At 54.1% G+C, this 57671-nt stretch carries 51 protein-coding genes and 1 riboswitch (2 of these 52 cut by a window edge); of the genes, 4 read left to right on the top strand and 47 right to left on the bottom strand.

All coding sequences use genetic code 11. From position 1 onward, the window contains the following. The 9 genes from scpB to dnaE all read right to left on the bottom strand — a co-directional run. Window positions 1-528: the 5' portion of an SMC-Scp complex subunit ScpB gene (gene scpB / locus FMM01_RS03995; protein ID WP_150391717.1), read on the bottom strand. 96 nt of this gene lie to the left of the window's left edge; the window shows 528 of its 624 coding nt (coding positions 1-528); the start codon lies at window positions 526-528; its stop codon lies beyond the left edge, outside the window. Beyond that, window positions 525-1289, bottom strand: coding sequence for a segregation and condensation protein A (locus FMM01_RS03990; RefSeq protein WP_051225053.1), 765 nt, complete (start codon window positions 1287-1289; stop codon window positions 525-527). The genes scpB and FMM01_RS03990 overlap by 4 nt, the downstream gene beginning before the upstream one ends. Beyond that, window positions 1286-1672: a hypothetical protein gene (locus FMM01_RS03985; protein ID WP_035439599.1), complete on the bottom strand. Its 387-nt coding sequence runs from the start codon at window positions 1670-1672 to the stop codon at window positions 1286-1288. Before FMM01_RS03985 ends, FMM01_RS03990 begins: the two co-directional genes overlap by 4 nt. Before the next feature lie 75 nt (window positions 1673-1747). Beyond that, window positions 1748-2638 (bottom strand): site-specific tyrosine recombinase XerD, encoded by an 891-nt coding sequence (gene xerD, locus FMM01_RS03980; RefSeq protein WP_150391716.1) that lies wholly within the window; start codon window positions 2636-2638, stop codon window positions 1748-1750. Next, window positions 2628-3521 carry a CvfB family protein gene (locus FMM01_RS03975; protein WP_051225052.1) on the bottom strand — a complete coding sequence of 298 codons (894 nt, stop codon included), beginning with the start codon at window positions 3519-3521 and terminating at the stop codon, window positions 2628-2630. The genes xerD and FMM01_RS03975 overlap by 11 nt, the downstream gene beginning before the upstream one ends. Before the next feature lie 13 nt (window positions 3522-3534). Next, window positions 3535-4014, bottom strand: a complete 480-nt coding sequence (locus tag FMM01_RS03970) for a DUF441 domain-containing protein (protein WP_027827379.1) — start codon at window positions 4012-4014, stop codon at window positions 3535-3537. 269 nt (window positions 4015-4283) lie between these two features. Then, on the bottom strand, window positions 4284-6053 hold the full coding sequence (gene pyk / locus FMM01_RS03965) for a pyruvate kinase (protein WP_027827378.1): 1770 nt from the start codon (window positions 6051-6053) through the stop codon (window positions 4284-4286). 63 nt (window positions 6054-6116) lie between these two features. Further along, window positions 6117-7076 carry a 6-phosphofructokinase gene (gene pfkA, locus FMM01_RS03960; RefSeq protein WP_027827377.1) on the bottom strand — a complete coding sequence of 320 codons (960 nt, stop codon included), beginning with the start codon at window positions 7074-7076 and terminating at the stop codon, window positions 6117-6119. A 124-nt stretch (window positions 7077-7200) separates the two neighbouring features. After that, on the bottom strand, window positions 7201-10578 hold the full coding sequence (gene dnaE, locus FMM01_RS03955) for a DNA polymerase III subunit alpha (protein ID WP_150391715.1): 3378 nt from the start codon (window positions 10576-10578) through the stop codon (window positions 7201-7203). A 123-nt stretch (window positions 10579-10701) separates the two neighbouring features. Here dnaE and FMM01_RS03950 point away from each other — a divergent pair, with 123 nt between their 5' ends. Together FMM01_RS03950 and FMM01_RS03945 are read left to right on the top strand one after the other, a co-directional pair. Continuing rightward, on the top strand, window positions 10702-10887 hold the full coding sequence (locus FMM01_RS03950) for a DUF2929 family protein (protein ID WP_027827375.1): 186 nt from the start codon (window positions 10702-10704) through the stop codon (window positions 10885-10887). 128 nt (window positions 10888-11015) lie between these two features. Beyond that, window positions 11016-11963, top strand: coding sequence for a GntR family transcriptional regulator (locus FMM01_RS03945; RefSeq protein WP_150391714.1), 948 nt, complete (start codon window positions 11016-11018; stop codon window positions 11961-11963). Here FMM01_RS03945 and FMM01_RS03940 read toward each other — a convergent pair. From FMM01_RS03940 to FMM01_RS03875, 14 genes are all read right to left on the bottom strand, one after another. Continuing rightward, window positions 11960-12811: a hypothetical protein gene (locus FMM01_RS03940; RefSeq protein ID WP_150391713.1), complete on the bottom strand. Its 852-nt coding sequence runs from the start codon at window positions 12809-12811 to the stop codon at window positions 11960-11962. The two genes, FMM01_RS03945 and FMM01_RS03940, sit on opposite strands and share 4 nt — an antisense overlap. A 14-nt stretch (window positions 12812-12825) precedes the next feature. After that, the gene (locus tag FMM01_RS03935; protein ID WP_150391712.1) at window positions 12826-14403 is read right to left on the bottom strand and encodes a bifunctional metallophosphatase/5'-nucleotidase; all 1578 of its coding nucleotides are present in this window, start codon (window positions 14401-14403) and stop codon (window positions 12826-12828) included. Continuing rightward, a complete protein-coding gene (locus FMM01_RS03930; RefSeq protein WP_063515189.1) occupies window positions 14400-14945 on the bottom strand; it encodes a DUF1836 domain-containing protein in 546 nt (181 codons plus the stop codon). Before FMM01_RS03930 ends, FMM01_RS03935 begins: the two co-directional genes overlap by 4 nt. Before the next feature lie 121 nt (window positions 14946-15066). Then, window positions 15067-15300, bottom strand: coding sequence for a 50S ribosomal protein L32 (rpmF, locus tag FMM01_RS03925; RefSeq protein ID WP_027827370.1), 234 nt, complete (start codon window positions 15298-15300; stop codon window positions 15067-15069). A gap of 145 nt (window positions 15301-15445) precedes the next feature. Then, on the bottom strand, window positions 15446-18067 hold the full coding sequence (clpB, locus tag FMM01_RS03920) for an ATP-dependent chaperone ClpB (RefSeq protein ID WP_027827369.1): 2622 nt from the start codon (window positions 18065-18067) through the stop codon (window positions 15446-15448). Window positions 18068-18133: 66 nt separating this feature from the next. Further along, window positions 18134-18559: a LapA family protein gene (locus FMM01_RS03915; protein WP_051225050.1), complete on the bottom strand. Its 426-nt coding sequence runs from the start codon at window positions 18557-18559 to the stop codon at window positions 18134-18136. Window positions 18560-18585: 26 nt separating this feature from the next. After that, window positions 18586-19392 carry an SDR family NAD(P)-dependent oxidoreductase gene (locus FMM01_RS03910; RefSeq protein WP_063515187.1) on the bottom strand — a complete coding sequence of 269 codons (807 nt, stop codon included), beginning with the start codon at window positions 19390-19392 and terminating at the stop codon, window positions 18586-18588. After that, window positions 19379-20335, bottom strand: coding sequence for a ribonuclease Z (gene rnz / locus FMM01_RS03905; RefSeq protein ID WP_146993753.1), 957 nt, complete (start codon window positions 20333-20335; stop codon window positions 19379-19381). The genes FMM01_RS03910 and rnz overlap by 14 nt, the downstream gene beginning before the upstream one ends. A gap of 303 nt (window positions 20336-20638) precedes the next feature. Further along, the gene (locus FMM01_RS03900) at window positions 20639-22633 is read right to left on the bottom strand and encodes an acyltransferase family protein (protein WP_150391711.1); all 1995 of its coding nucleotides are present in this window, start codon (window positions 22631-22633) and stop codon (window positions 20639-20641) included. A gap of 27 nt (window positions 22634-22660) precedes the next feature. Further along, entirely contained in the window at window positions 22661-23965 is a 1305-nt protein-coding gene (obgE, locus tag FMM01_RS03895; protein ID WP_027827366.1) for a GTPase ObgE, read from the bottom strand. Window positions 23966-24096: 131 nt separating this feature from the next. Then, window positions 24097-24573: a class Ib ribonucleoside-diphosphate reductase assembly flavoprotein NrdI gene (gene nrdI / locus FMM01_RS03890; protein ID WP_150391710.1), complete on the bottom strand. Its 477-nt coding sequence runs from the start codon at window positions 24571-24573 to the stop codon at window positions 24097-24099. Window positions 24574-24603: 30 nt separating this feature from the next. Further along, window positions 24604-26400, bottom strand: coding sequence for an excinuclease ABC subunit UvrC (gene uvrC / locus FMM01_RS03885; RefSeq protein WP_027827364.1), 1797 nt, complete (start codon window positions 26398-26400; stop codon window positions 24604-24606). A 202-nt stretch (window positions 26401-26602) separates the two neighbouring features. Beyond that, window positions 26603-27343 carry an amino acid ABC transporter ATP-binding protein gene (locus tag FMM01_RS03880; protein WP_272868976.1) on the bottom strand — a complete coding sequence of 247 codons (741 nt, stop codon included), beginning with the start codon at window positions 27341-27343 and terminating at the stop codon, window positions 26603-26605. Continuing rightward, window positions 27336-28784: an ABC transporter substrate-binding protein/permease gene (locus FMM01_RS03875; RefSeq protein ID WP_150391709.1), complete on the bottom strand. Its 1449-nt coding sequence runs from the start codon at window positions 28782-28784 to the stop codon at window positions 27336-27338. The genes FMM01_RS03880 and FMM01_RS03875 overlap by 8 nt, the downstream gene beginning before the upstream one ends. A 177-nt stretch (window positions 28785-28961) precedes the next feature. Here FMM01_RS03875 and FMM01_RS16185 point away from each other — a divergent pair, with 177 nt between their 5' ends. Then, window positions 28962-29114, top strand: a complete 153-nt coding sequence (locus FMM01_RS16185) for an SPJ_0845 family protein (protein WP_162921529.1) — start codon at window positions 28962-28964, stop codon at window positions 29112-29114. A 71-nt stretch (window positions 29115-29185) separates the two neighbouring features. Here FMM01_RS16185 and yihA read toward each other — a convergent pair whose 3' ends face one another. From yihA to rpsO, 8 genes are all read right to left on the bottom strand, one after another. Continuing rightward, window positions 29186-29791 carry a ribosome biogenesis GTP-binding protein YihA/YsxC gene (gene yihA / locus FMM01_RS03870; protein ID WP_150391708.1) on the bottom strand — a complete coding sequence of 202 codons (606 nt, stop codon included), beginning with the start codon at window positions 29789-29791 and terminating at the stop codon, window positions 29186-29188. Window positions 29792-29810: 19 nt separating this feature from the next. Further along, the gene (gene clpX, locus FMM01_RS03865) at window positions 29811-31052 is read right to left on the bottom strand and encodes an ATP-dependent Clp protease ATP-binding subunit ClpX (RefSeq protein WP_027827360.1); all 1242 of its coding nucleotides are present in this window, start codon (window positions 31050-31052) and stop codon (window positions 29811-29813) included. 168 nt (window positions 31053-31220) lie between these two features. Then, window positions 31221-32504, bottom strand: a complete 1284-nt coding sequence (tig, locus tag FMM01_RS03860) for a trigger factor (RefSeq protein ID WP_027827359.1) — start codon at window positions 32502-32504, stop codon at window positions 31221-31223. A gap of 165 nt (window positions 32505-32669) precedes the next feature. Beyond that, a complete protein-coding gene (tuf, locus tag FMM01_RS03855; protein ID WP_027827358.1) occupies window positions 32670-33860 on the bottom strand; it encodes an elongation factor Tu in 1191 nt (396 codons plus the stop codon). A 173-nt stretch (window positions 33861-34033) separates the two neighbouring features. Continuing rightward, the gene (locus tag FMM01_RS03850; protein WP_150391707.1) at window positions 34034-34990 is read right to left on the bottom strand and encodes a hypothetical protein; all 957 of its coding nucleotides are present in this window, start codon (window positions 34988-34990) and stop codon (window positions 34034-34036) included. Next, window positions 34980-36758 carry a ribonuclease J gene (locus FMM01_RS03845; protein ID WP_051225049.1) on the bottom strand — a complete coding sequence of 593 codons (1779 nt, stop codon included), beginning with the start codon at window positions 36756-36758 and terminating at the stop codon, window positions 34980-34982. Before FMM01_RS03845 ends, FMM01_RS03850 begins: the two co-directional genes overlap by 11 nt. 193 nt (window positions 36759-36951) lie before the next feature. Then, window positions 36952-37857, bottom strand: coding sequence for a hypothetical protein (locus FMM01_RS03840; protein ID WP_150391706.1), 906 nt, complete (start codon window positions 37855-37857; stop codon window positions 36952-36954). A 106-nt stretch (window positions 37858-37963) separates the two neighbouring features. Further along, window positions 37964-38233: a 30S ribosomal protein S15 gene (rpsO, locus tag FMM01_RS03835; RefSeq protein WP_027827355.1), complete on the bottom strand. Its 270-nt coding sequence runs from the start codon at window positions 38231-38233 to the stop codon at window positions 37964-37966. A gap of 226 nt (window positions 38234-38459) precedes the next feature. On the opposite strand from rpsO, the gene rpsT reads away from it, so the two are divergent. Next, complete coding sequence (gene rpsT / locus FMM01_RS03830) at window positions 38460-38714, top strand: 30S ribosomal protein S20 (RefSeq protein WP_027827354.1); 255 nt, start codon at window positions 38460-38462, stop codon at window positions 38712-38714. Window positions 38715-38828: 114 nt separating this feature from the next. Here the strand turns inward: rpsT and holA are convergent, their stop codons facing one another. From holA to FMM01_RS03750, 16 genes are all read right to left on the bottom strand, one after another. Further along, a complete protein-coding gene (gene holA / locus FMM01_RS03825) occupies window positions 38829-39848 on the bottom strand; it encodes a DNA polymerase III subunit delta (RefSeq protein WP_190973449.1) in 1020 nt (339 codons plus the stop codon). A 2-nt stretch (window positions 39849-39850) separates the two neighbouring features. Then, window positions 39851-42136 carry a ComEC/Rec2 family competence protein gene (locus FMM01_RS03820; RefSeq protein WP_150391704.1) on the bottom strand — a complete coding sequence of 762 codons (2286 nt, stop codon included), beginning with the start codon at window positions 42134-42136 and terminating at the stop codon, window positions 39851-39853. Then, entirely contained in the window at window positions 42133-42852 is a 720-nt protein-coding gene (locus tag FMM01_RS03815) for a helix-hairpin-helix domain-containing protein (protein ID WP_150391703.1), read from the bottom strand. The genes FMM01_RS03820 and FMM01_RS03815 overlap by 4 nt, the downstream gene beginning before the upstream one ends. Window positions 42853-42923: 71 nt before the next feature. Next, complete coding sequence (locus FMM01_RS03810; RefSeq protein ID WP_150391702.1) at window positions 42924-43994, bottom strand: SepM family pheromone-processing serine protease; 1071 nt, start codon at window positions 43992-43994, stop codon at window positions 42924-42926. Beyond that, window positions 43991-44494: a pantetheine-phosphate adenylyltransferase gene (coaD, locus tag FMM01_RS03805; protein WP_027827349.1), complete on the bottom strand. Its 504-nt coding sequence runs from the start codon at window positions 44492-44494 to the stop codon at window positions 43991-43993. Before coaD ends, FMM01_RS03810 begins: the two co-directional genes overlap by 4 nt. A gap of 172 nt (window positions 44495-44666) precedes the next feature. Beyond that, window positions 44667-45872 carry an RNA-guided endonuclease InsQ/TnpB family protein gene (locus FMM01_RS03800; protein WP_150391701.1) on the bottom strand — a complete coding sequence of 402 codons (1206 nt, stop codon included), beginning with the start codon at window positions 45870-45872 and terminating at the stop codon, window positions 44667-44669. A gap of 175 nt (window positions 45873-46047) precedes the next feature. Continuing rightward, window positions 46048-46605 carry a 16S rRNA (guanine(966)-N(2))-methyltransferase RsmD gene (rsmD, locus tag FMM01_RS03795; RefSeq protein WP_150391700.1) on the bottom strand — a complete coding sequence of 186 codons (558 nt, stop codon included), beginning with the start codon at window positions 46603-46605 and terminating at the stop codon, window positions 46048-46050. After that, window positions 46605-46889 carry a YlbG family protein gene (locus tag FMM01_RS03790; RefSeq protein WP_162143207.1) on the bottom strand — a complete coding sequence of 95 codons (285 nt, stop codon included), beginning with the start codon at window positions 46887-46889 and terminating at the stop codon, window positions 46605-46607. Before FMM01_RS03790 ends, rsmD begins: the two co-directional genes overlap by 1 nt. Next, window positions 46873-48075, bottom strand: coding sequence for an FtsW/RodA/SpoVE family cell cycle protein (locus FMM01_RS03785; RefSeq protein WP_150391698.1), 1203 nt, complete (start codon window positions 48073-48075; stop codon window positions 46873-46875). The genes FMM01_RS03790 and FMM01_RS03785 overlap by 17 nt, the downstream gene beginning before the upstream one ends. A 138-nt stretch (window positions 48076-48213) precedes the next feature. Further along, window positions 48214-50064 carry a translational GTPase TypA gene (gene typA / locus FMM01_RS03780; RefSeq protein ID WP_150391697.1) on the bottom strand — a complete coding sequence of 617 codons (1851 nt, stop codon included), beginning with the start codon at window positions 50062-50064 and terminating at the stop codon, window positions 48214-48216. Window positions 50065-50182: 118 nt separating this feature from the next. Continuing rightward, window positions 50183-50971, bottom strand: a complete 789-nt coding sequence (locus FMM01_RS03775; protein WP_082230943.1) for an inositol monophosphatase family protein — start codon at window positions 50969-50971, stop codon at window positions 50183-50185. After that, window positions 50964-51263: a UPF0223 family protein gene (locus tag FMM01_RS03770; RefSeq protein ID WP_150391696.1), complete on the bottom strand. Its 300-nt coding sequence runs from the start codon at window positions 51261-51263 to the stop codon at window positions 50964-50966. Before FMM01_RS03770 ends, FMM01_RS03775 begins: the two co-directional genes overlap by 8 nt. A gap of 85 nt (window positions 51264-51348) precedes the next feature. Then, complete coding sequence (gene mgtA / locus FMM01_RS03765) at window positions 51349-53979, bottom strand: magnesium-translocating P-type ATPase (RefSeq protein WP_414160645.1); 2631 nt, start codon at window positions 53977-53979, stop codon at window positions 51349-51351. 224 nt (window positions 53980-54203) lie between these two features. Beyond that, window positions 54204-54366: riboswitch (M-box (ykoK) riboswitch) on the bottom strand. Between the two features lie 63 nt (window positions 54367-54429). After that, window positions 54430-54984: a peptide deformylase gene (def, locus tag FMM01_RS03760; protein WP_027827343.1), complete on the bottom strand. Its 555-nt coding sequence runs from the start codon at window positions 54982-54984 to the stop codon at window positions 54430-54432. 96 nt (window positions 54985-55080) lie between these two features. Further along, window positions 55081-56862 (bottom strand): ABC transporter ATP-binding protein, encoded by a 1782-nt coding sequence (locus FMM01_RS03755; protein ID WP_150391695.1) that lies wholly within the window; start codon window positions 56860-56862, stop codon window positions 55081-55083. Then, on the bottom strand, window positions 56859-57671 hold the end of the coding sequence (locus tag FMM01_RS03750) for an ABC transporter ATP-binding protein (protein ID WP_027827341.1). The gene runs 918 nt beyond the window's last position; the window shows 813 of its 1731 coding nt (coding positions 919-1731); its start codon lies beyond the right edge, outside the window; it ends in the stop codon at window positions 56859-56861. The genes FMM01_RS03755 and FMM01_RS03750 overlap by 4 nt, the downstream gene beginning before the upstream one ends.

The following is a 57671-nucleotide window of genomic DNA, read 5'->3' as shown; positions in this document are numbered from 1 at the left end:
GGCCCGTTCCTGGGTATGGGTCAGCGGCGGCAAATCCTGCAAACTGGCCAAACCGAAATAATCCAAAAATGTTTGGGTCGTTTCATAAAGAATCGGCCGACCAGGTGCGTCTTTGCGCCCCGCCTCGCTGATCAGCTCGTGGGCCAACAAGGTCTGCAATGCCCCCGCACTGTGAATCCCGCGGATCTCATCGATCTCGATGCGGGTGATTGGCTGCTGATACGCGATAATGCTCAAAACTTCAACAGCCGCTTGGGACAGGTGGCGGCTGCCGGCATCCTGCATATAATTCTGGATCAGGTTGGCAAAGGCCGGTTTCGTCAGCAGCTTATACCGCTCGCCAAACACCGCTAAGTAAACGCCCCGCTCCGGGTCCGCCGCCAGCGCGCTGCCCCACTGCTCAACCTGCACCCGGACCGCCGGCACGGCAATGCCTAACGTGCTGGCCAGGTCATTGAGCGTCATGCCCTCTTCGCCCGCAGCGAACAATAGCGCCTCTAAAGCGGCGCTGAACTGGTCTTGGCTCATGAAATCATTCCTTTCGCGGCGGTCTCTTGGCGCCATTCCACATAAAGCGGCGCGGCAAAATCTTCCTGGGTACAGGCTACCGTGGCATCCTTCAGCAATTCCAGCACAGCCAGAAAGGTGGTTACGACCTCATCCACACTGGGCGCTTCGCTGAGCAGCCGGCCAAAGGTCACCGGCCGGTGGGGCCCCAGGTGCTGCAAAAATGTCTTGATCCGGTTCATTTGGGTCGCCAGCACATGTTTCTCCAACGGAATGGTCCGCCGCGGCATCCGGGGCGCTTTTTGCCGCTGCCAGATCCGTTCCATGGTCAACCGCAACGCATCGATCGTCAACAACCCCGGCGCCAGCGGCTGAGCCGTGGCGGCTGGCGGGGTCTGGGGTTCTCGGTCGTAGCGGCGGTGGCGATCAGCGGCCATCTCCTTCAAGATCCCGGCCACCTTCTGATAGCTCTCGTATACCAGCAGCTGGTTGACCAGATCTTCTCGCGGATCTTCCGGTTCATCATCCGCCACAGTCAGCGGATTATCCGGCAGCAGCAATTTGGACTTGATGGCCATCAGCGTCGACGCCAGCACCAAATAATCCCCGGCCGAATCCAGCACGAGGACTTCTTGGTGATGAATGAAATCCAAATATTGACTGGTGATCTGGGCGATCGGAATATCGTAAATATCGATTTTCTGCTGACGAATCAGGTGCAGCAGCAAATCCAACGGCCCCGTATAATCTTGTACCGAGAAGGTCAGGGGCAGCGTACTCATTGCTGATCGTCCCCCGCATCAGCGGCCGTCCGCTTGCTTTCCCACTTCACAAGCAACGGCGTCGTCTCAAACGTGCCCATCAACTTCTGATGGGGATAGAGCTTTGCCAATTCATCAAAAATCATGAACGTTTGGTGGCTGCCCCGTTCCGACGGCATCAATGAAATATGGCGGACCAAAATAATATCCTGACTGCGCTGAATCCCCACGACTCCGGCAAAATCCTGAGAATCTGCCGGCCGCCACAGGTACAGCAAATATTCGGGATCATTTTGGTACAACGCCATCTCGGTTTGCAAATGATCCAATGGTTTCAGATCCGGAACGAACGAAAGCAAGCCCATGGCTATTTTTTCGTAGTCGTTCTTGTACTTAACTAACATGCTGATCCTCCATTTCCACAACACCCATACGGTAGCACAGCGGTCCAGACCACACAAGCGGCCAAAGAACCAAGGCTAATGATAGCGGGGGTGGTACTGCGCATAGACATCCAACAGCCGGGTTTTCGAAATATGGGTATAAATCTGGGTCGTTACGATATCGGCATGCCCCAACAGTTCCTGCACGACCCGCAAGTCGGCCCCGTTTTCCAGCAGATGCGTCGCGAACGAGTGGCGCAGCGTATGGGGGGTGACGTCCTTCTGAATGCCGGCTGCCGCGACGTACTTTTTGATCATTTTCCACACACTTTGACGGGAGAGCTGCCCGCCGCGGAAATTCAAAAAGACAGTCTCTTCCCGCCCCTTGACGTAATTACCCCGCTCATCATGCAGATAACGGGTCAGCCAATTGATGGCGTCATCACCGATGGGCACTAATCGTTCCCGGTCACCCTTCCCAATCACTTGGACCAGGGCGAGATCCAGATGCAGCTGGCTCAGCTGCAAGTGAGTCAGCTCCGAGACCCGCATACCAGTGGCGTACAGAGTTTCCAAAATGGCCCGATCGCGAATTCCCAGTTTTTTACCTGTATCCGGCTGGGCCAGAACTTGCTGGACCTCAGCCACGGACAGTACATCCGGCAAATGATGGGTCGCTTTGGGGGCGTCCACCAAAGTCATGGGATCATGCTGCACTAAATGGCGATGCATGGCAAAGCGGTAAAATTTGCGCAGCGACGCCACCAGCCGAATCTGAGATTGCACTGCCTTGCCGGCTGCTGCTTGATCCTGCAAGAACGACTCAATGGCGCCCGGGGTCTCCGGCAGCGCTTCGTGATGGTCGTTCAGCCAAGCAAAAAGCGTCTCCACGTCCCGGCAATAGCCCAGCCGCGTATTCTTCGCCAAGCCCTGGTCCAGTTGCAAATAGCGGGCGAAATCCGCCAGCATATCCTGTTCATTTTTCATCCGGCTGAACCAGGGTGATCTGCCCATCGGCTTGTTGGATCAGCCGCTGCTTCAGCAGATTGCCCAGAGCACGTTTGAACGCACCCTTGGAAATGGCAAAAGTCTCTTGAATCTCATCCGGTGTGCTGTGGTCAGAAAACGGCAGCGTCCCCTGGGGGGCCTGCTGGAGCATAGCCAGGATCATCTGGGCATCGTCCGAAATTTCTTCATAGGCCATGGGCTTCAAAGACAGGTTCAAACCGTGATCCTGGGTGGTGCCGATCACCCGCGCCGTAACCTGTTCGCCCAGCCGCGGTGCCGAAAACCACTCGGAGTGGTGGATAAATCCCTCTTGGTAATCCGCCGTCAAGACATGGGCGCCGATCTCCCGAACCTTATACACAGTCCCCTTGACCGTCTCGTTTTGCTGGCCGCTCTTAGCCGGAGCCGCAATCGCCTGGAAAATCTCCGGCGTTGCTAATTCACCCCAGAGCCGGCCCTTTTTATCCACGGATAACGCCACCAGCAACCGGTCGCCGATTTGCGGCCACGCTGCATCGTCAAAGGGCAGGACATCCTTCGAAACAACAATGTCCTTGTCCGGCAAGCCAATATCAATGAAGACCCCCAGCGAATGCATCCGCTGGGTCACGGTGGCAAAGGCGTAGTGGTCAATGCGCACCTTGGGCATCTGGGTCGTGCCCCGCAGCCGATCGTGCTTGTCGGTATACAGCAAGGCGTGCACGGTATCGCCTAGCGCTGGGGATTGCTCAAACTCCGCCCGCAAAATACCCAGGGTGTGACCGCTGACCTGGGCGAATACCTCTTTATCATTACTATCGGTGACCTGGGCGGCCACTACCTGTCCCAGCAACGGCACCAATGCCGTTTGTTCTTCAGCCATATTCATCCGCTCCTTACTTAATACCCGCCGGCAATTGATTGATCACCGTCAGGATCGTATACGTGATGCCGGCCGCAATGACTGGGCCAGCGGCGATACCCTTGAGAAAGACGACTCCGAGGATCGTACCGAACACTAAGGCCACCGTCATTTCCGGACTAGCCGCTAACAAGCCGACGCCCTTAGCAGAAAGTATCGCCACTAAAATACCGCAGGCCACTGCGATGTAGCCGGCGGGGGACTTGAAGGCATTGAGCAGATCAGCAAACCCGATCTTACCGGTGGCGATCGGCACTAAAATAGCGACCGAAATGATCGTCACGCCCCAATTAATGCCCTGGGCCCCCACTGTTTCTAATAATTTACCGGTGAACGGAAACAGCTTCAACACTGCCACGATCAGCACGGCAATGATCAGAGAACGGTTTTTCCCCAGCAAAGCCACTGCAAAAATGGCGGCTAAGAATAACCAGCTCTCCCATTGTGTCGTCATCTGACATCCCTGCTTCCTGATATTATTTCCCATTCTACCGGATTTAACCGCTCGGCGAAAGACCGCCGCGAAACAACGGGCTCCGGCGACCAGAAGCTAGCGCATAAGCGCCAAAGGACATAAACCTAAGTACGGGTTTCTGTTCTTTGGCGCTTATGCTGACGCTTCTAACCGGTCGCCTGCGCCCTCGAACAAAAACCGCCAGCGGCGGCCGGCGTCCCGGCTGTCTCTGGCGGACAAACGTGATCAATGAGTGATCAAACTTTTGATTAAAGCGCGTTGCTGGCCCCACGATAAATCATACCGCGACGGGAATCAACAGTAATGACTTCACCGTCTTGGATCAGCGTGGTGGCATCTTTAGCGCCGACAACGACCGGGATACCCATGGCAATCCCGACAACTGCTGCGTGGGAAGTCAAGCCGCCAGTCTCAACGACAATGGCACTGGACTTCTCAATAGCCGGCAGATAATCCTTATCGGTTGTCTTGACAACCAGGATGCCGCCATCAACAGCCTTTTCGTTAGCTTCCTCAGCAGAAGAAGCAACAACAGCCTTGCCGACAACAGTTTCGTCACCGACACCTTGACCATTCGTCAGCTTGGAGCCGATCAATTGAATCCGCATCAAGTTGGTCGTGCCGCTCTCACCAACCGGTACACCGGCAACGATCAAGATCAGGTCGCCTTCCTTGGCGAAGCCTTCCTTTTGCGCTAATTCAGCGGCGGCCGTGAACATCTCATCGGTGTTGGCCGGGCGCTTCGTTAATACTGGGTGGACACCCCAGCTGACGGTCAAAGAACGCTCTGTGCGTTCGTCGAAGGTCATGGCCAAGATATCAGCCGCCGGACGATACTTAGCAATCATCCGCGCCGTATAACCAGAGTTGGTGGCGGCGACAATGGTCTTGATGTGCAGATCATTGGCGGTATTCACAACGGCTTCACCAATGGATTCAGTGGCGTTAGCGCCAGTGAATTCGTGGATCCGTTGATAAGACAGCGTACCAGAAGCGTCAACTTCTTGTTCAGTGCGTTCGTCGATCCGCGCCATCGCTGAAACGGCTTCAACCGGGTACTTACCATTGGCGGATTCGCCGGACAGCATTGTTGCATCAGTACCATCCAAGATGGAGTTCGCAACATCGGTTACTTCGGCACGAGTCGGCCGCGGATTCTCTTGCATGGAATCCAGCATCTGAGTCGCAGTGATAACCGGCTTGCCCAGCTGGTTGCACTTCTTGATCAGGCGCTTTTGAACGAAGGGTACGTTTTCGAACGGAATCTCGACACCCATGTCGCCCCGGGCAACCATCAAACCATCAGAAACCTTCAGGATCTCATCGATATTGTCGATCCCTTCTTGGGATTCGATCTTCGGGAAGATCATGACATGTTCCATATGCTTCTCTTCCAGCAGTTCGCGAATGTCCAAGACATCTTGGGCCTTGCGGACGAAGGAAGCGGAAATGAAGTTGATGTTGTGATCCAAGCCGAAGCGGATATCATCCGTATCCTTCTCAGTGATCCCAGGGAGCCGAATTTCAACACCCGGGGCGTTAACACCCTTCTTGGAACCAATGTAGCCGTCGTTTTGTACTTGCGTAACCAATTCCCGATGAGCGTCATCCTTCTCGGTGATCTTCAAATCAACCAAGCCATCATCGATCAAAACGTGACCACCCACGTGGGTATCATCGTACAAACCGGGATAAGTAACCGCGATCTTTTCTGGTGTGCCTTCCAGACTGTCATCCATGGAAATGCGAATGACGTCGCCAGTGTGGGCTTCGAAGCCCTTGTTCTTTTGGGTCGTTGTCCGAATCTCGGCACCCTTGGTATCCAACATGATACCAACCAGTTTGCCGGTCTTCTTTTCGGCTTCATGCACCATGTTCATCCGAGCCAAATGCTCAGGATGATCACCATGGGAGAAGTTGAACCGGAAAACATTTGCGCCGGCCTCGATCAGTTTCGTGATCAAGTCAACCGTGTTACTTGCCGGTCCTAATGTACTAACAATTTTGGTCTTTTTCATAATCAGTAAAAACCTCCAATGAATTAGTTACCACTCTGTACAACACAATCATCGTACCAAAAACTAGTGAGATAAGTCACCGTTCAAATCATACAAGGACATATCTGCTTTGTGCTTTGATTCAAACAAATCGTCCATCGGATGATAAGTCAGCTGGTTGTTCTCGATGCCGACGGCTAAGCCGCCTTTGCCTTGCATCAAGAGCTCCACAGCAAATGCGCCCATCTTGGACGCCAGTACCCGATCCCGTGCGGACGGTGCGCCACCCCGCTGCACGTGACCCAGTACGGTCGAGCGAACATGGAAATCACCAAACTTGCTGAGTTCTTCGGCAAATTCGGGCGCATGCATGACGCCCTCAGCCAAAACAACCACCGAATGCTTCCGGCCAGCCTGCCGGTCCGTATTGATGTGCTCAGCAACTTTCGCCATATCAAATGGCTTCTCAGGAATGATGATCTCTTCTGCCCCGCCAGCGACCCCAGCCCAGAGGGCAATGTCGCCGGCGTTGCGGCCCATGACTTCCACGATGAAGGTCCGCTCATGGCTGGCCGCCGTGTCGCGAATCTTATCAATGGCATCCAGCGCCGTATTAACGGCGGTGTCAAAGCCGATGGTGAAGTCGGTATAAGGAATATCATTATCGATGGTACCTGGCAAACCAACTGCGTTATACCCGTGCTCCGTCAAGCGCAGGCCGCCATGGTAAGAACCGTCACCGCCGATAACGACCAAAGCGTCGATACCGAACTTCTTTAGTTGCTCAATCCCCCGCAACTGAGCTTCTTCTTGGGCAAATTCAGGATACCGGGCCGAATACAAGAACGTCCCGCCGCGTTGGATAATGTCCAACACGGTATCCTTGTCCAATGGGAAAATGTCGCCCGCTACAAGTCCTGCGTAGCCATAGTTAATACCATAGACTTCGAGGCCTTCGTGGAGAGCTTTGAGGGTGACGGCGCGAACGGCTGCGTTCATGCCGGGCGCGTCGCCGCCACTCGTCAAAATACCAATGCGTTTCATTTCTTCACCTCAGGGAATAAAATACTGGAACACGACGTTCCACAACACCTATCAATATATCACGTTGCCTGAATAAAATCTTGCTTTCTTTGTAATTTGCAAGGGAATTTGCAAGCATTTATTTTCAGTGCGCCGCCCGCAGGACAACGTTCTTCGCTCCCAACAGGTCTTTCAAAGCGGCCAATTGCTGGGGGGCGCCTGAAAAGTCAACGGGTGTCGTCAACAGACGTTTTTCACCGGATTTGGGCCGATAAACGACCACGGGGGTCTTTCCTTGACCCACCCGCAGGATCTCGGCAATCTCGCGATGGATGGCCGGGTTATCCAGCGCAGCCGGCACCTGGACATACAGGGTCAGCGGCACGGCTTCCGCCAGCAGCGGAGAAGCGGCCTGCAGCTGATTGGCAATCACCTGCAGTTCGCCGTTGCGTTCCTGCGTCTTGCCCTGAACAAGATAGACTGTATCATTGGTCAGCTGCTGACTGATCTGACGGTACAGGTTGGGGAAAATGGTGACATCTACTCCGCCGCTGGCATCTTCAGCAGTTAAAAAGGCCATTTCGTCGCCCTTCTTGGTCCGGATCGTTTTGACGTGGCGCACGTACAGCAGCAGCGTCACCGGGGCATTGGCCGACATATTGCTGACACTGATAATGGGATAGCGGCCCTTCAGCAAGACGTAACGGTCCGTGGGGTGGCCGGTGATGTAGGCACCCAAATACTGCGCGGCCAAATCGGCCCGTTCCCCGGCGTCATAGTCGGTGATCTGGGTCTCCTTAGGCGTCAGTAAACTGAATAACGACGTATTGTCTCCGGCAAACTCAGCGCTCTGCACCCGGCTGTGCAGATTGGCCACCAGCTGACGCCGGTTGTTTTCCAACCGGTCAAACGCCCCGCTCAAGGTCAGCGCCGTCAGCGCATCGTCTTTTAAGAACTTGGCCGGCACCCGGCGCAAGAAATCATCCACGGAATGAAAGGCACCGTTAGCCTTGCGTTCATCTAAGATGGCTTGGGTAAAGTCGGTGCGAATACCTTTGATCAAGGTCAGCCCGAACCGGATCGTCCCCTGAGCCACCGAGAAATAGGCCCAGGAAGCATTCACATCGGGATAAGCCAAGCGAACGCCATGCTGCCGAGCCTCCTGGACATACGTCTTGATCTTTGTGTCGTTGCCGCGCACCGAATTCAGCAAAGCACAGAAAAACGGCGCCGGATAATGTACTTTCAGATAGGCCAGCCAAAATGCGACCATACTGTACGCCACCGCATGGGACCGGTTGAAGCCGTAATTGGCAAAACTTTCAATATAGTCATAAACCTTCTGTGCATCTGCTTCGGAGTAACCCTGGTGCTGCGCGCCTTGGAGAAAGTCGGTGCGCAGGCTGTCCAAGACCCCTTTTTTCTTCTTGCTCATTGCCCGCCGGAGGGAATCGGCTTTGGCCAGCGAGAAGCCGCCCATCACGTTGGCCACTTGCATGACCTGTTCCTGATAAACCAGCACACCGTAAGTCGGAGCCAAAATATCCTTGAGTGCCGGAGCCGGGTATTCGATTGGTGCCTGACCGTGCTTACGGGCAATAAAAGTCGGAATGTTATCCATCGGCCCCGGCCGGTACAGGGCATTGGTCGCCACGATATCTTCAAAACTGGTGGGCGCTAACTGGCGCAGCACGTTCTTGATGCCGCTGGATTCAAACTGAAACACACCGTTGGTATCCCCAGCCCGGAAAAGGGCCAGCGTCTCCTCGTCATCAAGGGGGATCCGGCGCGGATCAAATTCCCGGCCTGTCTCCTTTTCCACTGAATGCACGGCCGCGGCCAGAATGGACAGATTGCGCAAGCCCAAGAAGTCCATCTTCAACAACCCCAGTGCTTCAGCGTTGCCCATAGGCTGCTGGATCAGTTTGACCCCGTTGCTGCCCTCCTGCACCGCGACAACATCCGTCAAGTTATGGTCGCTTAACACAATGCCGGCCGCGTGGGTGGACGTGTTGCGGGGCAGCCCCTCCAGATGCAGCGCTGTATCAAACAAAAGCCGGTTGAGCGGACTATCCTTGATTCGGTTTTGCAAGGGCAGCGAGTCTTTTGCAGCCTGCGCCAGGGATACATGGAGCACTGGCGGAATGGTTTTTGTCCACGCCCCCAGCTCCGGCATGCTGAGGCCGAATACCCGGCCGACATCGCGCAGTGATGCTTTAGCAGCTAAAGTGCCAAAGGTGATGATTTGTGCCATATGGTTGTCGCCGTATTTTTCATGAACATACTGAATCAGTTCTTCCCGCCGGTTGTCTGGAATATCCAAGTCGATATCCGGCATCTGCTGGCGTTCAGGATTCAAGAAACGTTCAAATAAGAGATGGTACCGAATCGGATCGACTTCCGTGATCGCCAACGCATAGCTGACCAGCGAGCCGGCCGCTGAGCCCCGGCCAGGGCCGGTCATAACGTTGGTTTGGTGCATGTAGTTCATGACATCCCAGACGATTAGAAAATAATCAGGGAAGCCCATCTGATCGATGACCCCCAGCTCATAGTGCAGCCGCTGGGTATACGCCGTCGGTACACTTTGGCCGGCAAAGCGCTTTTGCAGGCCGGTCTCCGCCAGAGTCGTCAAAAAGGCCAGCGCCGTTTCGCCGTTGGGGGTCGGAAAATGCGGCAGTTCTGCCCGTTTGAAGGTCATCGTGACATTGGCTTGGGCCGCCAGCTTGGCGGTATTCTCGACAGCCCTTTGCAGTCCGGCCTGAATGTAAGCTTCCTCCGCGTCCTTGGCCCGCGGCAAATAGAACTGGCCCCGGGTCGCCGCCAAGGTCTCCGGGTGATCCATCGTGGCGCCCCGGTCCACCGCTTGCAGTACCTGGGCAGAAAAGGCATCCGTGGGGGCCAAATACCGCACGTCGTCCACAGCCGCTAGGGGCAGCTGCTGCTGATCCGCCAAAGCCTGCAAAAACTGCTGCTCACTGGTCGACAAATGCCGGCTGATACCCAGATAAACCGCACTGTCCGCCGCGGCAGTCTGCAGCTGGGTGAGCACCGCCGCGGCTGTGGCCGCATTTTGCCGGTGCGCCCAAAAAGCAACCAAACTATTGAAAGGCGGCACGATCACGGCCAACCCCGCATGGTGTGCCTGGAACGCCGCCCAGCTGCATTGCCGGGCCGGTGCGGTCATGGCGACCGACGACAGCAGCATTAGATTATGGTACCCCGTTTGATCCAATGCCAGGAGCAGCAGCCGGCCAGCCGGTACCGGCACGCCATCGTCAGTATTCACCGGCCCGGCCGCTGGAGGCAGCGGCGCCATATCCAGCAGCAGCCCCTGTAATGGTTTGATTCCTGCCGTCTGCGCCGCTCGATAGAAGTCAACACTGCCGTACAGCACGTTGTGATCCGTCAGGGCCAGCGCCGTATAACCGCGCTCCCCCGCTGCCTGGATCAAATCTGTCAGCCTAGTGGGACTTTCTAACAGGCTGTATGCCGATATCACCTGTAATTGCGTAAACGCCATGGTATCGCCCCTTTCATTCAGTCAATTAAGCTGTCTCTAGTATAGCAAATTTTGCCAGTGCCGCTGGGCGCTGTCGACCGGCTGTGCTATACTAACGACAGTTTGACAAAGGAGGCACGGCTCGTGAAACACATTATTCCCATTATTTGGGGCATGCTGCTGGGCCTGGTCATTGGTTTCATCGGCGCAGCCCTGACCCAGACCAAGTTTCAGGTCGGCACGACACTGATCGTTACCGCGATCGGCGGAGCCCTGTTAAATATCATCGCCATGTACATGGAGCATCAAGTGAAAAACGTCAAGGCATAATTCACTGGATTACTAAACACCCATCGTCCGGACCAACTGGATGATGGGTGTTTTAGTATACCTTTTAGCCGTCATATAGTATACTTAATTCAGTAATAAAGTATATCTTTTGAAGGGAGCTGCATACGATGGCTGAACCACGTTATCGCCAAATTGAGCGCATTGTCCGGAATCGAATCACTGCCGGCACTTATCCTCCGGGCAGTCAGATTCCAACTGAAAAGGAACTGGCCACAGAATTTGAGGTTAGTCTAATTACCACCAAAAGAGCCCTGACCGAACTGGCTGATCAAGGACTGATCAGTCGCAAACGCGGGTCGGGCAGCTTTGTTAAGCCCCCGACAAAGAAAGTTGTCGAGCCGCCAGCCGCTCCCCTCCGGACTTACTATCTGGATCCCGCCCTGCCCTTCCTGTGGCAGACTCTGCACACTGCGCCATTGCCGCCCCACCGCTTTCTGGCACTGAGCGATACCCTGCCAGAGAAAAAGACGAATCCAGTGATCCTTGTCACCCCCGAATTGCCCTCCGAAAAGATATACTCTTTAACCAATAAAGATATACCTTTTGTGCTGGCAACGACCACCCAGCATTCTTTACCCGTGCCGCAGATCACCTTCGCTAACGCAGAGATTGCCGGCTTACTGCATGAAGTTACCCAGCTGCGGACTGGCGATTCTCCGCTGCCGGTCTATTATGATGACGCTGGCGATACGCCGTTGGCCGATCAGGCGAGTGCCCAGGCCCGCTATCTCGGCATGAGTCAGGCTTTTGGCACCGTGCATAGTCTGCCCATTACGAACGACAGCCCGGCAGGCGTCTACGTCTTCAATCAGCGTAACCGTCTGCTGGCGTTTTTGCGCAAACAAAAACACGCTGCCGCGCAGCGTGTTTACTATTTTTTGATTACGTATTTACCGACCACAGCTGCTGTTCAGCTGCAGCAAGACATGCTGCCCTGGGGGGTTCAGCTGATCAACTTCGATTGGACGGCCATGCTGCTGGCCACTAAGGCGTGGTCCGGCACCATGGCTCCCTGGCAGCAAACTATCCCCCCACGGTTCGTCACCGGCGGTTAACGGGTAATGTAAATATACAAGGTATCGGGTGAGAAGCCGACATCAAAACGGACCTTATTTGATACGATCGTTTTCATCGTCGTCTGTCCGTTTTGGGAATCCTTGCTTTGCTTTTGGAAGTCCTTCATGACCGACTTGGCATCAGCCCCAAGAGTCGATGCCAGCAGCGCAAATTGCTGGGCAAAGACTGCCGCCTTTTTCTTATCCTTCAAGGTCTTGACCGGAGTCATAAACGTAGCTCCAATCAGCTGACCGTCCTGGACGTTGGTCCGAACAGTATTGCCCTGGGCCTTCAGGACGTTGTGAATGCCCTCCTGACCGGCAGCGGGGAAAGCTCCGGGGGTTTGGTTAGCGTGGGCTTGCAGCTTCGCCTGAAGGGCCGCTTGGGCGGCCTTGGGCATCGCCGCTATTGCTGCCTGCTGCTTCTTCTGGGCAGCGGCCTGTTCCGCCTGACTGGTGCCCTTGGCTTTTTCCTCGGCTTGCTGGGCCATCTGGAACAGGATCATGTTATATTTTGCTGCAAATTTAGTGTAGGCCCCGAAACTCTGGCTGGCCGCCACAGTCACCGTCCGCTGGCTGCTGCCGGCCTTGAAAACAACCTTTTGCGGTTGGGCACTGGGGGCAACCGTGTAGACAAAATTGCCGTCATGGTTAGTCACCCGCTGGCTGTTGTTTTGGCCGACCTGGGCCGTAATCTGTGCTTTGCTGGGCGCCGTACCTTTAATGACAGCCACCATGCCGTCGGCGGCATAATTCTTTTTGCTGGTACTGATCTGCTGATTGCCGCAACCGGCTAATACAGTTAGGCCTAATGCCATGGCGAGGGTCGCCACAAGTCGTTGATGCATAAAATAAGTCTCCTTTATTTGCTGCTGTTAATGACGTGGAAGTTATCATCCGCCGTTGCGGTGATGACCGGATGAGCTTGTAAGTAATCGGCAATGAGCTCGGTCATGTCCTTCTGGTTCTCCCGCACGATCTGCTGGGGACCAAACATGGTGTAGTTGCCGCCGCCCACGGCCCGATACTGATTGACCGTGACGTCCAGCAGCTGATCGGCTTGGACTGGCTGACCATGATACGTCAGCGCCGTAATCCGCTGGCCCATCGGTTGGGCCACGTCAATCGTGTAGTCGATGCCATGATACATATCATAGTTGTATCGTTGCGGTTTCGGGTGTAAAAAGCGCGGGTTGACCCCAATGGCCCCGTTGGGTGCAGGCTGGAAATAACGGGCACTCTTTTCCAGCGCCGCTCTCAGCGTTGCCCCCGTGATGCGCAGCACTGCCAAGGTATTGGGATAAATATAATTGGTCATCACGTCCCGCAGCGACACGGTGGCGCCAAAACCAGCGCCCTCATTGTTAAACAGCGCCGTACCGGAAATATCCGTGCCGGTCGCTGCCATTTGCACCGTTTGAATGAACTCGATATAAGGTGATTCAGTAATTCGGGCGGCATCCGGATCCGGGATCGTCATGTCCCCCTGCACCCGGCCCAGAGGCTGATCCAGCCAATCTTCCACGGTCTGTTGGACTGGGGCCATCAGCTGCGTGATAGCCGGCTGCGGCACAGCCGTGCCGGTCGGCAGCAGCTGGGCATCGCTGTCCGTCACCGTCCACCGGTCGTTTTCGCGGGTCAGGGTCAAATCGATCCGCCCGACCATTTCGCCCCGGTATCCAGGCTGGGTGGTGGGCACGCCATGGACATGGCCCGCGAGCTGGCGGTGCTGATGCCCAGTGATCAGCGCATCCACCCCCGGAATCTGGGCCAACGCATAGCCCTTGTTTTCCCCGGTCAGTGTTTCGGTGGGCGCACCATCGGTCAGATCCCGTTCGAACCCGCCGTGGTAGGCGATCACCACGACGTCGGCTAGCTTCTGCAGCCGCGGAACCCATTCCTCGGCGTTGCTTACGACATCCGCAAACTGCAGCCCTTGGATGTGATCGGGGCTCTCCCAATGGGGAATATAGCTGGTGGTCAGGCCCAATATGGCAACCGTCACCCCGCCCTTTTTGATCAGCTGATAGGCCGGGCCAAACGCCGGCTGGCCGGCTTCGTCCAAAATATTGGCCTGGGCCAGCGGATAATTCAGGGTAGCCAGTGCCTGACGCAAATAGTCAGCACCATAATTGAATTCATGGTTGCCTAAGGTACCGACATCGTAACCCACCGCATTGTAGGCCTGGGTCAACAGACTCGGTTGGGACTGAGCGGTCCCTTTCACTGCATAATAAGCCAGCGGCGAGCCCTGCAGGAAATCGCCGTTTTCAACTACCAGTGTATGCGCCGGATCCTGCTGGCGCACGGTGTCGATCACCGTGGCCGCCCGGGTCAGGCCAAATGGCTGCGTACCATCCCGCTGTACGTAGTTCGTCGGCAGAACAAAACCATGGGTATCGCTGGTTGACAAAATGGTTAAAGTCGTCGTCTCGCTCATGCCTTCGGCTGCCCCGCGGCGGGTGCCGCCAGTGCGGCTAACGCATGGTGCACGATCGCCTTTTGGACGACGCTCATGATGGCCAGCTGGGCCGTGGGTGCCGCCATTGCCTGGACGGCAGCGGCCGTTTGGCCAGGGATCACCACGTCCTGCTGAAAATTAGTGGCATAGCGATGGACCGTGTTCATCGTCGTCAACACGAAGAAGTCATAGGCCTGAGCCGTCTGTTCCGCCGGCACCAGAGCCAATCCCGTCCGGATATCGGCCAATGGATACACTTCGGTGAGAAAGGCAGTGACCAAGATTTTGGCAATCCCCGTTTGATCAAATTTCTTCTTGCCTGCTTCACTGACGATTTTTTGCTTGACCCAATAATTAATATCGCTCGTCGTCACCGGGGCAAAGGCAAACGGCGCCAACGCCTGATTGGCGATGTCCGCCGCCTGTTCGGCATACAAGGAAAATGCCGGCAAGTCCGTCCACCGGGGCAGCGCCAGCTGCTGTAAACCGGTCACGTAGGAAGTTACTGTGTTGTCTGCCAAAAGAAACGCCTACCTTTCACTAATTGACTTCTATTTTACCATGCCCAAAACAAAAAAGAGCCCGACCTAATCCCGCGGACAGCGGAATTAGACCCGGACTTTTTCCAGATGCCGAAGCACCTTATGCATTCGCACTGTTATCTGAGCCAGAATTATCTGAACCAGCATCACTGGCGTCAGCGGCGGCCGGTTTAACCACTTGTTCACCCTTGTAAAAACCCTTAGGGGAAACATGGTGGCTTAAACGGTATTCACCGGTGGCGGCATCAAAATGCATGTTAGGCACCGTCAATTTGATGTGCCCACGACGCATACGCTTCTTCGTTTTCGAAGTTCTCCGTGCAGGAACTGCCATTTTCAAAACTCCTTTACCGTGGATTGATGATATCAACGTATCATAGTACCGATCCTCTGCGGATCGATCTGCTGTCAAGGAAATGTCATTGACAGCTCACTCAAAACATAATACTATTTTTTGCCCCAACAGACAAGGGCTTTCCCTAATTTGCTTGGTCTGCCCCGGTACTGATTGGTGTTTTTACCCGAAAAGTCAGCTGATCATGAGGGCCGGCGTCCACCAGGACCGTGCTGTCCGGTGCAAAGTGCCCCGCAATGATCTCTTTGGCCAGCGGCGTCTCCACCGCCGTCGTGATCAGCCGGCGCAGCGGCCGCGCCCCGAAGGCCGGATCATAACCATTAGCCGTCAGCCAGTCTACGGCCGCATCTGTCGCTTCAAGATGCAGATCCTGATCAGCCAGCCGCTGATTCAGCTCACCCAAAAGTTTATGCACGATGGTATGGATCGCTGCCCGATTCAATGGCGCAAACATAATAATGTCGTCGATACGATTTAGAAACTCAGGTTTGAAGTGCTGGTGGACGATCGCATCCACTGCTTGCCGGGTGGCCGGAGTAATTTGACCTTGATCATCTAAGCCCTGCAACAGTGCTTCGGAACCCAGGTTGCTGGTCATAATGATCAATGTGTTCTTGAAGTCCACGGTCCGGCCTTGACTATCCGTTAATCGGCCATCATCCAAAACTTGAAGCAGAATGTTGAAAACGTCCGGGTGGGCCTTCTCAATTTCGTCCAACAAGACAATGGTGTAAGGATTGCGCCGGACAGCTTCGGTCAGCTGACCGCCCTCTTCGTAGCCGACATACCCGGGCGCGGCGCCGACCAAACGAGATACGGAATATTTTTCCATGTATTCGCTCATGTCGATGCGCACCATGTGTTTCTCGGAATCAAATAGATCGTCAGCCAGCGCTTTGGCGAGTTCGGTCTTGCCGACGCCGGTCGGCCCTAGAAACAGGAATGACCCCAACGGCCGGTTAGGGTCCTGCAACCCCGCCCGGGACCGAAGAACGGCGTCGGCCACAGCATTGACCGCTTCGTCCTGACCGACGACCCGCTGGTGCAGCTGATCAGCCAGGTGCAGCAGTTTCTCGCGATCGCTTTGGACCAGCTTGGCCACAGGGATCCCGGTCTGGTTCGCGACGACCGCCGCAATTTCATTAGCCGTGACCGATTCCTGCACCAGCCAATGGCCGCTGTGTTCCTGTTTCTCCAGAGCTGCCAGTTCCTGCTGTAACCGGGGAAGGTCGCCGTGCTGCAAGCGGGCGGCAGTTTCCAGATCGTAGCGGGACTGAGCCTCCGCCAAGTCGTGCTGGGCTTTTTCAATGGCGCTCTTCTTGTCGTTGACTGCCTTGATGGCCTGCTTTTCAGCGTCCCATTGGGCGGAGAGCGTATGGTTGGTTTCCCGCAGATCGGAGAGCTGGCTGTTGACTACTGCCAAGCGTTTGGCCGAAGCCTTATCCGTTTCGCTCTTGAGCGCCTGCTGCTCAATTTCCAGCTGCATGATGGCCCGTTCATTTTCATCCAAAGCGGTCGGCCGGGAATTCATCTCAACGTTGATCGTTGCGGAAGCTTCATCCACCAAATCAATCGCTTTATCCGGCAGGAACCGATCCGTGATGTACCGGTCCGACAGCCGTGCCGCCGCTACCAGGGCGTCATCGTGAATACGCACGCCATGGAAGATCTCAAACCGTTCCTTCAACCCGCGCAAAATCGTGATAGTCTCAGCAACACTGGGTTCTTGGACCAGGACCCGCTGGAAACGGCGTTCGAGGGCTTTGTCTTTCTCGATCCGCTGACGGTACTCATCCAGCGTTGTCGCTCCGATCAAATGCAATTCGCCCCGGGCGAGCATCGGTTTCAGCAAGTTGCCGGCATCCATGCTGCCTTCCGTTTGGCCGGCACCGACAATGTTGTGGATCTCATCAATGAACAGGATGATCTGGCCATCGCTCTTTTGGACTTCATTTAAAACACTCTTCAAGCGCTCCTCGAACTCGCCGCGGTACTTGGCCCCGGCAATCAGCGCGCCCATGTCCAAAGAGATGATCGTTTTGTCCCGCAGATTAGCCGGGACATCGCCGCGGACGATCCGTTGGGCCAGCCCCTCCACGATGGCGGTCTTGCCGACCCCGGGAGCCCCGATCAGCACCGGATTGTTTTTGGTCTTGCGGGACAGAATGCGGATCACATCCCGAATCTCGTCGTCTCGGCCGATCACCGGATCCGGATTACCGGTACGGGCGGCCTTGACCAGGTCGGTGCCATATTTTTCCAAGGCTTTGTAGTTGGCCTCGGCGTTGGCGGACCGGACATGCTGACCGCCCCGGAGGTCATCGATCAACTTTTTAACTTTGGCCGCTGTCGCCCCCTGCTGAATCAAGAATTGGGTCAGCGGATGGTATTGTAATTGATACAACGCCAAAAACACCAGCTCGCTGGACAAAAAATCGTCCTGATACTGCTGGCGTAGTTGATCGGCCTGGGTCAGCAAATTGTTTAAATTACTGCTCAGCACACTGCCGTAATCACTGACGCCCCCCACGACCGGGATAGCGTCAAGTTCTTTATTCAATTCGGCCGTCCAGGCCGCGTTGGCCACGCCCGCTTTTTGCAGCAGCGTCGCCCCTAAGGTCTCCGGCAAGGTGAGTGCCAAAAATAAATGGGGTACGTCCACCTCTTGGTGGTGGCGCACCACAGCGGTTTGCCGGGCTTGGGTCAATGCGTCCCGGACCGCTTGCGTTAATTTTTCAGGATCCATGAATGCGGGTCATTCCTTTCACTGAGTGGTTGATCTATTCAGTATAGCGAGTCCCCGCGGCCGCCGTCATCCTTCTTGAGTCGGAGCCGGCTTCGGCATTTGGCCCTGTTGCTGCGTCAATGTGTTGCTCTGACGCTGCAAGGCTTTGATCTGCTCATCCTTTTCCGCCAAGGCAGCGTTCATCTCAGCGGTCAACCGCTCATTCTCTGCTTTGACAGCCGCTTTGACGGCCACCTCTTGCGCCTGATCGGCGGTCGCGACGCGTTTGTCAGCGTCTTTGACCTGTTTTTTCAACTCATTCTGCTGGCCAATGGATACCAGTGCGGTGATCACGATCCCCAAAAACGCCGCGCCGATGATAATCAGCACCAACGGCAGCTGCACTTTAGCAAAACCGAAGTTGATTGCCGCATTGTTGACGTTCAATACCGCAAAAATGACGATGAGCAGCGTCAAAGCGACTGTAATGATTAACCGAATCTGCTTTTTCATCTGATTCTCCCCCTACCCGTTTGCCGCTACTTGCGGTTGCCGAACAACAACACGATCTGGTCCCCAATCGTCGGTGCCAGCGGATACAAGACGCTGGCCACCGCCATGATGCCCGGGACATTGATCTCCCGGCGCGGGCGGCCGATCGTCCGGACGATTTTTTTCGCTAAATCTCCTGGATCAATGGTGAAAGCCGCGACATTGTCTAAGTATTGGCCGGTCTTGTCCGCAATGCTGAAGAAATTTGTGGCCACCGGTCCCGGATTGATCGTGGTGACTAGAATACCAAAAGGCTTCAGCTCCAGCCGCAGGACATTCGAGAACTGAATCACCGCCGCTTTCGCCGCTGAATAATAAGCCGATTTCGGGGTGGGCAGTTTACCGGCCATGGACCCGACATTGAAGATGTGGCCGTAGTGGGCATCGATCATCATGCCGGCAATCTTACGGGAAAAATACATCAACCCCAGCACATCCACAGCAAATAATTGCTTGACTGTGGCCCAGTCCGTTCCAGTGACTGATTCAAAGTCGCCAAACCCGGCGGCATTGAGCAGCACGTCGACCCGCTCAACTTTATCTTGAATCGCTGCCACGGCGTCATCAATGGCCTCACGGCTGCCCACGTCCACCGGCACGACATAGGCTGGTGCCCCAGAGAGCAGGGTCACATCCTGACTCAACACCGTCAGTTTATCGACTGAGCGGGCCAGCAAAATCAACGTAGCTCCTTGGCGGGCGGCCTCGTAGGCCACCGCCTGGCCGATGCCGGAACTGGCCCCCGTAATAGCGACCACTTGGCCGGTCAGTGTTTTAGTATCATTTTCCAACATGACTCATCACCGCTGCTTTCTTAAATGGAATTTCGATGGTTTCAAAATCATGAACCAGTTTCGTATGCGGAAAGACGGTACGGGCCTCCACCGCCAATTGATGGGCCGCACTGCCCAAGTAGCGGGCCGAAATGTGCGTCAGCAGCAGCAGTCCGACATGGGCCTGCTTAGCGGTTTCTGCCGCCGTCTTGCTCGTGGAGTGGTAATACCGCTTGGCCAGTTTGGCCTCATCGGCGCCAAAGGTGCTTTCGTGCACCAGCACATCCGCATCCATGGCTAATTTTACCGCATTAGGCGTCTTTCGTGTATCACCCAGAATCGTAACGATCCGGCCTGGTTGCGGAGCGGCGATATAGTCCGCGGCCTGAATCGTGCGGCCATCGGGCAAGGTGACGTCGCGGCCGGCCTTGATCTGGCCGTAGAGCGGCCCGGCGGGAACGTTGGCGGCCCGCAGGTCATCCACCAGTAATTCACCGGGGTGCGGTTTTTCCACGACCCGGTAACCGAAGCTTTGGATGCGGTGATCCAGTGTTGCCGCCGTCACGGAGAACGTCGCGTCGTCAAAAATTTGGCCGCCGTGGTCCAATTCCACGAAATGCAGCGGATAACTCAGGTGGGTGTCAGAAACCCGCAGGGCAGTCTCTAAGAAGTCTTTCACCCCGGTGGGGCCATAAATCGTCAAGGGGGTGTTGCCGCCTTGAAACGAGCGGCTAGCCACTAAACCGGGCAAGCCGTAGAGGTGGTCGCCGTGCAAATGGGTAATAAAAATCTTGGTGATCTTGCGCGGCCGGATATTAGTGCGCAAAATCTGGTGCTGGGTGGCTTCGCCCACGTCAAACAGCCAGATCTCATTGCGTTCGGCCAGCAATTTCAATGCAATACTCGTGACGTTCCGCGATTTCGCAGGAACTCCTGCGCCGGTACCTAAAAAAACCAACTCCATATGTTTGTCCGTCTCCATCCTGAGTTCATGTTTGGTGTCTACATAACAGGAAAAAGGGAATGAGCCAAAAGTCCTGTCTCGGCTGTCGGGCCAAGTGCTCCGCAAGCTGCGGCAAAATGGGCTGGAACGTGGTGACGGCGCTTGAAGCCCGCAAAAAACGCGGTCTTCAAGTCGCCTAACCACATCAGCGGCAAAGCCGCTGTGTGGTTTCCACCACTGAGCTCATTTTGCCTCCGCTTGCTACGCACTCGGCCCTTGATACGCCAGGGCAATCAGACTGTTGTCTCAATCCCTATTCACCATTTACTGCTGATTCTTCTGTTCTTGAGCTTGTTGTTCGCCCGTTAAAATGCCCTTGGCGACAAAGGTCGCGTAGTAAGGACTGCCAGTCGGGTTCGGATGTACTTGATCGTCCGAGAACCACTCTGGATGCGGTGTCGAATAATTATACCAGTCGATCACATGCAAATTTTTGTAGTGTTTAGCTGCCTCATTCAGCATGCTGTTGACCTGTCCTTGCCACTGTCTAGTGGGCACATGCGCATTGATCCAATATACGCGTCGATTGGGTCCAATGGCTTGCATGAACTGATCCAACTGATCCGTACTGAACGGACCATTCGTACCTAATCCTACTAAGACAACATCAGCCATGGCCCCCTGCTGAGCCAATGCTTGCACCCGGGAAATTGTCGTGATCATTTGCTGCCCGACTTTGGCCTCCATATAAATCTTCGGAAAAATACGGGTCAGCAGTGGTTGTCCGTCAATCATGACTGAATCACCAAACGCTGTGATCGACATCTGCTGCGCACGCTGCAATTGCACCTGGGTCAAACCATACTGCTCTAAATCTTTGTTCACTGGATGTTCCTTCGCCCGGGACTCTTCAGCAGCACTCTGCGATTTAGACAGCGATTCGGACAAGGATTTATCCTTGGCGGCCTTCTTCTTCTCTGCATTGGCGGACTTGATGGCGGCGAGTTGGGCCTTGCTGCGTTTATCGTTTTCAGCTTGGTTTTTCTTGATCCGCTTAGCCAGCGCAGACTGATCGGCGCCGTCGGCCTTGGTTTGGCTGCCCTGCACAACGCCGACACTGCCGCCGACCAGAATTAACGCGACTAAAGCAGCCGCGATGCGGTTCGTCCAGCCTTTCCGGCTATCATTCCGCAACAAACCCTGAAACCACGTCTTGAGCTGACTGAAATCAAACTGGCCGATGGGCCGTTCAATCCAGCGATAAGACACCTCACTGATTGCTACGATCAGCACCACTTCGATCACGGGATACAAAATCGGGTGATTGGCGATGTCTGGGAACTTGGATTCAAAGAAGATCATGACCGGAAACTGATAGACATAAAGACCATAGGAACGAGAGCCAACCCAGTCAAAAACCGGATTGGTCAAAATGCGGTTCCAATCGGCCCCCGGATGGGCAACGACGGCAATGGTCAGCACGGTGAAGACTGTGAACAAAACCATCCCGCCGCGGTACGTCCAGGCGCTTTGAGCGTCCAGCGTGAAGAGCAGCCAAAGCATTCCAGCCATACCGACCAAACCCATACCGTCCAGCAGCCAGCGATCACTCCTAGCCACCGCAGTCCGCAACCGATCTGTGGGCCAGACAAAAGCCAGTGCCACCCCGAGAAAAATTCCGTACAACCGGGTATCTGTTCCGTAGTAAATCCGGCTGGGATCTACTCCCGGTTGGTACAAGAATGCCATCAACAAAGCCGACACGACTGAGATAGCCAACGCAATATTCGCCATCCAGCCGTTGCGATTCTTCAAGAGCTTGAATAGCAAAATAATCAGTAACGGCCCAAAAATGTAGAACTGGTTCTCAATGGACAGCGTCCACATATGGGTGAAAGGTGATTCATTGTTGGCAAACCGGTCAAAATACGACTGACCATTGCTGATTTGCCAAAAGTTATAGTAGTTTAACAAGTTGGCCGCAATGATTTTATGCAGATTAGCCAACAAGTTGCGCTGAAACAACACGATATACGTACTGGTCGCGAAAAGCATCACGATCAGCGTGGGGTAGATTTTTTTCAGCCGCCGGCCGTAAAAACGGCGCAAGCGGAAATGACCTGTGCTGCGCAGTTCGCGCATCACTTGGTCGGCGATGAGATACCCGGCTAACGCGAGGAAGATTGGCACCCCAAGGTAGCCGCCCCGAAACACGTTGGGATTTAAATGGTATAAAATAACCCCCAAAACGCCCAATGTACGTAACCCGCTGAAGCCGGTGATAAAACGCCGTTTCTTCGTTTGCCCTGCCCGTTGCATTACTTCCCTATCACCTTTCAGCTCAATCTATTCAACAAAATCAAAGGTCAAGTCCCCGATCATGACCGTATCGCCATCCCGGGCCCCCGCTTCCCGCAGGGCATCGTTGACCCCCATGCCGTGCAGCTGCCGGTCAAAGCGGACTAATGAATCCTGATGATTCAAATTGGTCATCTTGGCCAGTTTTTCGATCCGTTCGCCAGTGACGATGAAGACGCCATCTTCGTCCCGGGTCACCGTGAAAGCTGGTTCTTGACTTGGACCAGTGTAGGTCTTGGTCTTGGTTTCCGCGGCCCTTTCGGCTTCCTTCTCCGCATCCGCAGCCACAACAGCTTGCAGCAGCTCAGCTGTTTTATGCAGCAGCGGCTGCACGCCGGCGTGGGTCACATTGGATACCGGCATGACCGGCAAATCAGCCCAGGCCGAGTCGGCTAAGGCCTTTTTGAAGTCAGCCAGACGTTCGGCGGCACCGGGAATCTCGATCTTCGTGGGGACCACGATTTGCGGGCGATGCAGCAGTTTTTCGTCGTATGTGCCCAATTCATGCAGAATCTGCTGGAAATCATCAAACGGCTCGCGGCCGTTATCCGGATCCATATCCACCAGGTGCAGAATAACCCGGGTACGCTCGACGTGGCGCAAGAATTGGAAACCTAAACCGACGCCGTCAGCCGCCCCGGCAATTAATCCAGGCAAGTCTGCTAAAACAAAGTCGTTGCCGTCTTCTAAGCGGACCATGCCCAAATTAGGCGTCAGCGTGGTAAATTGATACGCCGCAATCTTTGGCTTAGCCTTGGTGACCACCGATAGGAAGGTCGATTTGCCCACGGATGGGTAGCCCACCAGACCGACATCGGCCAGCAGACGCAATTCCAGCCGGATCCGCAATTCCTGTCCCGGTTCGCCGTTTTCAGCGATTTCCGGGGCGGTGTTCTTGGCCGACTTAAAGTGGATATTGCCGCGGCCGCCCCGACCGCCCTTAGCGACGATCAAGGTCTGTTTATCATGGGTCAAATCACCCAGTTCCTCGCCGGTGTCAGCGTCATAAACCACCGTCCCCGCCGGGACCTTAACGTAGACGGGATCGGATCCCCGCCCATACATTGCTTTGATCATTCCGTTTTGGCCGGGCTTCGCTTTAAAGTGATTTTGATAACGAAAATCCATCAAAGTGCGGGAGCCCTCGTCAGCGATGAGGATGACGTCGCCGCCGCGCCCGCCATCTCCGCCTGCCGGACCACCGAAGGGAACAAATTTTTCATGGCGAAACGCCACCGCGCCGTCGCCGCCCTTGCCGGCCTTAACGTTGATCGTGACCGTGTCAACAAACATCGTGATTCCTCCTCGTATACATACCTTTTTTCATTCTAAAGAAAAAAACCGCAAATGTAAACTTTCCCGGTGCCCATGAAAACGCTCACCGGTCTACATTCTCAGCTTCACTTCGTTTAACTTGTATTATGTTACTTCGATTGTGCCGCAGTCTGCGCGAACGCGGTCTTCAGGATGCTATAGATCCGCGCCACGTCCGCCTTGGTGCCCCGCAGCTCATAATCGGCGATAAACGGTGCTGTAAACGCCGCTGCATAACGCTTAGCTGTCAAACAATACTGGCGGTTGAAGTTCTTGTTGCCGCTGCCGATCACACCAATACACAGGTCCTCATTGCCGCCATCGGCGATGTATTCGCCCAAAGCATTGGTCATCAGTTCCTTGACCCCATTATCGACCCCATTGCCCCCATCGAGATACGTGGGTACCATCGCCACAAATGGCGTGGTTTCTTTAGCCGGCATCGTGGCCTCAGAGATTTCCTGGACCTCGACCAAGGGCTCGTCAGCGTTCGCCTGATGTTGAGCTTGACCGTAAGCCGCCAGTTTATCAGCAAACGACCGGGTATTGCCGGAAACAGAAATGAAAAGGACTCGGATATTGGTCATGTCAATGATTACCTGCTTTCTATCAACTACTTACAAACTGAGTAAAATTGTCTGAGCCACCGTCTTGGCGATCCCCAATGATTCGATATCGTCCACCGACGCCTCTTTGATCTTAGTCACCGAACCGAAGTGCTTCAGCAGTTTGATCCGGGTCTTGGGCCCGACGCCGTGGATTGCCTCCAGCTTCGACGCCAGGGAATTTTTGTTATGCGTCCGCCGGTGGAATGTAATGACAAATCGGTGCACCTCGTCTTGGACCCGCGTCAGCAGGAAGAAGCCCTGGGACTGCCGATCCAGATCGATGATCCGCGGCGGATCGCCAAAAAGCAGATCCGCCGTCTGGTGTTTATCGTTCTTCACCATCCCGGCCACTGGAATCGATAAGTTTAATTCATTGACCAAAACATCTTTGACCGCGTCCAGTTCAATCTCTCCGCCATCCATCAGGATCAGATCCGGCAGCGGCTTTTTCTCCTTCAGCAATCGGCTATAACGCCGGCGAATCACTTCTCGGGTATTGGCCGCTTCATTGGCGCCATTCTGATGCTCCACTTCGCCCTTTAACTTGTACTTGCGGTACATGCTTTTGTTCGGTTTGCCATCTTCATAATACACCATCGCCGAAACCGGATCGCTCCCTTGAATATGAGAGTGGTCAAAGGCTTCCATGACATGACCATACGGCAGGCCCAGCGCCTTGAAGATCTCCTCTTGCGCACCCACGGTTTGGCGGTTGTCCAGTTCCAGCAGGCGGAACTTTTCTTCCAGCGCCAGCTTGGCATTTTCATTGGCCATCTCCAACAATTGGCGCTTCTGCCCCCGCTGGGGCGTGCGGAACGGGATGCCAAGAATTTCGCTGAGGACCGACTTCTCCACGCCAGCCGGCACCAGGACCTCCTTGGGCAGCACCTGATTCTTGCGGTTGTAAAACTGCAAAATAAACGTCGCCAGCTCTTCATCCGGCGTATTGACGCTGGGGAAGATCCGTTTCTCCCGCTTGATCAGCCGGGCCTGGCGAATGAAGAAAATCTGCACGGACAAATACCCTTTGTCCAGATAGTAAGTAAATAGATCCCGGGGGGTATTATCGTTAGAAATGATCCGCTGCTTCTCGACAGTCTGTTCAATATAACGGATCTGATCCCGCAGATCAGCGGCCAGCTCGAATTGCAGCTTCTCGGCAGCCTCAGTCATCCGCTTCTTCAACGTGCGTTTGGCTTCCGCCACATTGCCGTCCAAAAAGCGTTTGATTTTCTTGATCTGGGCCGCATATTCCGCCTCCGGCACCTCCCGAAAGCACGCCCCCAGGCACTGCCCCATGTGGTAATAGAGACAGGGCCGGCCTAGATGGCCGGGACAGCGCCGCAGCGGATACACCTTCTGGAGAAACTGTAAGGTGCCCTGAGCGGCGTAGACGTTGGGATAGGGGCCGAAATAATAGGCCCCATCCTTCTTGATCTCACTGGTCAGCAGCAATTGCGGGTCCCGTTCGTTGGTGATCTTAATATACGGATACCCCGTGCCCCGCTTCAGCTTAACGTTGTAATAGGGCTGATATTTTTGGATCAGGGTGATTTCCAGCAGAAAGGCTTCCTTCTCGGTCGTCGTCACGATCGTATCAAAGTCCGCGATTTCCACATCCGCAATCTGTTCGATCAGCCGCGCCTGACCATTATTCTTATCCCCTTTAAAGTAAGACCGAACCCGATTTTTGAGGTTCTTGGCCTTCCCCACGTAAATGATTTTGGCGTTAATATCCTTCATGAGATAACACCCCGGCAGATCGGGCAGGAGCGCTAGTTTATGTTCAATATGTGCAGACGCCATGGATTGATTTTTCACTCCTTGAAAACAAATGTTCGCAAATCCAGTATATCAATTTCTCGGCAAAAGCGCTAGTGAGCGCTATTCTACGCCTTTTTCCGCATAAAAGAAAGCGAGGCACACTGTGAAGTGCCCCATAATTGTTAGACAGATACTCTAACGATTGTGGGGCACTTCACTGCGCCTCGCTTTCTTTTATGGCTGTTTATTGTTCCAGAACCTTCGCTAAGAAGCTCTTTGTCCGCTCGTTTTGCGGATGGTCAAAAATCTGCTCTGGCGTGCCCTTTTCCGCCAGCACACCGCCATCCATGAACCACACTTCATCGGCCACTTTCCGCGCAAAGCCCATCTCGTGGGTCACCACAACCATGGTCATCCCTTGTTTAGCCAGGGTCTGCATGACCTTCAGGACTTCCCCGACCATTTCCGGATCCAGGGCGGAGGTAGGCTCATCAAAGAGCATCACATCCGGCCCCATGGCTAGGGCGCGAGCAATGGCCACCCGCTGCTGCTGGCCGCCTGACAAGGAAGCGGGATACGCATCGGCTTTATCGGCTAGGCCGACTTGGTCCAGCAGGGCTATACTTTGCTCCTTGGCTGCCTGGGGACTCGTTCCCTTGACCCGTTGCGGGGCCAAAGCCACGTTAGCCAACACAGTCATATTCGGAAAAAGGTTGAAGCTTTGGAACACCATCCCCATTTTTTCCCGGACCGTATCCAATTTGTTGGCCGGTAAGTCGGTAATATCCTGACCTTCAAAGGACACCGTCCCCGCAGTGGGTTGTTCCAGCATATTCAGCATGCGCAAGAAGGTGGACTTGCCGCCGCCGGAGGGGCCGATCACGACAATCACTTGGCCCTTCTCTACGTGGGAATCGATCCCTTTGATTACCTCATTATGGTCGAAGCTCTTCTTCAGGCCTTTCGTTTCAATCATACTAGGCATGCTGCATCTTCCTCTCTGCGAAGTTCAATAACCGGGTCAATCCGAAGACGAGGATGAAATAAATCACCATCGCCACGGCATAGGGCGCGATTCCCTTGTACGTGGCTGCCTGGACCAGCCGCAATTGATAAATCAAATCGGTGACCCCGATGACGGACACGATGGAACTTTCCTTGATCAGGGAAATGAATTCATTCCCCAGCGATGGCCAAATAATCTTCAAGGCTTGGGGCAAGATCACGTAACGCATCGTATCTTTGTACGACAACCCCAGTGACCTGGCCGCTTCCACTTGGCCCTTGGGGACGGAATCGATGCCGCCCCGGATATACTCAGCCACGTAGGCCCCAGAGTTCATGGCGACCCCGGCCACGCCGGCGGTCAGCGCGGGAACATTCAAACCAAAGTACAGGAACATTACTTGAATCATCAACGGGGTGCCCCGGATGAATTCAACGTAGGCCGTGGCGATCCATTTCAATGGGAGGAAATGGCTGAGCCGGGATAATGCCAGCAAAGTCCCCAGCACGACCCCAATCAGGACGGCAATCAAACTGATCAGCAAGGTGTAGCCGACCCCTTTGATGAAGTAGCTCCGGTAATGCCACATGGAGGTGTTGGCCACGTTGACCTTCAAGCTCTTGCCGGCCTCGCTAAGGTACTTTTCAGTAAGATTCTGCTTTTTGATCTTGGCCAGACTTTGGTTAACGGCAGCCACTAAGGACGTTGAGCCCTTGGCAAAAGCGATGGCGGTACCGGAATCAGACTCGCTCAAGTTAAATTGATGGTCCAACACGGTCAAGTCCGGATTGTTTTTAACATAAGCGGTAGCCACGGCAGACTCAGCGGCGATCCCTTCGATCTTATGGGTCTTTAAGGCGATGATCAGGTCTGTCACCTTTGTCAGCCCAGTGATTTTGGCCCCCTTGATCTGTTTCTTGACCAAATCATACTGCAATGAACCAGTCTGCGCCCCCACATTCTTGTTGGCGAAGTTTTTATAACTCTTATAAATGCTCTTGTCTGTCTTATTGATAATGATCGACTGACCGGAAGTGTAGTATACGTTAGAGAAATCCACGCTCTGCTTCCGTTCCGGCGTCGGGGTCATGGCTGACAGCACCATGTCCACCTTGTGGGTCTCTAACCCCACCAGCAGCGCATCAAAGTCCATCTGTTTAACGACCAGCTTGACCCCTAAATCTTTAGCGATCTGCTTGGCAATGGATACATCCATCCCCACTGGCTGATTATTCACCAGAAATTCGTAAGGCGGATAGTCCGGCGACGTTCCCATCACCAGTGTGCCCTTCTGTTTGATCTTGGCCAGCGATTGATTGGTCGCCGCCTGCGCCGGTTGGGCCTGACCGACCGCAGCGCCCAAACTCAGCAGCATCGTCAGCACCGCCAATACTTTAATCAACCAATGTTTTCTCTCCATGTCGTTCACTCCAATTTCGTAATGAATCTAATATACTCAGTCAGTGGCATTTATGCAACAAAATTCACAATTTATTCACTTTTGAGCTTATATTTTTAAAATTATTAATCCAGCTGAGCCGGGAAGTAGTTTTTCTGCCCCGCTTTTGGTACACTGTAAGCACAAGAGGTGATAGCAATGGGCTTAACTGTGAAACGAGAAAACACGCTGACCAGCTTGTTCGATCAATTTGCTACCCTGCCAGAGGACCTGAAGAAAAAGGTCGATCTGAAGGATGAGAAGAAAGACGACAAGCAGCACAAACCAAGCAAGGACGAAAAAAAGAAGTAACGGCAAAACGCCCCTGACCACCGTCTGAATTGACGGTGATCAGGGGCGTTATTTAGTGAGTGTCCGGCGAGCTAAGCCCGACTGCGTTCTGGATCCTGCATGCGGGCCTCGATCCATTCCCACACAGCATCCTTACCCAGGCCAGTTTCCGCCGAAAAGAGGACCAGCGGTGTCCCCGGAGATAGGGTCATCGTTTTACGGACAGCACTTTCGCTGCAATTGTACTGACTCGGTTTCACTTTATCCATCTTGGTAGCCACCACGAGCACGGGCAAATGATAATACGCCAGGTATTGATACATGGCAATATCATCCGCCGTGGGGGCATGCCGGCCATCAACTAATTGGACAACACCGCGCAGTACCGAGCGTTCCGTTAAGTAGGCTTCGATCATCGCCCCGAATGCCGCCCGTTTGGCCTTAGAGACCTTCGCATAGCCGTATCCCGGCACATCTACGAAGAATAATTGATGCTCCACCTCGTAGAAATTCAAAGTCTGGGTCTTCCCGGGGGCACTGGACGTCCGCGCCAAAGCCTTTCGATTGATCAGCTTGTTCGTCAACGACGACTTGCCCACGTTGGAGCGGCCGACCAGGGCAATCTCCGGCCACCCGTCTGTCGGGTACTGACTGGGGGCGACTGCACTAATCCGAATTGAGACGTCGTTTACTAACACAGCGTACCTCCAAAATAAATTATGATGCTTTCTTCAACTGCAACTCTGGTTTCTCGTCACCGTGAACAGCGGCGGCAGTGACCAGTACCCGGTTCACATCGGGTTCGCTGGGCACTTCAAACATCGTGTCCATCATGACTTCTTCCAAAATCGACCGCAAGCCCCGAGCGCCGGTATTCCGCTCAATGGCTTCGTGGGCGATGGCCCGTAATGCCTCCGGCGTGAAGTCCAGCTCAACGTGATCCAATGCCAGCAGTTTCTTATACTGCTTCACCAGCGCGTTCTTCGGTTCTTGGAGAATCCGGACCAGATCATTTTCAGTCAATGGTTCTAAGGCAGCGATGATCGGTACCCGGCCGATGAATTCCGGAATGATCCCGAACTTCATCAAGTCTTCCGGAATGATCTGCTGCATGATACTCTTCGAAGTATCCACCGGCTTGTCCGAATCAGTGCCAAAGCCAATGGTCTTTTCACCTAACCGGTTGCGCACGATAGTTTCAATGCCATCGAATGCGCCACCGACGATGAACAGAATATTGGTCGTATCGATCTGAATAAACTCCTGCTGGGGATGCTTCCGGCCGCCCTGGGGCGGAACGTTGGCGGTGGTGCCTTCCAAGATCTTCAACAGAGCCTGTTGGACCCCTTCGCCGGAGACATCCCGAGTGATTGAGACGTTCTCGCTCTTCTTCGCGATTTTGTCGATTTCATCGATGTAGACGATCCCCTTTTGGGCCCGTTCCACATTGTAATCGGCATTTTGCAGCAGCTTGAGCAAGATGTTTTCAACATCTTCGCCCACATAGCCGGCCTCAGTCAGCGTCGTCGCATCCGCAATGGCAAACGGCACATCCAGCAGTTTCGCCAGCGTTTGAGCCAGGAAAGTCTTCCCGGAACCAGTGGGACCGATCAGCGCGATGTTGGACTTTTGCAATTCAGGCCCGTCATCGTGGGGGTCAGACATTTCGTTGACCCGCTTGTAGTGATTATATACAGCCACGGCCAAGGCGCGTTTAGCGTCGTCTTGCCCGATGACATAGTCATTCAATGTCTTCAAAATATCGATTGGCTTGGGCACCTTCAACAAGTCATCATAGGAATCTTCCTTGAATTCCTCATCAATGATCTCCTTGCACAAATCGATACACTCGTTGCAGATATAGACGCCAGGGCCGGCGACGATTTTCTTTACCTGGTCCTGAGTTTTCCCACAAAAAGAGCATTTGATGGGACCGGTGGTGTCAATATTATCGAACATTAAACCAACCCTTCTTTATTCTTAGCGTGCAACATATCATCCTAAACAATACCATATGGAGCTGGACCGGTAAAGGAAAACGCTCATGGCAACAAAACACGCAACCTCCCAACCGTACACAACGGCGGAAATTGCGTGTCCCGAAATACCGTTCAGAATGGCTGGACCTTATTCTTCCTTAGCAGAAGAAACGATCAAATCAATGGCCTTCTTGATGCCAATGTCGTGCTTCAGCATATCCGGAGTCAAGGCGTTGCGGACGTCTGCTTCCTTCATGCCGTATTCAGCTGCCAGACTCTTGATTTCATTGTTGACATCATCCTCAGACGGGTTGATATCTTCCGCTTTGACAACGGCTTCCAAGACTAAGTCAGTCTTCACCCGTTGGCCAGCGTCAGCCTCAAACTGCTTGTGCAGATCGGCTTCGCTTGTACCAGTCAATTGGTAATACATTTGCGGGTTGATCCCTTGGCGTTGCAGATTGCCCAGATATTGATCCATCTGGTTGTGGACCTCACTGTCAATCATCACTTCTGGCAGATCAGCGATCGTTGCATTGGCCACGGCCTGGTTAACAGCGGATTCTTGAATCGCATCGTCAGCCTTTTGGTCCTTGTCCTGCTTCAATTGATCACGCAGTTTGGCCTTCAATTCATCTAAGGTGTCCACGTCTTCGTCGACATCTTTGGCGAATTCATCGTCCAAGTCAGGCAATTGCTTCTCCTTGATTTCGTGGATGGTCACCTTAAAAATGGCTTCCTTACCCGCCAAATCCTTGGCTTGGTAATCTTCAGGGAAAGTCACTTTAACGTCGACGTTGTCGCCAGACTTGTGACCTACCAATTGATCTTCGAAACCAGGAATGAAGGAACCAGAACCGATTTCCAAGGAATAGTTGTCGGCTTTGCCGCCGTCAAACGGCTTACCGTCAATGCTGCCTTCGTAATCGATAATCGCGGTGTCACCCTTCTCGATGGCGCCGTCTTCCTTCAAGACCAGTTCAGCCTGCTCTTCTTGCAGAGAATGCAGCTTGTCGTCTAAGTCCTTGTCTGTGACTTCGCGATCCTGCTTAGGCACAGTCAAGCCCTTGTAGTCGCCCAAAGTGACTTCCGGCTTAACGGTTACCTTGGCAGAAATAACCCACGGTTCATCCGCATCCATCTTTTCCACGTTGAACTTCGGTTGGTCAACGGGTGAGATAGCAGCTTCCTTGACCGCTGCATCGTACGCATCCGGCAGCACCAGGTTCAAGGCATCCTCGTACAAAGCCCCTTCGCCGAACATGCGGTTGAAGACTTGGCGGGACACATGACCCTTGCGGAAGCCAGGTACGTTGATGTTCTTCTTGACCTTGGTAAAGGCTTGATCCATACCCTTTTGGATCGTGTTCAGATCGATTTCAAAAGTCAAAGTACCATCATTCGTACCTTGCTTTTCCCATTTTGCAGACATATTAAATACCTCCGGTTACGTTTCACAATTTTTCGGACACACCGTGGTGTGTATCGCATACCTAACAATGATATACGAAACCGCCGCGGCTGTAAACAGATGGAAAGAAAAAGCCCCGTATCCACATGGATACGGGGCAATCACTATTTTAGACCAGGTCTAAAATTAGTCCAGAATGTCGGTTACCTGACCGGCACCAACAGTCCGACCGCCTTCACGGACGGTGAACTTCGTACCCTTTTCAATAGCGACCGGAGCGATCAGGTCAACTTCGAAGGTTACGTTATCGCCAGGCATAACCATTTCAACACCCTTAGGCAATTCAATCACACCAGTAACATCGGTGGTGTGGAAGTAGAATTGCGGCCGGTAGTTGGAGAAGAACGGTGTATGACGGCCGCCTTCTTCTTTGGACAAGATATAAACTTCACCCTTGAACTTGTTGTGGGTTTGGATAGAACCCGGCTTAGCCAAAACTTGGCCGCGTTCTACTTGATCCCGGTTAACACCACGGAGCAGGACACCAACGTTATCGCCGGCTTCGCCCAGATCCAAGGTCTTACGGAACATTTCCAAACCAGTAACAACGGACTTGAGTACTTCCGGCTTCAAGCCAACGATTTCAACTTCTTCGCCGACCTTGATCGTACCACGATCGATACGACCAGAAGCAACAGTGCCCCGACCAGTAATGGTGAAGACATCTTCGACAGGCATCAAGAACGGCTTATCAACGTCACGTTCCGGGGTCGGAATGTATTCATCGATAACGTCCATTAATTCCCAGATAACCTTCTCTTGTTCGGGATCGCCTTCCAGTGCCTTCAACGCAGAACCGCGCAGAACCGGAATGTCATCGCCAGGGAAGTCGTATTCAGACAGCAGTTCGCGAACTTCCATCTCAACCAAGTCGATCAATTCTTCATCGTCAACCAAGTCAACCTTGTTCAGGAAGACGACGATGTAGTTAACACCAACCTGACGAGCCAGCAAGATATGCTCACGCGTCTGGGGCATCGGACCATCAGTAGCGGCAACGACCAAGATCGCACCATCCATCTGAGCGGCACCGGTGATCATGTTCTTAACGTAGTCGGCATGCCCAGGGGCATCGATATGCGCATAGTGACGCTTTTCGGTTTCGTATTCTACGTGGGCAGTGTTGATGGTAATGCCACGTTCCTTTTCTTCCGGTGCCTTATCGATTTCGGCATAGTCTTCAGCTTTGGCTAAGCCTTTAGAAGCTAATACCTTAGTGATAGCAGCCGTCAGAGTTGTTTTCCCATGGTCAACGTGGCCAATTGTACCAATGTTAACATGGGGTTTAGTTCTTTCATAATGTTCTTTTTCAGCCATGAAAAGAAACCTCCTATGTTTTTCGAGGACTCAGCGCACTTCTTGGCGCAAAGCCTTTAGATAAGATTGTACTACTTTTGTTGGGAAAACAAAAGGCGCAATTCCCTTCAAAAATATCCTCTTAGGATTATACGGTGTTTGAAAATGTTTGTAAACAACTGTTGGTGGAATTGTTACTGATTTAACGCGTTTAATGCGTCATCAAGGCGCGTCAGCCACCGTTTTATTTTTGGCGCGGCCGTAATTGGTGCTGCTGGATCCGCGATCCGGGCAGAAACGACCTGCGCCCAAGCCGCCGGATCAGCCACGACATCCGTGAGCCGAGGAAATAATAATAGCATATACAAATGCAGCTCCTGGTCTAGGATCAGCGCCTGCTCCGGATTATCATTTTCCGCCGCGGTCACCGCCCGTTGCCACGCATTGGCCACCGGATTGTCGAATGGATTCCCCACCGCATTGGGCGTAAAGGTAATGACGTCATCAAACCAGAGCAGCCGCCGCGGGGCGGTCTCCCGCAAGGTCACATAATGCAGGGCCACCGTGTTGCGCAATCCTTGACTGATAAATTCATCAATCATCAAGCGCGGGGCAATCTGGTCAAAAGTTGGTACCGGTAACTGGGCCAGTTGATTGATTCGCATGGTCTGTTCCATGGTATTGACGCCGGCCAGCCCAGCAAATTGTTTGATCAGTGCAGCTTGGCCAGCTTGATTGGCCGCCAAGTACCGCTCCTGCTGATTGGTGAACACATCGGTGAGTTCCGCCAGCCGAGCTTGATCCTCTGGCGAGTGAGCCAAGTCCTGCAAGTTGACCAGCCATTCTTGGGCAGCCAAAAAGCGGTGGCTTTCGATCAGCAGCTGCCCGTAAAGCAGCCCATCGGTCAAGGTGCGGGCGTACCCCTCAATAAACTCTTCCGCATAGGGCACCGCCTCGCTGGCCTGCCCCGCATGGAGCATGGCTTCGATCATCTGCCGATTCACTGCAAAAGTGTGCTGATCCCGGTAGGCAGCCTGAAAGTGAGCCACTGCCTGACTAAACTCGCCCGCGCGCAGCGCCGCTTGGCCTAATTGCACATGGCGTTCGTCATTGTCCGGAAACGGCACGACTTTGTGCGCCTCACGACTCATTGCTCGCGCCCTCATTCGCTGCGGGGGCCTTCGCTGCCGGTTCTTTGCGCTTGGCAGGGGTTGTCCGGCGGGCCGTGCGATGCGGTTTCACTTCCATGATGACCGGTAAAATGACCGGATGCCGTTTAGTCTGCTCGAACAGGTAGTGGGACAGCTTCTCCCGCATATTCTGTTTCAGATTTGACCAATCCAGTTCCTTGTTATCAAGATCTTTCTGGACGGCATTACGAACAATGTCCGCACTTTCAGCCATCAGATCCCGATTGGCTTTCATATAAACAAAGCCCCGGGCCGTCACCTTCGGCGAAGAAACGACTTTCTTCTTGCGCCGATCAATAGATACCACGGCGATGAAGATTCCGTCATCGGCCAGCATCTTGCGGTCGCGCAGGACAATATTGCCAATATCGCCGACGCCCAGTCCATCAATCATCGTATTTCCTGCAGTGACTGCCTGGGACAAATGCATGCCGTGCTTGTCGTAGGCCAGCACATCACCGATTTTGGTCAAGAAAATATGATCCGCGGGCATGCCTGCTTGTTCAGCAATCTCCGCATGGGCATTGAGCAGCCGGTATTCACCTTGCACCGGCACCAAATACTCCGGGTGCAGCAGGTTCAAGAGCAGTTGCAGATCACTCTTGTAAGCATGGCCCGACGCATGAAGATCATCGGAGATGGCCTTCACTTCCCCGCCAGCCCGATAAATCATATCTTTAGTCTTAGCGACCGTTGTTTCCATCGCGTAAGACGGTGTCGTCGAAATAAAGACCAAATCGCCCTGATGGATGTGGACCGTGCGATGCTGGTTGGTCGCCATCTTCTGCAGCGACTTCAGCGGCTCGCCGGAGCGGCCGGTCTCCAAAATCACGATCTGATGATCGTCATATTTTTTGATATCCTTCACAGGGACCAAAATATCCGGTTGCGGCAGCTGCAGCAGTTTGAGCCGCAACGCGGTGCGCACGATCTTTGCCAAATCCCGACCGGTCAGGATCACTTTCCGCCCGGTATGCGCGGCCGCATCCAGCACTTGCTGAATACGGACAATGTTCGAAGCCACCGACGCCACAATGATCCGGCCGGCATGGTATTCAAAAAGTTCCAGGACGTATTTGCCGATATCATTTTCGCTGGTATTAGGATACGGCGACTCCGCGTTAGCAGAATCAGCTAACAAAGCCAGAACTGGTTCGGTGCCGATTTGGGCCAAGCGGGCAAAATCCGTTTGGTATAACGGAGCAGCCGCCTGATCAAATTTAAAATCACCGGTGTAAACAATTTGGCCCGCTGGCGTCTTGATCACAACGCCTAATGACCCAGGAATGGAATGGGTTGTCTTGAAGAAACTGACCGTGGCATTGTCAAAATCAATGGCCGTATTTTCGTCAATGACGTGAAAATCATTGAACTTATTGCCGCCCTTAGCAGACTTGACAGTGATTTTCGCCAATTCGACAGTCAATTGCGACCCAAAAACGGGAATGTCGTGCTTCGTAATCAGGTACGGCAGCGCCCCAATTGCGTCGGCATGACCATGGGTCAGGAAAATGCCGGCCACCCGATCAATGTTGTCTTGAATGTATGAAAAATCCGGGATGACCACGTCCACCCCGAGCATTTCGTTTTCTGGATACTTGATGCCGCAATCCAGAATAAAAATATCCGAATTTACTTCGACGGCGTAGATATTCTTGCCGTTTTCCCGCACCCCACCGAGCATGATGATGCGTATCTTATCTTGCTGCTTACGCGTTTTTTGTACCATAAATAACCTTACACCTCAATATGGCCAGTCCCGGCTGGTTGCCGACTGGCGCTCTTTCCTTGGTTTCTGATTCACAGTTTTTTTCTGAGGCTGCCCCGCCAAGACTGGTTATGCCCCGCGGTACACCCCGAGTCCGCACATCAAAAATATCTACTGAACATTCTATCATAAACAGCAAGACCAAGGAACCCGCTCACAGAACCATCAGCCGGCGGTGCAAAGCGGCGTCATCGGTTTGAATCTGCTGCCACCAGGTTTGCACCTCAACGGCGGACAGCGGCAGCGATTGCCAGCGCAGGTGTACCTGATCGGCCGCGTGGCGGGTGAGGATCGCCGCCCCCGCCGCCTGATGCCAGCCGGCCCAAACGGTATCAATGGCCGTGTTCAGCAAAGCCGTCCCGTTGATCACTACTGCTGGCCAAGCCGGGCCGGCCGCCAATTGCTGCCGCGCAATACCGGTATCTGTCGCCCAAAAAATGCCCGCCGCATCACCCTGAGCCGCATAAACGGTGGCCGGGGTCGGCCGGGTTATCGTAGGGGCTGGCTGCTGCAATAGCGGCATATGCTCAGACATAGCCTGTTCAGCCGCCAGGGTGCCGCCCATAAGTGTCACCACCTGGGCGGTGAAATGCTGCCAGGCGCTTTGCAACGGCCACTCCGGCAGAGACAATACAGCGCCTGCAGCCACCGAACCGTGCAACCCGACGATTGCTTCGCCCGTCTGGGTAATCACCAGTTCATCCGTCAGCCGCGCCGTTAACAGCCGGCTGCGCCCCTGACTGCGGTGCCACTGGGCAATACTGATGGCGGCGGCAATCAACGGATAGACCATCGGTGCCGGCGGGCCCACCACACTAAGCTGCCACGCCCCCGGCTGTTCAGCCCCCGTGGCCGAAAGCAAATCAGTGAGCCAGGCCGCTAAGTCCGGTTGGTCCGCTGCCAGCGGGGTCAGCAACGTAATACCCGCGGCTGATTCGGCCACCGCCGGGCTGACGATAACGGCCGTGCTGCCGTTTTCTAATATGACCGTATTCCTGGGAGCTGCCGGCAGCTGCACTGCCGTGATGACTTGGTCACCGATTTTTTGGCGAATTAACATGTTGCGCCCCTCTTTCTGTTCACACCATATCGATTTTCTGCTATCAGCGCAAGAAAAAGGCGCTCCAGCCGAAAACAGCTGAAACGCCATGATTGTTTGCCGTAAATTAACGACGCAGACCCAGAGATTGGATCAGCTCGCGGTAACGATCAACGTCGTTGTCCCGCAAGTAGGCCAGCAAGTTACGCCGGTGCCCGATCTTCTTCATCAGGCCGACATAAGAGTGATGATCCTTCTTATGAACCCGCATATGCTCGGTCAAGGAATTAATGTCTGCGGTCAAAAGTGCTACCTGCACCTCCGTAGAACCTGTGTCGCCCTCGTGCTGGGCATACTTGCTGATGATCTCGTTCTTTTGCGTTTGGCTAAGTGCCATATAAAACGCCACCTTTCTGCGAAATACTCGGATCACTGTGTCCTCGTTGGTGACTCGTGGAACAAAGTGACCGAACTGAAATTTGGTACTTCACTACTTTACTGGTTCTCCCCTTGAATTGCAAGGCCGAAACTATTATTGCATTGGACCAGCGCGGTCTGTATAATGGTTGACGTTGAGTTTAAATATGATAACTTAAACATAAACTGTTCGTGGGGGTGAATTCATGCCACAAATCAAGTCTGCCATCAAGCGGGTCAAGACTGCTGAAAAGGCCAAGCTGCAAAATGCTTCTCAAAAGAGCGCATTGCGTACGGCCATCAAGCGGTTCTTGGCTGCCAACGAAGCTAATGCCGACGACAAGCAATCCTTGTACACTGAGGCCATCAGCAAAATCGACTGGGCGCACAGCAAAGGTTTGATCCACGCTAACACAGCGGCGCGGAACAAGTCTCGCCTGACCCATTTACTGAACAAGTAAGACTCAAAAAGAAGCATACTGGTATTTTGCCGGTATGCTTCTTTTTTCTTGCTTTTGATTAAACGATTGGGGCTCCGCATTGGCACTAGACACGCAGCACTTACCTATCTCAATTTAAGCCGTCTCTAATCCATGAACCGCCCGCAAAAACAAAATTATCGGATCCGGCTGGCTGCTTTTGAACAGGATCTCATTGTGCACCAGTTCGTTGTAGCAGGCCACTAATGTGGCTAAGGGCCACGCACGGTTGCTGCGCAATGCAAGCTTGATCCGGAACGGGTGGACATTCAACTCTTTGGCAATGGCCATCTGATTGAGGCCCTTGCGCGCCAAAATCTTGGTCTGAACCAGCAGACGGAATTGCCCCAAGAGCAGTGCGTTGAGCCGCAACGGTTCTTCTTGATTGGCTAACAGTTCCTGATACACGCGTACTGCTTGGTCAAAATGCTGCTGCATCAAGGCGTCGGTCACGGCAAAGACATTATCGGTCAAGGTATTGGGCACCAGATTCTCCACCAGTACCGGCGTGATTTCATGCCCCGGATAGGCACCTAAATACAATTTGGGTAATTGGGCCACCATCGTCGAATAATTGGCTTCTGTTTTGCGGACCAGCAGCCCCAGAGCGTCGTTGCTGATCGTATAGCCCTGGGCTTGGATCTCCTTGGTAATTCGGCCGCTCACGGCACCGCTGGCAACTTGCTGGGCATCAACCGTTACGGCATTCTTGCGCAGCCGTTTAACTGCCTTGCGCCGCTCATCTAATTTTTCATAGGGCGCGCTGATCACCAGCACCGTGGTTGGCGACGGTTGGGAAAAATAATCCGTTAAGGCGTCGATGGCCTCTTTGGACTGAGTCTTAGCACCAGTACCGGTGAGAAATTGCGGATCAGTCGCAATGACCACCCGCCGCTCACCATAAAAAGGCATCGACGAGGTTTCGTTTAACAATTCCGCGATGGGGGTGGTGCTCATATCCAGCCGGGCGAAATCCATGGTTTGTTCGTCCGCGGTCAAGAGCTGATTGAATGCGGCTAAAGCGCTGTCCTGCAGCGCCCCTTCTGGTCCTAAAATCAAGTATAAAGGCGCCACATCGCCCTTCTTGAGATTTGCTTTTAGTGTGTTGACATCCACAATCATTTACTCCAATCCATAGCCGTGTGCCAGTAGTCGTGACCCCATAACGCTCCAATATATTCAATATACCCCATTTCCGCGGTGCTTAGCCAGGGGACCCCGGCCTGCCGCAGCGTGTGCAGTGTCGCGGGGGCGGGATGCCCGTAACGATTATTGCGCCCGGCTGAAATGATCCCGAGCCGCGGCTGCAGCGCCGCCAGCAGCGCGTGATCCGTCGATGTTGCGGCGCCATGGTGGCCGAGTTTGATCACCTCGGCGGCGAGCGCAGGATTTTTCAAAATCGTCCGCTCCCCGGCTTTGTCTAAATCCCCCAACCAGAGAAAGCGCCGCCGATGGATCTGCGCGGTCAAGACTAACGAGTCTTCATTGGTGCCTGTTCCGGGCCGGTGGGGATGATGAGCTTGAAAGGTCATCCCCCGGATCCGGACCTGCTGGCCGGCCTGCAATTCGGTCACGATTGGCGGCTGCGGCGCCTGGGCCACCGCCCGCTGCAACCGCTCATTGGCGGCCATCCCCGCACCGACGTATACCCGCCGGACTGGTATCGCCGCCAGCAGACCGGGCAGATCTCCCATATGGCCCGCATCTTGATGGGAAATAAACACGGCATCCAGGCGCTGTATTCCGTGATAACGGAGTACCGGCAGAACGTTAAAGGTGATTCCGGCCGCATAGTGCCGCTCTTGCCAAGCCGCCCGGGGAAAAGTCACCCGCCCGCCGGTATCAATCAGTACCCGCGGCCCATTGCCCCGGCCCACAACCAAGCTGCTGTCCCCCTGCCCAACATCGATGAAGGCCACGCGATCGGTCAAAGGCCAGGCACGCAGACAGCACACCCCGCCCAGCAGGACCACACCGGCGCCCAAGCCCCAGCGCCAATGCGGCCGGTCAAAGGCCAGCACCAGCGTACTGATCAGCAGCCCGGCAAAGACCCAGCCGGGCAGCGCCCCGGAGGCGATCGTTCCCCCGGTCAGACTCGCCCACTGGGCCAGGAGCGCGTCCCCCGCCTGCAACACACTTTCTAACCCCGCCCAGGACCCGGTCCAGCCGCCGATTGTCAACAGCGTGACGAACAGCATCACGGGAAAAGCCAAATAATTAAACACCGGGATTAAAATAATATTCAAGCCCAGCGTCAACAAAGACCAGGTATACTGGTAAGCCAAAATCACGGGCATACTGACCAGGTTCAAGACCAAACTCTGCTGCCAAAAGCGGACTGGCGCGAAAAATAAACAAAAGGACAACAGGAAACTTAACAGGTTGCCCAACTGGGTGATGCCCGCCGGCCGCCACCAGAGCCAAATCAGAAGCACCAAACCAAGCCGGTCTAAGGTGGGCAGCGCCCAGCGGCGGGGCCACAGCCGGGCCAGAGCAAACATGCCGACGGAGCGCGTCACCCCAGTGGGCCAGTCAGCTAATGTGCCATAAAGCAACAGCGCGCCAAAAACCAGCCAGCGGGCGTACTCATCGGGTATCCGGCACCAGGCCGCAACCACTAACAGCGCCGTCGCCAGTAACAGCACCTGCATCCCCGACAGACTCCAGAGATGGATAATTCCCAGCTTGGTCTGGGTATCGCGCAGGGTTTGGGCGAGCGCGGTATCGCTGCTGCCGCCTAGCACCAGACCGCGGACGTATATTTGAGTATGGGGCGGCAGTCCCTCTACGCGGCGGGCAACCCACAGGCGGATAGCCTCAGATATTTGGTTAACATAAATAAAATTATTCGAACCATCCACCAACTGCCATTCGCCGCCCGCCAGTGTCACTTGCCGGCCGATGTGATACTGGGCCGCTGCAAACCGGGCAAAGTCAAACTGCCCCGGGTTGGTAGCCGCCGCCAAAGGCCCCTGGGCGGCCTGGCCGGTCAGCGTCAACGCGGTCGCCGCTGCCGCCAAGCGCTGTTTCTCCGCGGCACCGGTTAACCGATAGGAGAGCCACACCGCTTCGCCGGTACGCTGATCCACTGCTCGGCCGCTGACTTGGTCGCCATTAATTTTTAATCGGCTGGGCAAAATCAGCAGCGTGACCCCAACCGGCTCAGTCGATGCGGCTGGTGGCTGGACAAGGTTTTGCCATTGCGTATACCGGCCAGCCCAAATTACCCCAGCCAGCAGCGGGATAAGCAGCCACCGCCACCCGCAGCGCCAGCAATGAACCGCACCAAATCCGAGTAAGGCCAGGCTGAGGAGCCAATGCGGTGTCAGCACTAAACACGCCACGCCAATCACCGTGACGGCACTCCACAAACCAAGCTGGGCCGGCCAGCGCACCCGGGTCATACTGTCAGGGCCGCTTTGAGCGTGGCCAATATTTTCTCACCGATGCCGCTGATCTCACCTAATTCATCCAGGGATTGAAAAGCCCCGTGGGTATCCCGGTAGGCAATGATGTCTCCCGCCCGTTTGGGACCAATCCCGCTGACCTGCTCCAGCTCCGTCTGGGTAGCTGAATTAATATTGATCGCACCGCTGGTCTGACTGGCTGCCGTGCTGCCGCTGCCCGCGACGGCCGCTGGCTGAGCACTGGGTGCTGCGGCAGCAGACTGTTCACCCGGCCGTGGGATCACGATTGCTGCCCCATCTGTGAGCGGCTGGGCCAGATTCACCTGCCGCCGATCAGCCTCCGGTAATAATCCGCCGGCCGCCTTCACCGCATGATCCAACCGACTTTTGGCCGGCAATTGATACACGCCTGGGCGGCGCACCGCGCCCTGGATATCGACCCACAGCTGATTCTCAGCGGCTGCTGCTGGCCGACTTGCGGTACTGCTGGCTGTCGTCGGTCTCGCTGATTCTTCAGCCGGCCGGCCGCTCGTGCTGGCGACCCGCGCTGGTACATCCGCTGGTTGCGCCGAATCCAAACTGCTGCCGGCCGGCGACCGGTTCAGCCACCACCAGCCCGCGCCGGCTAACGCCATCAATAAAATAATCGGCAGATACCAATAACGCCCCAACAGCTGCTGCCATTGGGGTCTTGTTGGTCGGTGTCGTTGCATGACCTGCCACTTCCTTTCTTTGCCTGTCACTTTATATTACGCAAAGAAAAGGCCTTGGTGCGCCGCCGATATTAATGAGTCTGCAGATATTTTACAGCATCGCCGAATTTTTCCACGGGGACTACAGTAATCTTCAGATGGGAGTCTTTGGCTGCCTTTTTAGCAACCGCGTAATTGTCTTCGAATACCGGGTCCAGTTTCTTAATGGCCTTTGTGACCTTAGTATGCGGCGCAAAGAAAATCGTCGCGCCCTCTTTAGCGGCAATGTAAACTTTTTTCTCCGGTCCGCCGATCTGACCGACGGTGCCATCCGGGGCAATCTCCCCCGTACCGGCGATATGGCGCCCTTGCCGCAGCTTGCTGCCGGTCAATTGGTCATAAATTTGCAGAGAAAACATTAAGCCTGCAGATGGGCCGCCAATTTGAGCAACGTTTGCGCTGACGGGAATTTTAGTGGTGACTTTGGTCCGATCTGTCAGGGTAATGCCGATGCCCGGCTTCTTCGTCTGCGCCAGTCGGTAGAGTTTGCCGGAGGCAGTCAAAGTTTTACTACCGCGGGTATACGTCAAGGTCACGGTATCGCCCACTTTATGCTGACGAATATAGTTGATATAACCAGTACTGGCATTGAAGTGGCGGCCGTTCACCTTGGTGATCGTGTCCCCGACTTGGAGCTTGCCGGCGAAAGCTGACTTGCTTTCCACCGCCAATACATAAATACCTAAGTAATGGATCGTATACTGCTCATGGGCCGCTTTATAGGCCACCGCAATGGCATTATTGATGGCACTGGTCATGTAATACTGCTGAACTCGATCAAAGGTAGCATTATCCTCACCGCCCATCACATCATTGCGAGACACGATATCCTCGTAAGGCCGAGTTTTGCTCAGCAGCAGCTGCATGGCTGTCGCCTGGGCAATTCCCACAGTGGTCAAGGAAAAACTGCCCTTGGCCGTATCCCGCTTGCCGTCTACCTTCACATATTGGGCTAACGGTTCAGCTGACCCCGGCATTTCGATGAACCAGTTGTTCAGCGGGACAAAATTAGCCGCCAACAAGACCAGAATCAGGATAGGGAGAAGAATCTTCCACCAGAGACCGCGATGCTTCTTGGGTGTTTCGTTAGGGGTTTGCTTCATGCGGGATCACTTCCTAAACTAGCCATTTTTGCCGCCAACGCCGTTGCCACATTAGCCGGCACTAACCCGGAAACGTCGCCGCCAAAACGAGCGACTTCTTTGATCATCGAGGAAGACACAAAGGCTGTATCGGAATCGGCATACAGAAATACTGTTTCGATCGACGCGTCTTGGGTCCGGTTGATCTGGGCGATACCAGCCTCGTAAGTAAAATCGGATTCGTTCCGCAATCCCCGGAGCAAAAACTTGGCCCCAACGGCCTCGGCCACCTGCACGGTGAGCTGATTAGGGGCAGCCATCACCCGCACGTTCGCCAGCCCTTGGGTCGCACCAGCGACCAACGCTTCCTTTTCAGCCGGCGTAAACAGCCCCTGCTTGCTGACGTTAGTCATCACCGCAATGACGACCTCATCAAACAACTTGCTGGCCCGCTGGACCGTTTGGAGATGACCGTTGGTAAAAGGATCAAAACTCCCAGGAAAAAGTGCAATGCGTTTCATTCAGCCGCATCTGCTTTCTAAAACGTACTCAAATGTATACACATCTGGTCTATGGTGGCACTTTAGATTTAGACCATTAAGAGTACATTGTGTTTAGTCAATTTCGTAATTGCCGGCACCCCCGTCTGATTGGGATCAGACGAGTATGGAGCATAACAGTGCCGACTAGAAATCATCTCTGAACGGTTTCCCATTCCGGCGTAAGCCCCGCCGCATACTGAATTAAATTTTGCACAGCATTATCGTCTCGGTCAATAACAAGACCGCACTCGTAGCAACGGTACACGTCATGCTGGTGGTAAATGCTGTCGCCTTGCAGTGTCATCTTGCCGCCATAGCTTTCCTTGGTTTTGATGCAGCCGCAGTTTGAACAGTGCTGAGTCGACGGAAAGAAACGATTGGCAATTACCAAATCGCGATGATGCCAAGCCGCCTTGTACTCAATTGCCGTACGCAAGCGGCGAAAGAGGCCGCGCTGAAGGCCTTTGACCTTTTTATCGTCCATCATCATCCGGTGGACATCCAGATCCTCTAAACAGGGAACAGGATAATTCTTTATAATCATGTGGCTGAATTTGTGAATCAGATCATCCTGCAACGCGTGCACCTGCTCGTAAGCGCGGTTCATCTTCGCTGTAAGCCGCTGATAGGTCTTGGACCGGTAGTCGCCGGGATTTCTCCGCCGTTTCCGGTTCAGGCACTTTTGGTAATACTTGATGCGTTGATGCAGCACTGCCATCCGCGGTGTGAAGGTGTTGATATCCCCGCCGTTCCAGCGGATGTGGCCCACGTTTACATCAATGCCGACAATGTCCCAGGAGTCATAAAAAGCCGGCCGCGGTGTATCTTCAACCAATACGTTGACACTGGCGTAGAACTTTTTTCCGTGCTTGGTTATCGTCACGGTTTTGATCTCGCCGGTAAAACGTAAAGCCTCCGCCATTTTGATAGCGCTGAAACGATGGCTGGCCGCATGGGGCCGATCCAGGGTCAGATACTTGCCAGTAATCACCGCCCGATCCGTTGTAAAGCTTTGCTTGGAATCCCGCTTATGGTGGAATTTAGGCTTGTGAGCGTCCGGCATAGCGGGATTGAAGAAGTTCTGCCAAGCCTGATGCAGCCGGTGGACAGCAGTTTGGAGCACCCGGGCTGAAAACTGATGCTGCCAGTCGGTTTTGTTCTTCACCAGCTCGTCGCGGACTTTGTATTCGCTGGGGCGCCGCTTCTTGTCCTTCATGGCTAACGACGCGTCGTACATGTCGTTCCATGTGGCCAAACCTTTGTTCCAGCAAAAACGGTTGTAGTCCATCAGCTCAATGATGACCGTAGCCATCTCGGCGTTGGGATAGATCCGTATCTTGTGTGTTTTGATTGGCATTCGACTCACCTCCTTATAATTCAAGGATACCGAATCGAATGTACGTTTGTCTCCTGCTATGCTCAGCCAGTTTGAACAAGATTCATCCAGAAAAGCTGTGCTATTTGATAAAAAACGCTCAGGAACTTGATGGTCTTTGATTATCGATGTTTACATTTGATTCTTTAATCAGCAATCATTCCAAACCTCCTTCATATTGAAAAATAGCCAACTCAGTAATGCCATAATTTACTTGACGGCGCAATGAGAAACCGGGCACATCGGGATAGGCCACCTTGGTATCCGTTTCGGCCACAATCTGAGCGCCTGGGGTCAGCAAACCATCATGGGCCAGATCCGTAATCGTTTCTACAATCTTTTGCTGGGCATAGGGCGGATCCAGAAAGACCAAATCAAATTGAATTGTCCCCACCGCCCGCTGCAAATAGGCCGAAGCCGTGGCATGAACGATAGTAAAACGATCCGGCACTTTGGTGACCGCCACGTTATGGTGAATCACTTTGATCGCCGCGCCTTGGCGGTCAACCAAGACAGCCGCGTCCATCCCGCGAGAAACCGCCTCGATGCCCAAACCGCCGGTCCCAGCGAATAAATCGAGGACAGTACCGCCAGAAAAATACGGGCCCAAAATATTGAACAAGTTCTCTTTCACCTTGTCAGTCGTGGGCCGCGTCTTATTGCCCGGCACAGCTTGCAACCGCCGACCGCCGAACTCTCCTGAAATAACCCGCATCAGTCATCGTCTTCCTTCCGTTCACCAATCAGCTGGTGCGTATACTCGGTGGCAATTGTCCCGTGGGGGGATACACTCACATTCCGCACAAAGCGCTGTTTTTGCAGCTGCTGAATCGTTCTGGCCGCCGCCTCACTGTCCACGTATAGCACCGCATATTTCATCCGTTCCGACACATAATACACGAGCCCGAACCGGCGCAATTTACGCGCCTGTTTAGCCGAATACAGCCACACGGTGATCCCAGTCCGCGGTGCAGGAATGGCTTCATTTTGCTTGGGCACTGGTTCTTCCCCTTTCTTGCTGACGTTCCCGTTCAACTTGTTCAACACAACTGACATTCATGGCCAGACCAATCGCCGCCGACAGCATCAGCATGGAGGAACCGCCGTAACTGATAAACGGGAGTGTTACCCCAGTAATGGGCAACAACCCGCTCATCCCGCCAACATTGAACAATGTCTGGACAAACAGCCAGGCGCCGATCCCGTAACACAACAGTGAGCGGTAAGCTGACTGGGCGCGAATTCCGACCAGCACGATCCGGCCAATCAGGAAGAACAGGATTCCCAAGACCACGATCGCCCCAATGATGCCCAGTTCCTCCGTGATGACCGACATAATAAAGTCCGTGTACGGTTCAGGCAGATAGCCCTTTTTCTGAATACTGTTGCCGATGCCGACCCCGAACCAGCCGCCATTGCTGATGGCGTAATACGAATTGACCAGTTGCCGGCCAACGGAGTTTTCCAATTTGAATGGATGGAAAAAAGCCAACAATCGTTTAATTTGATAACTCTGTTTCAACCAAGGCAAATCAATTGAACGCATGATCTGCAAACCGCCGATGCTGAAACCGACAACCCCGCCCATGATGAGGGCGCCGTAAGACCATTTAATACCAGAAGCGGCAATCATCAACAGCGTGAGAAAGAGCAGAATGGCCATCCCGCCAGTATCGGGCTCCAACAGGACGAACATCGCCATTAACCCGGCCACGATCATGGGGGCAATAATTTGGCGGACGGCTTCATGGAACCGAGTCAGCTTTTCTTCCCGGCGCGATAAAATCCGGGCGAGATACAGGACCAGGACCAATTTAGCGATTTCCACCGGCTGGACATTGAAGAAACCGACGTCAAACCACGCCATAGCCCCATTAACCTTCAAATCGGGCCGGAAATAGCCCATCACCAGCAAACCGAACAACATGGCCATCGTGACGCCCACGGCCAGCCGGACGAATCGGCCGCTGGCAAACAGGCGCAGCGGTAAAATAAAACCCAAGGCCGCGGCAAACAGTCCGCCGATGACAAAAATAGTCTGACGATTCAAATATGCTGTTGGTGATTTGCCAGCCGCTGCCATGATATCCGAACTCGCTGAATACACCATGACGATCCCAATCCCCAGCAATACCAAGTATGGAATCAAGATGAAGTAGTCAATATGAGCAAGCCGTTTACGCATCCAGGCCACCCTTTCCGAAAAATTGAATAGGTCCATTATAACACGCCGTTCGCTTGGCCCTAGCGGTTAAACGGGACTTAACAAAAAGCAAGCCGCATTCCCCTCACAGGAAACACGGCTTGCTAAAAATTCAGAAAATTATTTATCGTCTTTTGCAGCGACTTTGGCTCGTTTAGCAGCCTTCATCCGAGCAGACGTGTTCAGGATCTTCTTGCGCAACCGAATGCTCTTCGGAGTTACTTCGCAGTATTCGTCTTCGTTCAAGAACTCAATAGATTCTTCCAAAGACAGAGACCGCGGTGTCCGAATGGCAGCGGCGTGGTCTTTCCCGGCCGCCCGGGTGTTGGTCAGATTCTTACCCTTGGTGACGTTCACGCCGATATCTTGCTCCCGGCTGGATTCACCAACGATCATTCCTTCGTAGACCTGAACCCCAGCGTCAACGAACAGCGTGCCCCGGTCTTCAACCCCTTGCAGGCTGTAAGTTGTCGCCGTGCCCTGGTTAATGGAAACCAGCGCCCCGGTCCGCCGACCAGGCGTCCAGTTCTTGATCACCGGCAGGTACTTTGCAAACGTATGGTTCATGATCCCGTAACCACCAGTCTGGGACATGAATTCTGTGCTGTAACCAATCAAGCCTCGCGCCGGTGCCATAAAGGTCAACCGGGTCTGGCCGTTATCGGTCGTTTCCATGTTCTGCATTTCGCCCTTGCGTTGGGACATGGAATCAATGACACTGCCGACATATTGGTTCGGCGTGTCGATCTGCACGGACTCAAAAGGCTCGCAGGTCACGCCATCAATATCTTTGTAGATAACTTCTGGACGAGACAGTTGCAGTTCGAAGCCTTCACGCCGCATTTCTTCCACCAGAATGGACAAATGCAGTTCACCACGGCCAGAAACGACCCAAGCACTGGGCATATCGGTGTCTTCAACCCGCAGGGAAACATCAGTATGCAACTGGCTCTTCAACCGGTCTTCCAGCTTGCGGGAAGTGACTTCGGTCCCCTCTTGCCCGGCAAACGGCGAATCATTAGCCAAGAAAGTCATCTGCAAGGTCGGTTCGTCGATCCGTAAAATCGGCAGTGCATCGGGATGATCTTGGGGCGTGACCGTCTCACCGACGAAAATATCTTCCATCCCGGAAACAGCAATCAAATCCCCAGCCTTAGCGGAGTCGACTTCGACCCGCTTCAACCCGAAGAAGCCGAAGATCTTGGTCACGCGGAAATTCTTCTTCGTGCCGTCCAGCTTCAATACGGAGACGTTGTCGCCCAGGTGGATCGCGCCGCGGAAAATCCGGCCGATCCCAATGCGGCCAACATAATCGTTGTAATCCAGCATCGCGACTTGGAACTGCAATGGTTCGTCGCTGTTGTCCAACGGTGCCGGAATCGTCTTCACGATGGTATCAAACAGATAGTTCATCGTGTGCTCTTGGGTCGCCACGTCGGAATCCAAGCTGGACGTCCCATTGACCGCGGAGGTGTAAACCACGGGGAACTCCAACTGATCCTCGTCAGCGCCTAATTCAATGAAGAGTTCCAATACTTCATCGACGACTTCTTCCGGACGAGCGCCCGGACGGTCGATTTTGTTGATGACCACGATCGGGGTCAAATGTTGTTCCAAAGCTTTCTTCAATACGAACCGAGTCTGGGGCATGGTGCCTTCATAGGCATCAACCACCAGCAAGACCCCGTCAACCATCTTCATGATCCGTTCAACTTCGCCGCCGAAGTCCGCATGTCCCGGGGTGTCCAGGATATTGATCTTGGTCTTGCCATACTGGACCGCCGTATTCTTGGAAAGGATCGTGATACCCCGTTCCCGTTCAATTGCGTTAGAATCTAGCGCCCGGTCCTCCAAGTGCATATGTTCGGGCAGTGTATCGGATTGCTTAAGCAATTCATTGACCATCGTCGTTTTGCCGTGGTCAACGTGCGCAATGATCGCAATATTCCGGATGTCCTCACGAGTTTTCAAATTACATTTCTTCCTTTCTGAAACAATACAGCGTTGTAAGCGGTACAATGATGTTCATATGACAAGAGACTGGCCCCTTCGGTACCAGTCTCTGCCTACTGCCTAACTCAAATTGCCGTTATCTGGGCTGATCCAGCGCGATGGCCCGGATGTCAGCCACAGTCGGCGCTGTCGCTATTAATACATCGCCTGATGATAGCATATCAAGCGGGTGACCGTCAAGACGGCTCACCGACATCCCCAGCGTCTCAGCCATGACGCGGCCCGCGGCCACATCCCAGGGCGCCAAATGGCTCAGGTAGGCCACTTGGCGGCCTTCCAGCAGCTGAATATATTCAATGCCGGCACTGCCCAGGATCCGCATCCCGGCACTGGTCTTGAATAACTGATGGCTATGATAGCGGTCGTAGGCCAGCATGCCGGAATTGATTCCGAATAGCCCGTCTTCCAAGGAAAGCGGCGAAACGGCTTTAATGGGTGTCTCATTTTTGAAAACACCCAGTTGCGGTCCGCCCCAGTACAGTTCCTGCCGCATGACGTTCAGGATGACCCCCACATGGGGCGCGCCGTCAATATACGCGCCAATCATAATGGCAAAATTATATTTCTGTTTGACAAAATTCATGGTGCCGTCAATGGGATCAACAAAGAATACTAGGCCCTTAAGATCCGTGACGTGATCGCCGCTGCCTTCTTCACCCATGATCTGAGCCTGGGGATATTCAGTGCGAATGGCCGCAATTAAATCCCGTTCAGTCTGTTTATCGAGATTCGTCACCAGATCCTTGCGGCTGCTCTTCGTTTGGACGTGCAGCGGGTCGTGGATGTGATGGCGGATATGGGCCCCGGCCTGGGAGACCCAATCCCGCATCCGCAGGGCGAGCAGCGCCGTTTCTGCCTTATCCACGCTGCTCACCGCCTGTCAACCGGACGGTCGGCCCCGCCTGCTTCGCTGCTTGGACGGCCCGGTACAGGGAATAGCCGGACGCCTCCGTGAAGGCTGCGTCCAACTGCTTTTCTGTCATTTTATCCGGGACCACGGTCTTAAAGGCCGCGTAGGCATCCAGCAAATCAGCGGCGGGGGTGCCGCCCTCATAGGCTTCTTCCACCGCGTTGTAAAAGGCCATCACGGTAGTGACCTCCGCCGTGGACCATTCCGAGCGCAAGGGATATGAATATTCGTGCGTCGCTTTCGTCACAATTAATGAACTCCTTCGTAGTGCGTTTCGTTAGTTCCATTGTAGCGAATGGCACTGGCCCTGCCAACAGCGGTCGGGACATTTCTCACAACCACTCCCCGGTTCGCCGGACGTAGAGGGCCTTGCTGATCTCAACGGTCAGAATATACCCAGCGATAATCAGGAGCACTATTGGCCAGAAATGCCAGGGCAAGCGGCCAAAATCAAAAGCCGTCCGCAACGGCGTCAGGACAAGCAGCCCGCCCACGGCTAAAGCCAGTGCCGTGGACAGCAGGACAACAGCGCTGGCCGGCGTCTTTAGACTGGGGATATGCCGCGTCCGGAAAATATGCACGATCAGAGTTTGCGTGAACAACCCTTCCACAAACCAGCCGGCCTGGAAAACGTGCTGCCACGGAATACTGGCCGCGTGGGCGCCGATGCCGAGACCGAACCACAGGAAGAGGAAGGTCAGGACGTCAAAGATCGATGACAACGGGCCGAACAGCACGGTATAGCGGAACAGCCCCTCCGCCCGCCATGGTGTCGGCTGGGCCAAGGTCTCATCATCCACGTTGTCCCAGGGAATCGCCATCTGGGCCGTATCGTAGATCAGATTCTGGACCAGCAGCTGGATCGACAGCATCGGCAGAAACGGCAGGAAAATGCTGGCAATGAGTACCGATAAGGCATTCCCGAAGTTCGAGGAGATCGTCATCTTGATATATTTCATGGCATTGGCGTAAACTCGCCGGCCTTCCAAGATACCGTCTTCTAAAACCAGGAGCGACTTCTCCAGCAGGATAATGCCGCTCACGTCTTTGGTGATGTCGGCCGCATTATCCACAGAGATGCCCACGTCGGCTTGGCGCAGCGCCGGAGCGTCGTTGATTCCGTCGCCCATGAACCCCACTGTGTGCCCGTGCCCTTTCATCACATTGATGATCCGAGCCTTTTGCAACGGATTCAGTTTGACAAATAAATCGTGGGTGTTGACGGCCTTGGTCAAAGTTTGATCATCCATGTCATCCACATCGTTGCCGGCGAGCACCGCTGTATTGGCGATTCCCACTTGCTGGGCAACGTGCTGGGTAATAATGGCATTATCCCCGGTCAAAACCTTCACGTGGACGCCGTGGTCATTCAGCAGACTGATGGCCTCCTTCGCATCCGGCTTGGCCGGATCCAAGAAGCCGAGAAAACCGGCTAAGATCATGTTATGTTCATCCGCAACAGCATACACACTTTGCTCATGGACATCCATCCGGTAGGCCACGGCCAGTACCCGCATGCCGGCTTGGTTCAATGCGTCATTGGTCTGGACCAGCCGGTCGTGCAAGGCGCCGGTCATCGGAGTGACCTGACCGTTGATCAAGACATAGTCAGACACGTGGATCATTTCCTCGAACGCCCCTTTAGTGATCATCCATTGATGGTCGCCGCTGTCGACGACAACCGTGAGGCGCCGCCGATCAAAGTCAAACGGAATTTCATCCACTTTCGTCAGCTTATCAGGAATGTCGCTTAATTCTTCTTTATGTTTCGCGACGTAATCAATGACGGCCTGATCCATTAGATTGCGCCAGCCGGTTTGATAATTCGAGTTCATATAGGCGAGCCGCAGTACGGAGTCGTCCTTTTCACCCAAGGCGTCAACATGCCGCATGACGACGACTCGGTCTTCCGTAATGGTCCCCGTTTTATCGGTAAATAACGTGTCGATCGCGCCAAGATTTTGAATGGCGTGCAGATGCTTGACGATGACTTTCTTTTTGGCCATCGCCAAAGCACCCTTCGCCAGATTGCTGTTCACGATCATTGGCAGCATCTCTGGGGTCAGCCCCACCGCCACGGCAATCGCAAAGAAGAAAGCCTGGGACCAATCGTGCTTGGTCAAGCCATTGATCAGAAAGACGATCGGTACCAGAATCAGCATCATACCGATCAAGAAACGGCTGATCTGGCGCATCCCCGTATCAAAATTGCTGGGACCCTGCACTTCGGTGGCACTCTGGGCAATATCGCCGAAGAACGTATCCGCCCCAGTCTTCAAAATGACCGCTAGACCGGACCCGGACAGGACATCAGTGCCCATGTACACCAGATTCGGATAGTCAAAAGCCGTCGCTTCGTCAGACAGTTCGGATAAATCGAAGTGCGCGCGCTTTTCCACCGGCATCGCTTCGCCGGTGAGTGAGGACTGATTGACAAACAAGTCCTTGGTCGTTAACAAATAAGCATCCGCCGGAATCATGTCGCCAGTGCTCAGGGTCACGATGTCCCCCGGCACTACTGCGTCCATGGGCAGTTCCCGGGTGATCCCGCCGCGAGTCACGGCGGTGGTATTCTGGATCAGCTTCGTCAGCGCCGCGCTGGCCTTCTGGGACCGGTATTCTTGGGTAAACCGGATCAGCACGGATAACAGGATCATGATGGCCATGACGATCGCCCCGTCCCGATCATTGGTCAGCGCCGAAACGATCATCAAAAACAATAAGACATAGACAAATGGATCATTGAACGCGGCGAGCAATACCCGATACGCCGGCAGCGCTCCTTGGGACCGCACGGTGTTTTCGCCGTATTGTAATTGCCGTTGGCCCACTTCGGCCTCGTCCAGCCCACTGAGCCGGGTCTGGAGTTGGGCCAGAATTTGGTCTTGGGTGTAGCCGCTCAATTGCTTTAATTCAGTCTGCTTCTCAGCAGCCAGTTGGGTGTGATTCTTTTTAATGAACACTGTCAAACTCCTCTCTACAGCGCAGGGGGAGTTGCGGCACCATTCTTACAGACAGAATGGTGACCAAATGAAACTTACCCTGCGCGGTCTATCATCCGGATCAGCAGGGCCAGGTAAGGGTTCGTGTTTCATTCCAATCACCATCCTTTCATCGATGATCGCCGCCCAGTGGTGGGCTTATTCTGTACAAAAAAATGGTGTGCTCACGCGAGCACACCAAAAATGGAATGTCCCGACGTTGAGCTTTAGCACTGTACGACGTAGAACATCGTTCAGCTGCATTAGGAAAAGCCTTCTTCAGCAATTCCGGTTGACTCGTTGGCATCTCTCGATGTTTCTGAGCAGCAGCATATATTCGTACAGGAGCCTCACCTAACAGGGTACGGCGATTCAATTCGTTATTAGCTTAAGTATACGAGAGTACACCAAGTGTGTCAAACCGGGCGTTCCCTATTGGACGATCACGGCATCCGAAGCGATGTTAAACGGATGCTTCTTGTCAATATGATCGTAAAACAGGTGTCCGCGGAGATGGTCGATCTCATGCTGGCAGACAATAGCGGGGTAATCCTTCAGCCGCAGCGTCTTCTTCGCCCCAGTCAAATCTTGATAGCGAATCGTTACTCGGTCATGGCGGGGCACATACCCCGGGACATCTTCATCCACCGACAAGCACCCTTCGCCTTCGGCTAACGCTGCCGGCCGGACGGACTCGCGAGTAATCACGGGATTCGACAGGACCTCTTTGAGAATGATCTTGCCGTCGTTATCCGGTACCAGCACCGCGGCCATTTGAATCGAGCGGCCGACTTGCGGGGCAGCCAGGCCCACGCCGGCCCGGAGCTGATGTTTTTTAGCAATATCCGGATCCTGACTGTTGACCAGGTATTCCATCATATCATCAGCCAATTTCTTATCCTCTGCACTCAGCGGAAAGGAGACGGGTTTGGCGACGGCCCGCAAAACGGGATCGCCGTCCCGCACGATGTCTTTCATTAAAATCACAATATACCCTGCTTTCCAATTATTTTTCATTCTCAATAGTACCACAAAATAAACGAAAAGCCGCCCCCGGTAAAGGATACGGCCTTTTCTTAAGTGCTAATCGCTTTCGTCCGCCAGTTGATCGGCGTCCGCAAACTGGGAATTGTACAACCGGGCATAGAACCCATTGGCCGCCAGCAGCGCGTCATGGTTCCCTTGCTCAATAATTTGCCCATGGCGCATCACCAAGATCAAATCTGCATCTCGAATCGTTGATAACCGATGGGCGATGACGAAACTCGTGCGGTGGGCCATGACCCGATCCATCGCCCGCTGGAGCAGCAGCTCTAATCGGGTATCCACGGAACTGGTGGCCTCGTCCAAAATCATCATCGGCGGATTCTTGATCACCGCCCGGGCAATAGTCAGGAGCTGCTTTTGCCCTTGGGAAATGTTGTCCGCGTCTTCATTGATCTGCATCTGGTACCCATTGGGCAGCGTCCGCACGAAGTGATCGACGTTGGCCGTCTTAGCGGCCTGCACCACTTCGTATTCATCGGCATCCAACCGGCCGAAACGGATATTATCGGCAATCGAGCCGCGATACAGCCAGGCATCCTGAAGAACCATCCCAAACTGTTCGCGCAGTGCGCTGCGGGCAATATCCTGGATGTTCACACCATCCACCAGGATCTCGCCGGCATCAATATCATAGAAACGCAGCAAAAGATTGATCATCGTCGTTTTACCGGCCCCCGTTGGCCCAACAATGGCCACAGTTTGGCCTGGTTCGGCCACGAAGTTCAAGTCTTCAATCAACGGCTGATTTTCCCGATAGCGGAAAGATACGTGTTTAAATTCCACTCGGCCGCGGACCGCCCCTGTCGTGGGCAGTTTCGCTGTGACGGTGTCTTTTTCTTCCGGCTCGTTCAAAATGTTGAACACCCGCTTGGTGGCAGCCGCGGCGGATTGGAATACCGCCGACAGCTGAGTCAGCGTGGACAAAGGCTGGTTGACCTGCCAAATATACTGCACGAAAGCCTGCAGGTTCCCCAAGGGGATCCGGCCGGCTAACACGTTCAGCCCGCCCAAGGTGGCCGCTGCCGCATAACTCAAACTGGCGGTGAACCCGACTAGGGGACTCATCATGCCGGAAATAAAGGCGGCATTAAAGCCCTTGGCAGCGAGCTTATGGTTGGCACCAGCAAATTTCTTCTCTGCGTCCCGTTCCTGACCATAAAGTTTGATCACCGTAAAGCCCGTGAACGATTCCTGGACCGTGCCGTTCAATTCACCCAGGGCATTTTGCTGAGCCTGGAAGTAAGGCTGGCTGCGGCGAACGACAAACCGAGAAATCAAGAATGACGCTGGCAGCATCCACAACATGATCGTGGCCATCAGCCAGTTGATGGAGTACATCATCACGACCGCCAGCGAGATACCAATCACTGAGGTCACCACTTGCACCACCCCTTGCTGCAAGGCGTTCGTAATGGCGTCCACGTCATTGGTCACCCGGGACAGCAAGTTGCCCTGGGTATGGCTGTCAAAGAACTGGACCGGCAGCCGATTCAACTTGTCGCTCAGATCCCGGCGCAAGTCGCGCATCGCCCGCTGGACAGCAATCGTCATCCAATAGGTAGAAAGAAACAAAGTCACTTGATACACCAGGGCATTGGCCAGCATGGCCACCACCACTTTGGCCACATAGGGCAAGTCAATCGCCGCATGGGCGGCCACATTGACCCCAATCCGGGTCACTGCTAAGCCCATGATCACCGGCCAAATGGCATTGCTCACTACCGAGATCAAAGTGGCGGCTAACGCCCCAAAGAAGGACCAGCGATAGGGGCGGATATAACGGAACAAACGACGTAAAGTAAACAATCCGCGGCTCATGCTAATTCCTCCTCACTGAGTTGCGACCGGGCAATTTCCTGATAGATCGGATTGGTGGCCATGAGCTGTTCATGGGTGCCCATACCGACCAGTTCCCCATTATCCAGCACGACGATTTGATCCGCATGGCGAATCGTGCCGACCCGCTGGGCCACAATAAAGACGATTGCTTGCTGAGTCACTTGGGCTAAGTTTGCCCGCAGCTCAGCATCGGTTTGGTAATCCAAAGCTGAAAAGCTGTCATCAAAAATATAAATATCCGGCCGCCGGACGATGGCTCGGGCGATGGCTAAGCGCTGCTTTTGTCCGCCAGACAGATTGGTCCCGCCTTCGGTCAAAATCGATTGCAAGCCGTCAGGCTGTTCCCGCACGAAATCCGCCGCTTGGGCGATGCGCAGGGCCTCCCAAAGATCGTCATCCGTTGCTTCCTGGGCACCATAACGGAGATTATCCGCAATGGTCCCGGTAAACAGCACCGCTTTTTGGGGCACAAACCCAATCTTTGACCGTAATGCTTTGACCGCGTAATCCCGCACATCCGTCCCGGTCACCAAAATCCGCCCGGCACTCACATCAAATAATCGCGGAATCAACTGAATCAAAGTGGACTTGCCGCTGCCGGTACTGCCAATGAAGGCTACTGTCTGCCCCGGCTGGGCGCTAAACGAGATATCGTGCAGCACAGCTGCTTCGCTATTGCCGGGATAGGCAAAGTCCACGTGATCAAAGACCACGCCGGCGGCACCGCGACCGCGTGACGCCTGGCCATCCTTGCCTTCAATTTCATTTTTAGCGTTCAACAATTCCTC

This window comes from Schleiferilactobacillus harbinensis (assembly GCF_008694105.1).
Lineage (GTDB): Bacteria > Bacillota > Bacilli > Lactobacillales > Lactobacillaceae > Schleiferilactobacillus > Schleiferilactobacillus harbinensis.
The sequence above is the reverse complement of the archived record's forward strand: the minus strand, read 5'-3'. Positions and strand labels throughout refer to the sequence as shown.

What these genes read in the sequence shown, in the direction of transcription:
- FMM01_RS03785 (WP_150391698.1), bottom strand. Translation starts at nt 48,075, where the DNA reads ATGCGTAAACGGCTTGCTCATATTGACTACTTCATCTTGATTCCATAC.
- rsmD (WP_150391700.1), bottom strand. Translation starts at nt 46,605, where the DNA reads ATGCGGGTTATTTCAGGAGAGTTCGGCGGTCGGCGGTTGCAAGCTGTG.
- FMM01_RS03975 (WP_051225052.1), bottom strand. Translation starts at nt 3,521, where the DNA reads ATGGCTGAAGAACAAACGGCATTGGTGCCGTTGCTGGGACAGGTAGTG.
- dnaE (WP_150391715.1), bottom strand. Translation starts at nt 10,578, where the DNA reads ATGGCGTTTACGCAATTACAGGTGATATCGGCATACAGCCTGTTAGAA.
- rpmF (WP_027827370.1), bottom strand. Translation starts at nt 15,300, where the DNA reads ATGGCAGTTCCTGCACGGAGAACTTCGAAAACGAAGAAGCGTATGCGT.
- pfkA (WP_027827377.1), bottom strand. Translation starts at nt 7,076, where the DNA reads ATGAAACGCATTGGTATTTTGACGAGTGGCGGCGACGCGCCCGGCATG.
- FMM01_RS03815 (WP_150391703.1), bottom strand. Translation starts at nt 42,852, where the DNA reads ATGCAACGACACCGACCAACAAGACCCCAATGGCAGCAGCTGTTGGGG.
- FMM01_RS03945 (WP_150391714.1), top strand. Translation starts at nt 11,016, where the DNA reads ATGGCTGAACCACGTTATCGCCAAATTGAGCGCATTGTCCGGAATCGA.
- coaD (WP_027827349.1), bottom strand. Translation starts at nt 44,494, where the DNA reads ATGAAACGCATTGCACTTTTTCCTGGGAGTTTTGATCCTTTTACCAAC.
- FMM01_RS03910 (WP_063515187.1), bottom strand. Translation starts at nt 19,392, where the DNA reads ATGTTGGAAAATGATACTAAAACACTGACCGGCCAAGTGGTCGCTATT.
- rnz (WP_146993753.1), bottom strand. Translation starts at nt 20,335, where the DNA reads ATGGAGTTGGTTTTTTTAGGTACCGGCGCAGGAGTTCCTGCGAAATCG.
- clpX (WP_027827360.1), bottom strand. Translation starts at nt 31,052, where the DNA reads ATGTTCGATAATATTGACACCACCGGTCCCATCAAATGCTCTTTTTGT.
- tig (WP_027827359.1), bottom strand. Translation starts at nt 32,504, where the DNA reads ATGTCTGCAAAATGGGAAAAGCAAGGTACGAATGATGGTACTTTGACT.
- rpsO (WP_027827355.1), bottom strand. Translation starts at nt 38,233, where the DNA reads ATGGCACTTAGCCAAACGCAAAAGAACGAGATCATCAGCAAGTATGCC.
- FMM01_RS03875 (WP_150391709.1), bottom strand. Translation starts at nt 28,784, where the DNA reads ATGGAGAGAAAACATTGGTTGATTAAAGTATTGGCGGTGCTGACGATG.
- rpsT (WP_027827354.1), top strand. Translation starts at nt 38,460, where the DNA reads ATGCCACAAATCAAGTCTGCCATCAAGCGGGTCAAGACTGCTGAAAAG.
- FMM01_RS03935 (WP_150391712.1), bottom strand. Translation starts at nt 14,403, where the DNA reads ATGAGCGAGACGACGACTTTAACCATTTTGTCAACCAGCGATACCCAT.
- FMM01_RS03915 (WP_051225050.1), bottom strand. Translation starts at nt 18,559, where the DNA reads ATGAAAAAGCAGATTCGGTTAATCATTACAGTCGCTTTGACGCTGCTC.
- FMM01_RS03985 (WP_035439599.1), bottom strand. Translation starts at nt 1,672, where the DNA reads ATGTTAGTTAAGTACAAGAACGACTACGAAAAAATAGCCATGGGCTTG.
- FMM01_RS03840 (WP_150391706.1), bottom strand. Translation starts at nt 37,857, where the DNA reads ATGTTAATTCGCCAAAAAATCGGTGACCAAGTCATCACGGCAGTGCAG.
- FMM01_RS03990 (WP_051225053.1), bottom strand. Translation starts at nt 1,289, where the DNA reads ATGAGTACGCTGCCCCTGACCTTCTCGGTACAAGATTATACGGGGCCG.
- FMM01_RS03900 (WP_150391711.1), bottom strand. Translation starts at nt 22,633, where the DNA reads ATGCAACGGGCAGGGCAAACGAAGAAACGGCGTTTTATCACCGGCTTC.
- tuf (WP_027827358.1), bottom strand. Translation starts at nt 33,860, where the DNA reads ATGGCTGAAAAAGAACATTATGAAAGAACTAAACCCCATGTTAACATT.
- FMM01_RS03800 (WP_150391701.1), bottom strand. Translation starts at nt 45,872, where the DNA reads ATGCCAATCAAAACACACAAGATACGGATCTATCCCAACGCCGAGATG.
- obgE (WP_027827366.1), bottom strand. Translation starts at nt 23,965, where the DNA reads ATGTTTGTTGACACGGTCACGATCAACGTTAAGGCCGGCAAGGGCGGC.
- FMM01_RS03755 (WP_150391695.1), bottom strand. Translation starts at nt 56,862, where the DNA reads ATGAGCCGCGGATTGTTTACTTTACGTCGTTTGTTCCGTTATATCCGC.
- FMM01_RS03850 (WP_150391707.1), bottom strand. Translation starts at nt 34,990, where the DNA reads ATGAGTCGTGAGGCGCACAAAGTCGTGCCGTTTCCGGACAATGACGAA.
- FMM01_RS03810 (WP_150391702.1), bottom strand. Translation starts at nt 43,994, where the DNA reads ATGAAGCAAACCCCTAACGAAACACCCAAGAAGCATCGCGGTCTCTGG.
- FMM01_RS03845 (WP_051225049.1), bottom strand. Translation starts at nt 36,758, where the DNA reads ATGGTACAAAAAACGCGTAAGCAGCAAGATAAGATACGCATCATCATG.
- xerD (WP_150391716.1), bottom strand. Translation starts at nt 2,638, where the DNA reads ATGAAAAATGAACAGGATATGCTGGCGGATTTCGCCCGCTATTTGCAA.
- FMM01_RS03940 (WP_150391713.1), bottom strand. Translation starts at nt 12,811, where the DNA reads ATGCATCAACGACTTGTGGCGACCCTCGCCATGGCATTAGGCCTAACT.
- FMM01_RS03820 (WP_150391704.1), bottom strand. Translation starts at nt 42,136, where the DNA reads ATGACCCGGGTGCGCTGGCCGGCCCAGCTTGGTTTGTGGAGTGCCGTC.
- FMM01_RS03970 (WP_027827379.1), bottom strand. Translation starts at nt 4,014, where the DNA reads ATGACGACACAATGGGAGAGCTGGTTATTCTTAGCCGCCATTTTTGCA.
- clpB (WP_027827369.1), bottom strand. Translation starts at nt 18,067, where the DNA reads ATGGATCCTGAAAAATTAACGCAAGCGGTCCGGGACGCATTGACCCAA.
- pyk (WP_027827378.1), bottom strand. Translation starts at nt 6,053, where the DNA reads ATGAAAAAGACCAAAATTGTTAGTACATTAGGACCGGCAAGTAACACG.
- uvrC (WP_027827364.1), bottom strand. Translation starts at nt 26,400, where the DNA reads ATGGCGTCTGCACATATTGAACATAAACTAGCGCTCCTGCCCGATCTG.
- nrdI (WP_150391710.1), bottom strand. Translation starts at nt 24,573, where the DNA reads ATGACCAATATCCGAGTCCTTTTCATTTCTGTTTCCGGCAATACCCGG.
- FMM01_RS03880 (WP_272868976.1), bottom strand. Translation starts at nt 27,343, where the DNA reads ATGCCTAGTATGATTGAAACGAAAGGCCTGAAGAAGAGCTTCGACCAT.
- FMM01_RS16185 (WP_162921529.1), top strand. Translation starts at nt 28,962, where the DNA reads ATGGGCTTAACTGTGAAACGAGAAAACACGCTGACCAGCTTGTTCGAT.